Source organism: Ectobacillus sp. JY-23, assembly GCF_023022965.1.
GTDB lineage: Bacteria > Bacillota > Bacilli > Bacillales > Bacillaceae_G > Ectobacillus.
Genome location: NZ_CP095462.1, coordinates 57,672 through 114,208, shown reverse-complemented (window position 1 = coordinate 114,208; position 56,537 = coordinate 57,672). Strand labels below are relative to the sequence as shown.

Annotated in this window: 66 protein-coding genes and 1 riboswitch (2 of these 67 cut by a window edge); of the genes, 25 read left to right on the top strand and 41 right to left on the bottom strand. The window is 39.9% G+C overall.

The features are described from left to right. A protein-coding gene (locus MUG87_RS00595; protein ID WP_247087830.1) for a DUF350 domain-containing protein crosses the window boundary here: on the top strand, positions 1-173 show its 3' end. It extends 214 nt beyond the left edge of the window; 173 of the gene's 387 nt are visible here — the last part of the coding sequence; its start codon lies off the left edge, out of view; the stop codon is at positions 171-173. A gap of 634 nt (positions 174-807) precedes the next feature. Next, a complete protein-coding gene (locus MUG87_RS00590) occupies positions 808-975 on the top strand; it encodes a 2-isopropylmalate synthase (protein WP_247084567.1) in 168 nt (55 codons plus the stop codon). Between the two features lie 181 nt (positions 976-1,156). Here the strand turns inward: MUG87_RS00590 and MUG87_RS00585 are convergent, their stop codons facing one another. Further along, on the bottom strand, positions 1,157-2,311 hold the full coding sequence (locus MUG87_RS00585) for a M20 family metallopeptidase (protein WP_247084565.1): 1,155 nt from the start codon (positions 2,309-2,311) through the stop codon (positions 1,157-1,159). Positions 2,312-2,574: 263 nt separating this feature from the next. Here MUG87_RS00585 and MUG87_RS00580 point away from each other — a divergent pair, with 263 nt between their 5' ends. The 6 genes from MUG87_RS00580 to MUG87_RS00555 all read left to right on the top strand — a co-directional run bounded on the left by MUG87_RS00580 (position 2,575) and on the right by MUG87_RS00555 (position 7,925). Next, a complete protein-coding gene (locus MUG87_RS00580) occupies positions 2,575-2,721 on the top strand; it encodes a teichoic acid D-Ala incorporation-associated protein DltX (RefSeq protein ID WP_247084563.1) in 147 nt (48 codons plus the stop codon). A 12-nt stretch (positions 2,722-2,733) separates the two neighbouring features. After that, positions 2,734-4,227 (top strand): D-alanine--poly(phosphoribitol) ligase subunit DltA, encoded by a 1,494-nt coding sequence (gene dltA, locus MUG87_RS00575; RefSeq protein ID WP_247084562.1) that lies wholly within the window; start codon positions 2,734-2,736, stop codon positions 4,225-4,227. Continuing rightward, a complete protein-coding gene (dltB, locus tag MUG87_RS00570; RefSeq protein WP_247084559.1) occupies positions 4,224-5,372 on the top strand; it encodes a D-alanyl-lipoteichoic acid biosynthesis protein DltB in 1,149 nt (382 codons plus the stop codon). The genes dltA and dltB overlap by 4 nt, the downstream gene beginning before the upstream one ends. Positions 5,373-5,400: 28 nt before the next feature. Further along, a complete protein-coding gene (gene dltC / locus MUG87_RS00565) occupies positions 5,401-5,640 on the top strand; it encodes a D-alanine--poly(phosphoribitol) ligase subunit DltC (RefSeq protein WP_124562891.1) in 240 nt (79 codons plus the stop codon). After that, entirely contained in the window at positions 5,637-6,815 is a 1,179-nt protein-coding gene (gene dltD / locus MUG87_RS00560) for a D-alanyl-lipoteichoic acid biosynthesis protein DltD (RefSeq protein ID WP_247084557.1), read from the top strand. Before dltC ends, dltD begins: the two co-directional genes overlap by 4 nt. Positions 6,816-7,007: 192 nt before the next feature. Further along, a complete protein-coding gene (locus MUG87_RS00555) occupies positions 7,008-7,925 on the top strand; it encodes a S66 peptidase family protein (protein ID WP_247084555.1) in 918 nt (305 codons plus the stop codon). 263 nt (positions 7,926-8,188) lie between these two features. Here MUG87_RS00555 and MUG87_RS00550 read toward each other — a convergent pair whose 3' ends face one another. Together MUG87_RS00550 and MUG87_RS00545 are read right to left on the bottom strand one after the other, a co-directional pair. Further along, entirely contained in the window at positions 8,189-8,602 is a 414-nt protein-coding gene (locus tag MUG87_RS00550; protein ID WP_247084553.1) for an SseB family protein, read from the bottom strand. 102 nt (positions 8,603-8,704) lie between these two features. Then, a complete protein-coding gene (locus MUG87_RS00545; RefSeq protein WP_247084551.1) occupies positions 8,705-8,890 on the bottom strand; it encodes a hypothetical protein in 186 nt (61 codons plus the stop codon). 148 nt (positions 8,891-9,038) lie between these two features. Here MUG87_RS00545 and MUG87_RS00540 point away from each other — a divergent pair, with 148 nt between their 5' ends. Continuing rightward, positions 9,039-9,224 (top strand): DUF3913 family protein, encoded by a 186-nt coding sequence (locus MUG87_RS00540; RefSeq protein WP_247084549.1) that lies wholly within the window; start codon positions 9,039-9,041, stop codon positions 9,222-9,224. Between the two features lie 39 nt (positions 9,225-9,263). Here the strand turns inward: MUG87_RS00540 and MUG87_RS00535 are convergent, their stop codons facing one another. The 10 genes from MUG87_RS00535 to MUG87_RS00490 form a co-directional block, all read right to left on the bottom strand. Continuing rightward, positions 9,264-9,716: a GNAT family N-acetyltransferase gene (locus MUG87_RS00535; RefSeq protein ID WP_247084547.1), complete on the bottom strand. Its 453-nt coding sequence runs from the start codon at positions 9,714-9,716 to the stop codon at positions 9,264-9,266. Positions 9,717-9,733: 17 nt separating this feature from the next. Continuing rightward, complete coding sequence (locus MUG87_RS00530) at positions 9,734-10,747, bottom strand: type II CAAX endopeptidase family protein (protein WP_247084545.1); 1,014 nt, start codon at positions 10,745-10,747, stop codon at positions 9,734-9,736. A gap of 86 nt (positions 10,748-10,833) precedes the next feature. Next, positions 10,834-11,595: an ABC transporter permease gene (locus MUG87_RS00525; RefSeq protein WP_247084543.1), complete on the bottom strand. Its 762-nt coding sequence runs from the start codon at positions 11,593-11,595 to the stop codon at positions 10,834-10,836. Further along, positions 11,592-12,491: an ABC transporter ATP-binding protein gene (locus tag MUG87_RS00520; protein WP_247084541.1), complete on the bottom strand. Its 900-nt coding sequence runs from the start codon at positions 12,489-12,491 to the stop codon at positions 11,592-11,594. Before MUG87_RS00520 ends, MUG87_RS00525 begins: the two co-directional genes overlap by 4 nt. Positions 12,492-12,502: 11 nt before the next feature. Further along, positions 12,503-13,276, bottom strand: a complete 774-nt coding sequence (locus tag MUG87_RS00515; RefSeq protein ID WP_247084539.1) for a hypothetical protein — start codon at positions 13,274-13,276, stop codon at positions 12,503-12,505. Continuing rightward, positions 13,270-13,965 carry an ATP-binding cassette domain-containing protein gene (locus MUG87_RS00510; protein ID WP_247084537.1) on the bottom strand — a complete coding sequence of 232 codons (696 nt, stop codon included), beginning with the start codon at positions 13,963-13,965 and terminating at the stop codon, positions 13,270-13,272. The genes MUG87_RS00515 and MUG87_RS00510 overlap by 7 nt, the downstream gene beginning before the upstream one ends. Then, on the bottom strand, positions 13,962-14,330 hold the full coding sequence (locus MUG87_RS00505) for a GntR family transcriptional regulator (protein ID WP_247084535.1): 369 nt from the start codon (positions 14,328-14,330) through the stop codon (positions 13,962-13,964). The genes MUG87_RS00510 and MUG87_RS00505 overlap by 4 nt, the downstream gene beginning before the upstream one ends. Positions 14,331-14,659: 329 nt before the next feature. Further along, entirely contained in the window at positions 14,660-16,264 is a 1,605-nt protein-coding gene (locus MUG87_RS00500) for a M20/M25/M40 family metallo-hydrolase (protein ID WP_247084533.1), read from the bottom strand. An 84-nt stretch (positions 16,265-16,348) separates the two neighbouring features. Beyond that, positions 16,349-17,065 (bottom strand): IclR family transcriptional regulator, encoded by a 717-nt coding sequence (locus MUG87_RS00495; RefSeq protein WP_247084531.1) that lies wholly within the window; start codon positions 17,063-17,065, stop codon positions 16,349-16,351. A 114-nt stretch (positions 17,066-17,179) separates the two neighbouring features. Next, positions 17,180-18,151, bottom strand: a complete 972-nt coding sequence (locus MUG87_RS00490; protein WP_247084529.1) for a quinone oxidoreductase family protein — start codon at positions 18,149-18,151, stop codon at positions 17,180-17,182. Between the two features lie 155 nt (positions 18,152-18,306). On the opposite strand from MUG87_RS00490, the gene MUG87_RS00485 reads away from it, so the two are divergent. Further along, positions 18,307-19,080, top strand: a complete 774-nt coding sequence (locus MUG87_RS00485; protein WP_247084527.1) for a class I SAM-dependent methyltransferase — start codon at positions 18,307-18,309, stop codon at positions 19,078-19,080. Positions 19,081-19,101: 21 nt separating this feature from the next. Here the strand turns inward: MUG87_RS00485 and nrdF are convergent, their stop codons facing one another. From nrdF to MUG87_RS00455, 6 genes are all read right to left on the bottom strand, one after another. Continuing rightward, the gene (gene nrdF / locus MUG87_RS00480; protein ID WP_247084525.1) at positions 19,102-20,070 is read right to left on the bottom strand and encodes a class 1b ribonucleoside-diphosphate reductase subunit beta; all 969 of its coding nucleotides are present in this window, start codon (positions 20,068-20,070) and stop codon (positions 19,102-19,104) included. A 17-nt stretch (positions 20,071-20,087) separates the two neighbouring features. Continuing rightward, positions 20,088-22,172 carry a class 1b ribonucleoside-diphosphate reductase subunit alpha gene (gene nrdE, locus MUG87_RS00475; RefSeq protein WP_247084523.1) on the bottom strand — a complete coding sequence of 695 codons (2,085 nt, stop codon included), beginning with the start codon at positions 22,170-22,172 and terminating at the stop codon, positions 20,088-20,090. After that, positions 22,159-22,518 (bottom strand): class Ib ribonucleoside-diphosphate reductase assembly flavoprotein NrdI, encoded by a 360-nt coding sequence (gene nrdI / locus MUG87_RS00470; protein WP_247084521.1) that lies wholly within the window; start codon positions 22,516-22,518, stop codon positions 22,159-22,161. Before nrdI ends, nrdE begins: the two co-directional genes overlap by 14 nt. Positions 22,519-23,260: 742 nt before the next feature. Continuing rightward, positions 23,261-24,103, bottom strand: a complete 843-nt coding sequence (locus tag MUG87_RS00465) for an SPFH domain-containing protein (protein ID WP_124562871.1) — start codon at positions 24,101-24,103, stop codon at positions 23,261-23,263. A 96-nt stretch (positions 24,104-24,199) separates the two neighbouring features. After that, positions 24,200-24,547: a hypothetical protein gene (locus tag MUG87_RS00460; protein ID WP_247084519.1), complete on the bottom strand. Its 348-nt coding sequence runs from the start codon at positions 24,545-24,547 to the stop codon at positions 24,200-24,202. A gap of 14 nt (positions 24,548-24,561) precedes the next feature. Further along, positions 24,562-24,756, bottom strand: a complete 195-nt coding sequence (locus MUG87_RS00455) for an abortive phage infection protein (RefSeq protein WP_247084517.1) — start codon at positions 24,754-24,756, stop codon at positions 24,562-24,564. Positions 24,757-24,845: 89 nt separating this feature from the next. Between MUG87_RS00455 and MUG87_RS00450 the strand changes: the two genes are divergently transcribed. Continuing rightward, positions 24,846-25,409 (top strand): GNAT family N-acetyltransferase, encoded by a 564-nt coding sequence (locus tag MUG87_RS00450; protein WP_247084515.1) that lies wholly within the window; start codon positions 24,846-24,848, stop codon positions 25,407-25,409. A gap of 573 nt (positions 25,410-25,982) precedes the next feature. Then, complete coding sequence (locus MUG87_RS00445) at positions 25,983-26,165, top strand: YkvS family protein (RefSeq protein WP_124562867.1); 183 nt, start codon at positions 25,983-25,985, stop codon at positions 26,163-26,165. Positions 26,166-26,308: 143 nt separating this feature from the next. Here MUG87_RS00445 and queF read toward each other — a convergent pair whose 3' ends face one another. The 5 genes from queF to MUG87_RS00420 all read right to left on the bottom strand — a co-directional run bounded on the left by queF (position 26,309) and on the right by MUG87_RS00420 (position 29,260). Beyond that, a complete protein-coding gene (gene queF, locus MUG87_RS00440) occupies positions 26,309-26,806 on the bottom strand; it encodes a preQ(1) synthase (protein ID WP_124562866.1) in 498 nt (165 codons plus the stop codon). 17 nt (positions 26,807-26,823) lie between these two features. Then, a complete protein-coding gene (gene queE, locus MUG87_RS00435) occupies positions 26,824-27,540 on the bottom strand; it encodes a 7-carboxy-7-deazaguanine synthase QueE (RefSeq protein WP_247084513.1) in 717 nt (238 codons plus the stop codon). Then, on the bottom strand, positions 27,533-28,015 hold the full coding sequence (gene queD / locus MUG87_RS00430; protein WP_247084511.1) for a 6-carboxytetrahydropterin synthase QueD: 483 nt from the start codon (positions 28,013-28,015) through the stop codon (positions 27,533-27,535). Before queD ends, queE begins: the two co-directional genes overlap by 8 nt. Next, positions 28,012-28,668 (bottom strand): 7-cyano-7-deazaguanine synthase QueC, encoded by a 657-nt coding sequence (gene queC, locus MUG87_RS00425; RefSeq protein ID WP_247084508.1) that lies wholly within the window; start codon positions 28,666-28,668, stop codon positions 28,012-28,014. The genes queD and queC overlap by 4 nt, the downstream gene beginning before the upstream one ends. Before the next feature lie 260 nt (positions 28,669-28,928). Next, positions 28,929-28,972, bottom strand: a riboswitch (PreQ1 riboswitch). Positions 28,973-29,146: 174 nt separating this feature from the next. Continuing rightward, positions 29,147-29,260, bottom strand: a complete 114-nt coding sequence (locus MUG87_RS00420) for a DUF6254 family protein (protein ID WP_247084506.1) — start codon at positions 29,258-29,260, stop codon at positions 29,147-29,149. A 186-nt stretch (positions 29,261-29,446) separates the two neighbouring features. Here MUG87_RS00420 and MUG87_RS00415 point away from each other — a divergent pair, with 186 nt between their 5' ends. Next, entirely contained in the window at positions 29,447-32,482 is a 3,036-nt protein-coding gene (locus MUG87_RS00415; RefSeq protein WP_247084505.1) for an efflux RND transporter permease subunit, read from the top strand. A 50-nt stretch (positions 32,483-32,532) separates the two neighbouring features. Here MUG87_RS00415 and MUG87_RS00410 read toward each other — a convergent pair whose 3' ends face one another. The 3 genes from MUG87_RS00410 to MUG87_RS00400 all read right to left on the bottom strand — a co-directional run bounded on the left by MUG87_RS00410 (position 32,533) and on the right by MUG87_RS00400 (position 35,544). Further along, the gene (locus MUG87_RS00410; protein WP_247084504.1) at positions 32,533-33,051 is read right to left on the bottom strand and encodes a DinB family protein; all 519 of its coding nucleotides are present in this window, start codon (positions 33,049-33,051) and stop codon (positions 32,533-32,535) included. 279 nt (positions 33,052-33,330) lie between these two features. Continuing rightward, on the bottom strand, positions 33,331-35,025 hold the full coding sequence (locus MUG87_RS00405) for a M3 family oligoendopeptidase (protein ID WP_247084503.1): 1,695 nt from the start codon (positions 35,023-35,025) through the stop codon (positions 33,331-33,333). A 69-nt stretch (positions 35,026-35,094) separates the two neighbouring features. Next, a complete protein-coding gene (locus MUG87_RS00400; protein WP_247084502.1) occupies positions 35,095-35,544 on the bottom strand; it encodes a MarR family winged helix-turn-helix transcriptional regulator in 450 nt (149 codons plus the stop codon). A gap of 251 nt (positions 35,545-35,795) precedes the next feature. Here MUG87_RS00400 and MUG87_RS00395 point away from each other — a divergent pair, with 251 nt between their 5' ends. Beyond that, the gene (locus MUG87_RS00395; RefSeq protein ID WP_247084501.1) at positions 35,796-37,292 is read left to right on the top strand and encodes an ATP-binding protein; all 1,497 of its coding nucleotides are present in this window, start codon (positions 35,796-35,798) and stop codon (positions 37,290-37,292) included. Between the two features lie 58 nt (positions 37,293-37,350). Here MUG87_RS00395 and MUG87_RS00390 read toward each other — a convergent pair whose 3' ends face one another. Further along, entirely contained in the window at positions 37,351-37,638 is a 288-nt protein-coding gene (locus tag MUG87_RS00390) for an aspartyl-phosphate phosphatase Spo0E family protein (protein ID WP_247084500.1), read from the bottom strand. A 282-nt stretch (positions 37,639-37,920) separates the two neighbouring features. Here MUG87_RS00390 and MUG87_RS00385 point away from each other — a divergent pair, with 282 nt between their 5' ends. Next, positions 37,921-38,676 carry a divergent polysaccharide deacetylase family protein gene (locus MUG87_RS00385; protein ID WP_247084499.1) on the top strand — a complete coding sequence of 252 codons (756 nt, stop codon included), beginning with the start codon at positions 37,921-37,923 and terminating at the stop codon, positions 38,674-38,676. On the opposite strand, the gene cbpA is transcribed toward MUG87_RS00385, so the two are convergent. The 3 genes from cbpA to MUG87_RS19570 all read right to left on the bottom strand — a co-directional run bounded on the left by cbpA (position 38,673) and on the right by MUG87_RS19570 (position 40,340). Continuing rightward, positions 38,673-39,296, bottom strand: a complete 624-nt coding sequence (cbpA, locus tag MUG87_RS00380; protein ID WP_247084498.1) for a cyclic di-AMP binding protein CbpA — start codon at positions 39,294-39,296, stop codon at positions 38,673-38,675. The genes MUG87_RS00385 and cbpA overlap by 4 nt on opposite strands. A gap of 147 nt (positions 39,297-39,443) precedes the next feature. Then, on the bottom strand, positions 39,444-40,058 hold the full coding sequence (locus tag MUG87_RS00375; protein WP_247084497.1) for a class II aldolase/adducin family protein: 615 nt from the start codon (positions 40,056-40,058) through the stop codon (positions 39,444-39,446). Between the two features lie 159 nt (positions 40,059-40,217). Continuing rightward, positions 40,218-40,340, bottom strand: a complete 123-nt coding sequence (locus tag MUG87_RS19570; protein ID WP_281503667.1) for a hypothetical protein — start codon at positions 40,338-40,340, stop codon at positions 40,218-40,220. 166 nt (positions 40,341-40,506) lie between these two features. On the opposite strand from MUG87_RS19570, the gene MUG87_RS00370 reads away from it, so the two are divergent. Continuing rightward, complete coding sequence (locus tag MUG87_RS00370) at positions 40,507-42,261, top strand: B12-binding domain-containing radical SAM protein (RefSeq protein ID WP_247084496.1); 1,755 nt, start codon at positions 40,507-40,509, stop codon at positions 42,259-42,261. 20 nt (positions 42,262-42,281) lie between these two features. Here the strand turns inward: MUG87_RS00370 and MUG87_RS00365 are convergent, their stop codons facing one another. Beyond that, positions 42,282-42,434 carry a hypothetical protein gene (locus MUG87_RS00365; RefSeq protein WP_247084495.1) on the bottom strand — a complete coding sequence of 51 codons (153 nt, stop codon included), beginning with the start codon at positions 42,432-42,434 and terminating at the stop codon, positions 42,282-42,284. 136 nt (positions 42,435-42,570) lie between these two features. Here MUG87_RS00365 and MUG87_RS00360 point away from each other — a divergent pair, with 136 nt between their 5' ends. Further along, on the top strand, positions 42,571-42,909 hold the full coding sequence (locus MUG87_RS00360) for a DUF3905 domain-containing protein (protein ID WP_247084494.1): 339 nt from the start codon (positions 42,571-42,573) through the stop codon (positions 42,907-42,909). Positions 42,910-42,942: 33 nt separating this feature from the next. On the opposite strand, the gene phaC is transcribed toward MUG87_RS00360, so the two are convergent. Genes phaC through phaR form a run of 3 tightly spaced genes read right to left on the bottom strand, consistent with a single transcriptional unit; the run spans position 42,943 to position 45,294 of the window. Beyond that, a complete protein-coding gene (gene phaC / locus MUG87_RS00355) occupies positions 42,943-44,028 on the bottom strand; it encodes a class III poly(R)-hydroxyalkanoic acid synthase subunit PhaC (RefSeq protein WP_247084493.1) in 1,086 nt (361 codons plus the stop codon). 50 nt (positions 44,029-44,078) lie between these two features. Further along, positions 44,079-44,822, bottom strand: a complete 744-nt coding sequence (phbB, locus tag MUG87_RS00350; RefSeq protein WP_247084492.1) for an acetoacetyl-CoA reductase — start codon at positions 44,820-44,822, stop codon at positions 44,079-44,081. Positions 44,823-44,862: 40 nt separating this feature from the next. Then, complete coding sequence (gene phaR, locus MUG87_RS00345) at positions 44,863-45,294, bottom strand: polyhydroxyalkanoic acid synthase subunit PhaR (RefSeq protein WP_368042550.1); 432 nt, start codon at positions 45,292-45,294, stop codon at positions 44,863-44,865. Positions 45,295-45,483: 189 nt separating this feature from the next. Between phaR and phaQ the strand changes: the two genes are divergently transcribed. The 8 genes from phaQ to MUG87_RS00305 all read left to right on the top strand — a co-directional run bounded on the left by phaQ (position 45,484) and on the right by MUG87_RS00305 (position 52,014). Then, positions 45,484-45,912 (top strand): poly-beta-hydroxybutyrate-responsive repressor, encoded by a 429-nt coding sequence (gene phaQ / locus MUG87_RS00340; RefSeq protein ID WP_247084491.1) that lies wholly within the window; start codon positions 45,484-45,486, stop codon positions 45,910-45,912. 220 nt (positions 45,913-46,132) lie between these two features. Then, positions 46,133-46,654 (top strand): polyhydroxyalkanoic acid inclusion protein PhaP, encoded by a 522-nt coding sequence (phaP, locus tag MUG87_RS00335; protein ID WP_247087828.1) that lies wholly within the window; start codon positions 46,133-46,135, stop codon positions 46,652-46,654. A gap of 64 nt (positions 46,655-46,718) precedes the next feature. Then, entirely contained in the window at positions 46,719-47,162 is a 444-nt protein-coding gene (locus MUG87_RS00330) for a MaoC family dehydratase (RefSeq protein WP_247084490.1), read from the top strand. A gap of 115 nt (positions 47,163-47,277) precedes the next feature. Continuing rightward, positions 47,278-47,463 (top strand): alpha/beta-type small acid-soluble spore protein, encoded by a 186-nt coding sequence (locus tag MUG87_RS00325; RefSeq protein ID WP_124562846.1) that lies wholly within the window; start codon positions 47,278-47,280, stop codon positions 47,461-47,463. A 159-nt stretch (positions 47,464-47,622) separates the two neighbouring features. Beyond that, positions 47,623-48,690 (top strand): SDR family oxidoreductase, encoded by a 1,068-nt coding sequence (locus tag MUG87_RS00320; protein ID WP_247084489.1) that lies wholly within the window; start codon positions 47,623-47,625, stop codon positions 48,688-48,690. A gap of 15 nt (positions 48,691-48,705) precedes the next feature. Continuing rightward, the gene (locus MUG87_RS00315) at positions 48,706-50,022 is read left to right on the top strand and encodes a TrkH family potassium uptake protein (RefSeq protein ID WP_247084488.1); all 1,317 of its coding nucleotides are present in this window, start codon (positions 48,706-48,708) and stop codon (positions 50,020-50,022) included. 249 nt (positions 50,023-50,271) lie between these two features. Next, positions 50,272-51,021 (top strand): TerC family protein, encoded by a 750-nt coding sequence (locus MUG87_RS00310; protein ID WP_247084487.1) that lies wholly within the window; start codon positions 50,272-50,274, stop codon positions 51,019-51,021. A 165-nt stretch (positions 51,022-51,186) separates the two neighbouring features. Beyond that, positions 51,187-52,014: a formate/nitrite transporter family protein gene (locus MUG87_RS00305; RefSeq protein WP_368042549.1), complete on the top strand. Its 828-nt coding sequence runs from the start codon at positions 51,187-51,189 to the stop codon at positions 52,012-52,014. Between the two features lie 49 nt (positions 52,015-52,063). Here the strand turns inward: MUG87_RS00305 and MUG87_RS00300 are convergent, their stop codons facing one another. The 6 genes from MUG87_RS00300 to MUG87_RS00275 form a co-directional block, all read right to left on the bottom strand. Continuing rightward, complete coding sequence (locus MUG87_RS00300) at positions 52,064-52,741, bottom strand: hypothetical protein (protein WP_247084486.1); 678 nt, start codon at positions 52,739-52,741, stop codon at positions 52,064-52,066. Next, a complete protein-coding gene (locus tag MUG87_RS00295) occupies positions 52,741-53,310 on the bottom strand; it encodes a hypothetical protein (protein WP_247084485.1) in 570 nt (189 codons plus the stop codon). Before MUG87_RS00295 ends, MUG87_RS00300 begins: the two co-directional genes overlap by 1 nt. Before the next feature lie 3 nt (positions 53,311-53,313). Beyond that, complete coding sequence (gene pilM / locus MUG87_RS00290; protein WP_247084484.1) at positions 53,314-54,252, bottom strand: type IV pilus biogenesis protein PilM; 939 nt, start codon at positions 54,250-54,252, stop codon at positions 53,314-53,316. Positions 54,253-54,267: 15 nt separating this feature from the next. Next, positions 54,268-55,014, bottom strand: coding sequence for a prepilin peptidase (locus MUG87_RS00285; RefSeq protein ID WP_281503666.1), 747 nt, complete (start codon positions 55,012-55,014; stop codon positions 54,268-54,270). Between the two features lie 93 nt (positions 55,015-55,107). After that, the gene (locus tag MUG87_RS00280) at positions 55,108-55,557 is read right to left on the bottom strand and encodes a type IV pilin protein (protein ID WP_247084483.1); all 450 of its coding nucleotides are present in this window, start codon (positions 55,555-55,557) and stop codon (positions 55,108-55,110) included. 19 nt (positions 55,558-55,576) lie between these two features. Continuing rightward, positions 55,577-56,537, bottom strand: partial view of a type II secretion system F family protein gene (locus MUG87_RS00275; protein ID WP_247084481.1) — the 3' portion only. 245 nt of this gene lie beyond the right edge of the window; only the last 961 of its 1,206 coding nucleotides appear in the window; its start codon lies beyond the right edge, outside the window; the stop codon is at positions 55,577-55,579.

Genomic DNA, 56,537 nt, shown 5'->3' with positions numbered 1-56,537 from the left:
GGGGTACCATCGGCATTGTAGCGCAAATCATCTTTTTTTACTTAGCAGAACTCGTTACAATTCGCTTTAGTATTAAAGATGCCATTGAGGCTGATAACAAAGCTGTTGGTATTATGATACTGTTACTATCTCTGTCTATCGGTTGGGTACTTGCACAATGCCTGACTTATTAACGACTTGATAAAAGCATTGTCCTACTTTGGACAATGCTTTTATTTACTCTATTGGTTGCTGGTAATGATGAGATTCAGGAAAAAACGTACCGAAATTTATGTTATGATTAGATAAGATACCAATGACACTGTACAGCAAAAACAAACTGATTACGATATACACTGTAACTAAAGTTGTTTTTTTCGTATTAGATCTTCTATATTGGTACAACTGGGATGATTCCAAGTGGGCAATTCTCTTTTCTAGCCTTTTGATTTTTTCTTCCATATCCATATTTTCATCTCCCCTTGCTTGTACTGACATCCGAACCGAGTACATTTGATCATCTCGATTTGTTTTATATAGTCCCTAATACTGATATATACGTGTTGGTTTCTAAATCATCACACTTCGTTATACAGCTTTCTCATTTATAACAGGAAAGTTCACCTCGTATCGTCCACTTCATGTATTCTCTTTACACATCGCCTCTCCCGAAAGTATTTTTATTATTCTTAATTCTCTGAAAAATAATCTTTTCCCTTCTTTTCTCCTATATTTTTTCATAAAGAAATTAAGATAAGGTATTTTCTCCTTGAAATGTATAAAGATTATTTGATTAGCCAATGCTAAGTGAAAAAAGGAGAAAACCAAATGGATCACACTGATCAGTCTCATCAAGAAGAGTATGCAGCTGAAATTTCACCTGGTTATCGACAGGATGTTAGAAAGGAAGAGCCTCCTCATCTATCTCCATTATTAATGGGAACTGTTGTGTTTGGAATTATTTTTATTGTCCTGCTTATTTCCTATTTACAATGAACTTCAGTGCGCCTATTTTTCGAATATAAGGCAAATGTACAAGCTTTTCTAGTAGCCAAGCATATCATTACTAGTGGACATAGTTTTTTCAACCCTCTCCAGTCCGGTTTTGGCGGCTACTCTTGTAGCCGTCCTTTTTATGTTTCTATGCGAAAAAGACTCTGGTAACCAGAGTCTTCTTTTACGAATTCAGATTTTTTACAACGCGCAGAAACATTTGGACACCAAGTGGGAGCGCATCTTCATCAATATCAAAACGCGGGTGATGATGTGGGTAATTTGTGCCCTTTTCTGGATTACCTGAACCAAGTTTAAAGAAGCATCCCTTTGCTTTTTGTAAAAACGCGGAAAAATCCTCTCCGCCCATTGAAGGAGATACATATGTCACATCCTCTTTTCCAAACAACTCTAGGGCGCTTTGTTCTACTACTTTTGTGATGGTTTCTTCGTTAATCACTGGTCTATAGCCGTAGCGGTAATCATATGTATAGGTTGCTCCGTGGGCATCCGTAATTCCTTGTATCATCTGTTCAATACGTTGCTCTGCATCTTTGCGCAAGTCATCATCAAAACAACGCACCGTCCCCAATAAAAAAGCGGTATCCGGTATGATGTTATCAGCTGTTCCTGCATTGAACTGCGTCACCGATACTACACGCTGCTTAAAGGCATCCGTATTTCTAGAAACAATGTGTTGTAAATTGGAAATGATTTGTGCGCCTATCACGATAGGATCAACTGTCTCTTGCGGATGCGCCGCATGTCCACCCTTTCCTTGAATTACAATTTCAAATACATCAGGTGCTGCCATCATCGGTCCATATGCAATTCCAACTTTACCAGTAGGTAGTCCAGACATAAGATGAAGACCAATTACCGCATCTACCCCTTCCATCACACCTGCTTCCACCATTTCTTCTCCCCCACCCGGAAATTGCTCCTCAGCATGTTGAAAGAAAAAACGAACTTCTCCCGCGACCTCATCTTTATGTTGCGATAGAACACAGGCGGTTTCTAACAAAATAGCTGTATGACCATCATGTCCACATGCATGCATAACACCCGGCACGCTTGATTTATAAGATGTTTCGTTTTCTTCCTGAATAGGAAGGGCATCCATATCAGCCCGAAGTCCGATTGTTTTTCCAGGCTTTGCGCCTTTAAGTACCGCCATCACACTGTATGGGGTAGGTCTGGAAACCTCTAGTCCATCAAATGAACATAGGGTGTCGTAAACAAATTGCGATGTGTTTACTTCTTGAAAGGATAGTTCTGGATTGGCGTGCATAAAACGGCGCCACTTAATTAGCCGTTCTGAATGAATAGATTGTTCCATTGTTATCAACTCCTTTTGAATTGTGTTGAAATTGTAAAATTTTCATCATCCATATACTTTTATTCATACATGTACTATACTGTTTCTGGATTTCTTTCCTTTTTCCTTTCTATTGTTATTGTAAATGTCAACATCAAAAATGTTACAGAAAGGATTTTCTTTTTTTTCTATTAATGCTACTATCAGAAAAGAACACTTCTCCCCTTATCCAAATGATGGGATTTTTGTACTTTATGTACAAACGAACAAAATAGGAGGAACATATGAAGGCAGTAAAAGCACTATGGAATAGACCTACTGTACAATGGTTTTGTAAAACACTGTATTACCTTGGAATTCTGCTTGGACTTCTTTGGTTGTACGGATTTACCGACACAAATACAAGTACCTTTATTTATAACGAGTTTTAGGTGGGATAAAATATGAGTTTACTAGAAAAAATTAATCAGTGGGCTTTCACACAACCTGATACACCCGCGTTTATATGGCGCGATCGCACATTAACATATGGAGAGCTTCAAGCCTACTCTGATTCGCTTGCACATTGGATTGCAGAACAGTACAGTGATGATGCGCCTATTATGGTATATGGCCATATGCAGCCTGAAATGATTGTATCCTTTCTAGCATGCGTCAAAGCCGGTCATGCATATATTCCAGTTGATACATCCATTCCGACAGAACGTGTTCTTCGCATTGCGCAAAACTCTGGTGCAAAGCTCATGCTTGCGGTTTCTGATGCACCAGACGTACCGCTTACTGTGAAAGCAGGAGATTCTTTAAAAGCTTTGTTTATGACAGATAAGCCCGCACCTATGAGACAAGAAAATGATAAAAACTTCTATATTATTTATACGTCAGGAAGCACAGGAAACCCAAAAGGCGTACAAATTACACATAGCTGCCTAACAAGCTTCACGGATTGGATGACATCTGATTTTGATCTTGGTACTGGGAAGATGTTTTTAAACCAAGCACCATTCTCATTTGACTTATCTGTTATGGATTTATACCCTTCATTAGTAACAGGAGGTACGATTTGGGCAATCGATAAAGATATGATCGCCAAACCAAAAGAATTGTTCGCTTCGTTGGCGGCATCAGGAACGGAAGTATGGACATCAACGCCTTCCTTTGCAGAAATGTGTCTAATGGAGCCTGGCTTTAACGCACAAATGCTTCCTTCTTTAAGAACATTTTTGTTCTGCGGAGAGGTTTTGTCAAATAATGTGGCGCGCCAGTTATCCGAGCGCTTTCCAAACGCACGCATTATGAACACATACGGACCAACAGAAGCCACTGTTGCCGTAACAGAAATTGAAGTGACAAAAGAAATTCTCGACCAGTATCAATCATTGCCTGTGGGTCGCTGTAAATCAGATTGCCGCATTCTCATTCTAAAAGAAGATGGTACTATTGCAGCTGAAGGTGAAAAAGGGGAAATTGTGATTGTGGGACCAAGTGTCAGCACTGGCTACCTTGGTAGTCCTGAGTTAACAGAAAAAGCCTTTACTGTCATCAATGGGGAACGTGCATACAAAACAGGCGACGCTGGTTATATGATGGATGGCTTATTATTTTACAATGGTCGTTTGGATTTCCAAATTAAACTACACGGTTACCGCATGGAACTTGAGGAAATCGAACATCACCTGCGCAGCAGTATCTATGTGAAGTCGGTTGTGGTTTTACCAATTCAAAAAGATGGAAAATACGACCACTTGTTGGCAGTCATTGTACCGGAAGATCATACATTTGCAAAAGAGTTTCAACTTACTTCCGCCATCAAAAAAGAGGTAGCTTCTTTGCTTCCAAATTACATGATTCCAAGAAAGTTTGTGTATCAGTCATCTATTCCTATGACACCGAATGGAAAAGCCGATCGCAAGAAGCTGATGAGTGAGGTTACGTCATGACACCTTACGCAACCTTTTACTTCTTTGTTATTGTGGCGTTGCTTTTAGCGCCATCTATCATCGCGGGACTGCGCGGTCATTCTTTACGAACATATAACTCTATTGTAACGATTGTGATATTGGCGATTATTTTTGGCGGTAAGCCAGTGCAGGCTTTTTCTCTTATTACATTTACCGTATGGCAAACTTGTCTTGTGAAGGGGTATTTGCAACTTCGTAAGCAAAATAATACAACGGGCAGATTTTATGGCGCTGTTATTCTATCAATTTTGCCGCTCGTGCTTGTGAAAGTAATTCCATTTTTATCGGACATTAGCGCCATTGGATTTTTAGGAATTTCCTATTTAACATTCAAAGCTGTACAAATGATTATGGAAATTCGAGATGGGCAAATCAAAGAATTATCCTTGTATGACTTCCTACGCTTTTTATTGTTCTTCCCGACCATTACATCTGGTCCGATTGATCGATATCGCCGTTTCCAAAAAGATATTGCGCATACACCGTCTAAAGAGGAGTATCGCGAATTTTTGTATACGGGAATCAACAGAATTTTTCAAGGTTTTTTGTATAAATTCATTATTGGTTACTTAATTAATCAATACATTTTACTAACGGATTTAGTAAAAGGCGACAGTCTTATTCCACAAATTACTTATATGTACGGCTACAGCTTGTACTTGTTTTTTGACTTTGCTGGATATAGCGCATTTGCCATCGGTGTAAGCTATTTAATGGGGATTAAAACACCCGAAAACTTTAATAAACCATTTGTGAGCCGGAATATTAAAGACTTTTGGAATCGCTGGCATATGAGTCTATCATTCTGGTTCCGTGATTATGTCTATATGCGTTTTGTGTTCTTTATGACCAAGAAGAAAATTATTAAAGATCGCTATGTTGTATCCAATATTGGGTTTTTCTTAAATTTCTTTCTTATGGGCATTTGGCACGGCTTACAGCTACATTATGTCGTATACGGCTTATATCATGCTTTACTGTTTGTTCTGTTTGATTGGTTTGAACGGAAAAACAAAAAGCATAAATTTTGGCCGCAGCACAAGTGGATGTCTGTTGTTTCTATTATTATCACCTTTCACTTCGTGGCGTTCGGTTTCTTGATTTTCTCAGGAAAACTTTTATAACAATTGACCTAAAAGGAGACTATCTATCATGACACAATTTAAAGAGCAAGTGTTAGACTTATTAGAAGAAGTATGTGAAAACGACATTGTAAAAGAAAATCCGGATATTCTTTTATTTGAAGAAGGTATTCTTGATTCGTTTGGAACAGTAACATTGCTTGTAGAAATTCAGGAGCGTCTGAACATTGAAGTATCTATCTCTGACTTTGATCGCGATGAATGGGCAACACCGAACATGATTGTGCAAAAGTTGGCTGACATGAAATGAAACACCCGAAATTCGGTCCTTTTCTTTTAGCGCTAGCTCTGTTTGGCATACTACTGTTTATGCCTGTGCAGTACTTATTCCCTTTAATTAATAGTGATAAAGTGGAACAAGCAGCAACCTCTTTGAATACGGATGTGTTCCAAGGAACCGCGATACAAAAGAAAATGTTACAAGACCACAAATACTTACCATTATACGGTTCATCTGAACTGTCACGACTGGATGTATACCACCCTTCCAACTATTTCAAAATCAATCCGGAAGGCTTTACGCCTTACCTGATTGGCCGTGGTGGTACACAGTCTCTTGTTCATTTTTTAAGTTTGGCAGCAACATCAGATGAAATAAAAAATAAACGCATTGTATTTATCCTGTCACCTCAATGGTTTATTAAACAGGGATTAGACGATGCACACTTTTCACCTAACTTCTCGGCATTACAGGCATATGACTTTGTTTTCAACAGTAATTTAACACCAAAAATGAAGAAAAAAGCGGCGAAACGTCTTCTTAAATTTGAAGTTGTCAGACAAGACAAATTATTAACTACTATGCTTGAGGGGTTAGTGCATGATGACTTTGTTCGCACATGTAAAGCCGATGTTATGAAGCCATTTGCCTACACGTATAAAAACGTGCTAGAGCGTAAGGATATCGTGAATGCATTAACAAACGATAAGAAACGAAAACCCAATACAGATGGTTCTTTGAAGGGTTTGTCACTTGAGCAGCTATCTGCTCGTGCGGAGGAAACAGGTGCTCAGGAATCACGCTCTAATGAGTTTGGTATTGTGGACAAATATTACCAGCATAAAATTGCACCAAAGCTTTCCGAGCTCAAAGGCTACAAAGCAATAGAATCATATGATCAATCGCCTGAGTATGAGGATTTGCAAATGATTTTAGATTTACTAAAACAAAATAACACCAAGGCGTTGTTTATTTCTATTCCAGTAAATGGTCCTTGGTATGACTATGCGGAGTTTCCGAAAGAACGCCGCTACGTTTATTATCAAAAGATCCGTCACTTTATTGAAAAAGACGGTTTCCCTGTCGCCGACTTTTCTGCCCATGAATACGACACATATTTCATGAAGGATACCATTCACATCGGCTGGAAGGGCTGGGTTCATCTGAATGAATCACTAAAACAGTTCCACCACATAACGAACTAAGCTTGAGGCGCTTGCCTCAGGCTTTTTTATATTAGGAGATCATTTCGTATAATATCTCTACTTCACGTCGTGCTTCTTCTGTTATCCCCATATAAGTACCTTTTAGAAACAATTCTGTGCGTACAGGAAAAAACCTTTTACATCTTGAATAAAATGAGATGAAACTTATATTGCAGCAGAGGAGTTAGAAGAATGAACAAACCACATATGTTACAAAGCGGTGATACTGTAATGATTGTCGCACCAGCAGGACCGGTGAATAAGGAACGAGTAATGCGAATGAAACTGCGCCTAGAAGAGATGGGGTTACATGTCAAACTCGGTGATAATATGTTTCGTCAAAATGGTTTTTTAGCAGGAGAAGATGCGCTGCGTCTTGCTGATTTGCAAGAAGCCATCACAAATCCTAATATTAAGGCGATTTTTTGTTCGCGCGGTGGCTACGGCAGTGCACGTTTACTTCCTTATTTAGACTTCGAACCACTTCAAAGACAACCAAAAATCTTTTGGGGTTATAGTGACATTACCTTTTTACATATTATATGTAATCAATTGGCAGATCTTGTTACATTTCACGGGCCAATGATGGAAGAATGCGGTGCCGAAGATGTAGCACATGAGACGTTTTCTTCTTTGAGTCAATTGTTTTCTCCCACTTCTATTTCGTTAACAGCTTCCAGACATGATTACCCGCCCTTTTTTCATACAGTGCGGGCGCCTATTATCGGCGGTAATTTAACCGTACTCCTTTCAACACTTGGGACACAATATGAAATTGACACGCGCGGAAAAATTTTGCTCCTTGAGGATATTGGTGAAGTGCCTTATCGTATCGACCGTATGCTGAATCAATTGCGCCTTGCAGGCAAATTCGATGATTGCGTAGGTATTCTCTTAACGGATTTTTATGATTGCGAGGCAGATGGTAAACCATCCTTATCTATGGAAGAAATCGTTTACACACATATCGTCCCGTATGGTATTCCCATTTTAAGCGGTTTCCCCATTGGTCATTGTACACCCAATATCGGCATTCCTCTAGGTAGTTATGCCACTATGAACGGACAAAGCCGAACACTTACTATTGAACCTGGTGTTATCTCAAACTAAGTAAAAGGTGTCCTAAACTACAGGACACCTGATTGTATAGACTATAGAATGCAAGGTAGCTTCTGCTACTTTTTCTTTTTGTTTTTGTTGTTTTTGCTCGCGGCTTTTTGCGCCTGAACAGGCTTTGCTTGCGGCGTAGCTTTTTTCTTGGAGTTTTTATTTTTTGCCACTTTCACCAGTTCCTTTCGTGCATTTACTACTACTATATTGCAAGAAATGGAATTGGCGACAGCATGGCACAAAAAAAGAAGGGATCTCCCTTCTTATTTATAGTACGTAAAAATTTTACCTGTTTTAATATCCTCAATTTCAGCTTCTGTAAACGACTTGTCCACTTCAGAACCAACGTTCAATACAACGGTAGCTTTTGTATCAACAATATCAAATAACTCTTTTCCACGAATCATGATGGCAGAAGCGTCTTTTAATACATCTTCTGGCATAGCCTCTCGCATATAATCCAGTCTTGTAAAGATAGGTAGTACCCATCTGCCGTCTCCTTGAAAATAACGGAGCGTTACCTGACCAGTTGTTGCTTCCTCTTCTGCCTCAAGTGTGCCAAATGTATATAAATGAGACTCAAGTAAGGCTTCATAAAAATCTTTTCTGCGTTTTTCGTTCGCTTTGGCCATCACCAATAGCGTTTCTACTTTTGTAATTGCAGGAAATTCTGTCATGTACGTTCCCTCGTTTCTCTTGATGTTTTTATTATTATACAAAATATTCTTACTCTTTTCTATAAAAATTTTAAACCTGTCAACAAATGCTGATTGTCAATGTCAGACTTTAGCATGGCCTAAATGTAAAATCAGTTGCAGAAGTAAGGCAGGAATGACGATCATAACCGTTCGTACAATCCGTTTAATCGCCTGCCAAACATGACAGCCGGCAAGTCTTTCATCTAAAATTATTTCCCACATTTGTATTCGTTCATATAATTGTTCAAACTCTTCACACACTTCCATGATAAACTCCTTTCTGCTACTCCTCCTTGTATCATAATACATTTTGCATACAAGATGCGATATTTTTTTAAAAACCCTCTTCACAAAAGCATAAATATGATATATTATGAATAAAAATGTAATCGTGACTGCCGAAAGGAGATTAAATATGAAAATATGGTTCTACGAAAAAGATAATCAAAATACAGATTTATTAGGGATTTGGGAAAATGCCCCCGTCATTCCACGCATTGGTGAAAAAGTTGAAATTGTGAATACAACACGCACTGTCGCAGACATTAAATATGTAAAAAAGGGTGGTAATTTTAAGATTGAAGTAATTATCACTGCATAGAAAAAAGAGCCGTTTACATGTCGGCTCTTTTTAATAGCGCTATCGTTTCATCACATAAAACTCTGTATTACCACGTAAGAAAGAATTCACAATTCGAAAATCGAAGACCTCATATAAATGAATAGCTCTACGATTAAAAGCCGCAACCGTTAAACGTAAATCTAAACCACCTTGGTCAATATGGTCCAGTACAAAGGAAAAAAATGGTCGACCACGTTTTTGACCAGTCAAATCAGGTCTCATTCCAACACCGATATCAATACCGGGTTCATCGTAAACCCCCGCCAATTGTCCCGCAGGCACCTGAGCAGCTTTGCCTGTGCAAAAATAACCTATCACATCTCCTTCATCCACTACTGCTTTATAGGAGCCGTCAAGTAATTCTTGGATAGCCTCTGCACTGCCCTCCATATTATAGAACTCATATGGATATTCATAGTCCCAATTTGCGATTTGCACCGCATACTCCTCTGTCATTGCAACCGTCCTCATAATGTACCCCTTCCTCATTACTCCACCTTTGTAATAATCACTTTGTTGTCTTGTATATCTAATTTAACATGATCATGCTCTTGCAAATTAAGTTGATGCACTGCTTCGTCCGGCAATTCCACTGCCATAAAATGATTTGTCATAAGTACTTGACTATACACACTTGTAGATATATTCTCCGCTTCCTGTTCTTCTCGCAACTTAGCTAAAATAGGCAATTGCTGATGATTACGGAAGTTATTTCCAATAAATGGTACAATCCAAAATAACGTAAGGATAACAACCACAATACTAATACCCAGTTCCATTGGTGAACGCAAATCTGCAAGTTCAACGGGACCTACTGCATTACCTTCACCTAACTGCATGAAACTTGCAATCATGTTATTTAGCGCATGTACCGCCATCGCAACAAGGAGACTGTTCGTTTTTAAATAAATGATGCACATAATAAGTCCAAATACAAAAGCCCCAATAATATCCATATGTCCTAAACCAAATAAGAGGGAAGATACAATAACTGCTCTTTTAAGCCCCCACTTATGTGTCATACGATGCAAGAAAAAACCACGAAAAATCAATTCCTCCATAATCGGAGCAAATACACATACTGAAATTAAGCTGAAAATTGTTGCTGCTACACTTGTTTGGTCAATCGTAGGTTCGTTAAGCATATCCGTGATAAAATCAGGGGCGATATAAGATGCGACGTAAAACTGAACAACAGAAATTGCTGCGGAAAATATCATCCCGATTGCTGTTGCTGTTACAATCAAGCGCCAGTTCCATGTAGCGGGTTGACGCAACAAGCTACTAAACGCAATGTTATGCTGTGTCATTTTTACACGTAACCAAACCAATGGAAAGATAAAAAACAAACACGTTTCAATTAAAATATTTAATAGCTCTTCACTAATAATCCCGTAATCTGCAAGGACAAAAATAGGAATTACAATTGCTACACCAAGTAGCAGCATCCAGAGGAAAAAGCTTCGCAGTCGTATCTTCGCAAATGTTGTAATCGCTAACACCTCCGCGTTTTGTATACTTATATTTTACAAGATTTATTTCATTTTATCTGCGATAAAATGAAAAAATCTCTGCGTCTGCAGAGATTTTATAAAATATCTTTCTTTTGAAACGCTACACTTGACACAACAAGACATGTAAATAAGTAAACACCAACCACCAACAGAGATATTTCCATTGTGAAATCAGGAAAAATTGGCTTCATTCCTTTGTTCAACATCGGGTTGCTTTCGTACATGCCTGGGTATAAATGAAAGAAAATGACCATTTTAGCCCAGTTATAACTACTAAGTAGCAATAAAATTGGTCCTTCCGAGAATAAAATAAACAAGGTAATAACGATAGGTAAAACCGCGTTTCGCACAAGAACCCCGATTGTAAAAGCGAGAGTCGTATAGAAGATTAAGCGTGGTAATTGATATACCATTCCTTGTACATACGTACCCACATCGCCTGTTCCGCCTGAGAAGGTAAGCAAACCGACAAGCAAAGATAAAAAGCCCGCAAATGCTGTAACTATGATCACTGCTAATATAGCGATCATGTATTTAGATAACAATATGCAAATGCGCTTTTTTGGACGAATCAACAGCTGTTTAATGGTTCCTTTCTGAAATTCCTCCGCCATCGTTTTACCGCCGATAACTACACCGTATAGTACAATGATAGAAAGAAGTCCCTCTAGGTTCATATCGGCAAATGCAATTGGATTATTAATTTCCATTTGAGCCGGCAACCATTTCTTGGCCGCTATAAGTGACAAGACCGTAAATCCGATTAGTAAAAGCAGAAATAAGTATGTGCCTTTTTTTGCATGTAGCTTCAATAGCTCGTTTCTCAATAGATTCATTGCATAGTACTCCCTTCTGTTAAAAGTAAGAACTCTTCCTCGAGCGATTTATTTTTCACCGTGACACCATATATTAAAATATCCTGCATGACAAGCTTTTTCACAAGGTGAGGGATATGTTCACGACTGCTACGAACAACAATCATATTCTGCTCTATCTTCCCTTCTACAAAGTGCAGTGCATCGTCTGGTCGATCGACTTCAATCGTCACTGTCAATATCTCGTCTTGTTGCTCCTTTAAAGCGTACTCTCGAACGAACTGCCCATTCTGAATAATGACCACACGATCGCACATCAGCTCAATTTCACTCAGCAAGTGGCTTGATACAAGCACTGCAATGCCTTCTTCCTTCGCTAAGTATTGCAAATAATCGCGGAGTTGGCGAATACCAGCCGGGTCAAGACCATTTGTAGGTTCATCTAGAATAAGAACTTTCGGTCTGTGCAATAGCGCCTGCGCAATTCCTAAACGCTGCTTCATACCAAGAGAATACGTCTTTACCTTTTTATAAATCGCATCCTGCAGCTCCACCAGCTTAACAATCTCTTGTATACGTACAGGTTCAATGGTTGTTGCTGCCATGTTTGCAAAATGTTTTAGGTTTTGCATACCAGTCATGTACTCATATAGTTCTGGGTTTTCTACAATTGCTCCAATATGCTCAAGCGCTTTTTCTCGTTCTGTGCGAATGCTGTGGCCGCAAATTTCAATGTCCCCGGACGTCATAGATATGAGACCTGTCATCATACGTATCGTCGTCGTTTTCCCGCTGCCGTTCGGACCAAGAAAGCCATATACTTCCCCTTCTCGTACCTCAAAAGACAAATCTTTAATAATTGCATGCTTTTTAATTGTTTTGTGTACATGACGCAATGATACAACTGTTTTTTCCACTATAGTCCCTCCTATATCTCCACTCGTTTTTCAATTAACCATGCTGTTGCAATAAATAACCCAAGCAAGCTGATTACATTCACAAAGCTGCCGTATACATGAATGCCCTCTGAAAATAATCCAATTTGAACTTCTCCCCCTTCATAAGGAATACGTCCTGCTTGCAGAATATACCCGTTAGGAAATAACTCAGATATCTTCGAAGTTATAACAGTTACTAAAGTATTACACGCAAAAAACAGAATCGTACTGAGTATTCCCTTGTTCTTAGACATAATAGGTAAAGAATAAGCGAGCACAAATGAAAAAAAGAGTTGTATTAAGATGTTTAAGCTCATTTGATAACCTGCTGAAATTATCCACATATAGTCGATAACGCGTATTTGTCTTAAAATCTCTGTATACTCTGTTTCCGTAGCTAATAAGCTAATCAGCTGAATACCGATAAATGCGAGGATTTGAATAAAAGCCGCTACAATAACCCAATAACATAAAGAAGCTAGGCTATATTTCCAGCTACGAATGGGTAATAGACGAATCAAAGAACTTTTAATGATGTTACGAAACACACTAAATGTATGAAACAATAAGGTTATCAGCATACCTACAAATAGCAAGAAGGTAAAAATAAAGCTAAGAGTTTCTCGTTCTATTTGGTTTGATCCAATTTGGTGAAATACAGTCATGTTTAAGATAATTAACACTTGCATGATTATAAAAACCGCAACCAATACTGTTAAAAACCGTGCATTGCTTTGAAACGTATAGCGTAGTAGCTTTAACATGAAAATACCTCCTTAAACCACTCATGTACAGCCTTTCCGTGACACAACCGAAGCTCCTCAGCATTCATATGAAGAAGCACTTTGCCGTCCTGCAGAGCAATCACTTCATCAAATAACATTTCAATCTCTTGAATGAGGTGCGTAGAAATGATCATGCTCCGTTCTTCATGATAGAAAGCTAGCAATATTTGTAGAATTTGGTCGCGTGCAACTAGGTCTACCCCTCCAAGCGGTTCGTCCAGTACGTATAATTTTGCACGCCGACACAGTGTGAGAATAAGCTGTACTTTTTCTAAGGCTCCTTTTGAAAGTGACGAAATCCTTGCTTCCTGTGCAATTTTCATTTCGGACAACATCGTGGCTGCTTTTACAGCATCAAAGTCTTCGTAAAAGGTATGATAAAAGGCCACTGCATCTTTCACATACATCCATTGTTCTAGAAACACTGTGTCTGGCATAAATGAAACCATTTGCTTTGTATGTACGCCAGCCTTTGTGCCATCTATTGTAACGCTACCACTGCTCGGCTGTAACAGTCCCGCTAACAACTTTAAAAGTGTTGTTTTGCCGCTACCATTATTGCCTATTAAACCAATAATTTTTCCGGACTCTACCGTTATACTTACATCATGAAGCGCTTTTTTCTTTCCGTAGGACTTTGTCACCTCGGAGATCTGTATAAGACTCATGCTTTCTCCTCCTTACTCAGCGATATTTCTACTAGCATTTTTATCTCTTCTTCTGAAAATCCGAGTGCCCGCATTCCTGCTATAAAATGAGTTAAAAGATCCTTGGACATGTCTTTTTTTAGTTCCATGATTTTCTCCCTCTCTTTTGTTACATACCTTCCCATACCTCGGCGTGTTTCTAAGACACCTTCTCGTTCCAATTCCTGAAACGTGCGCTGCACTGTATTCGGATTGATTTGTAACTCAATAGCAAGCTCTCGTACAGACGGAACCTTATCTCCCTCGCGCAAACGTCCGGTCACAATTTCTTTTTTTATGTAATCCATAATTTGTATATAGATGGGGATATTAGCGTCAAATTTCATCCTAACCACCTCCTACTGTTTTGGTGTGTTAGTTAAATAGTACACCAATATACAAAAGATGTAAATACGTATAAACTATTTTTCACTCCATCTTTCCTGTAACCCCACTACAGTCCTTTTCATGTAATCTTGTTTTTAACCGTTCACAACGAATTCGTATGAATCCGACACTTAACATGTTAAATTCTACCTATTCGCTGTAAAGATAGCTGTATGAAAGTCTTATGTTGATATTTGGTAGTTGTGACTCCTACAGGAAAAGCGAGACAATAGAAAGCCTCATAACGGAAATCAACAACAAACTGGAATAAAAAAAGAAAAACCCGTTTTTACGGGTTTAATAGTTGTTCGACTGCATTGCGTAGAAGCTCTTGTAAAGGTCCTGTTGCATAAGCTACATCAAGGCGCTCCGTCCACTTGTGTGCATCCTTGCCGACGGGGCCAATGTTGAGAACGGGCAGATGCAGGCTTTGCAATTCTTGGAGAGGCAACTCGTATATCGTTCCCCACAGCGGCATATTTTCTGATAACTTATCTAACGGCTGTGACAATCCTGTATAACTGAGATCGGATAACCCACCGAAGTACTTTTGCTCCTGAATGGCAATACCATACTGTTCCCATGCTTGCGTAAGTACACACTTTGTAACAGTACGAATACCTTCATGATGCCGCGAGCTTACAGCCGGATAAAAAGGTGGCGCATAAAACAATACGATACATGGTGCCAATTCGCTGCATAATGTGACTAGTTCGTCAACATACGAAATAGCAAGTTCTCGCTCATCCTGCCCCTGTGCAGTTAGAGCAGCAATGCGTTCTCTTCCATACATTTGGTTTGCATACGACAGTAGTTCCGCAAAGCTGATAACACGTACTGACACCTCTTGTGGAACAGAGCACTGCTGCGCTGCAAACTGCTGCGCCTGCTTGCGATATGCCCCTTCTATTGCCCGTGCTGCACGCTCTGCTGCGGCTCGTAATTCATCAGTAATCTGCATAATTGACTTTTCCATGAGAAACACGTTATAGAGAGAAACACCTTTATGGGGTGTTTGTACCGAGTATCCTTTTTTTAAGTCTCTTTGCAGCAAGCTCGTTGGCGGCGGTGTGATTTCTCCCTCCACTTCTTCACAAAAATCTGTATTCAACTCTAATTCACATGTAATATAAGATGTCATCATATTGGCATTCAAGCCAGCGAGCGGTTCACCGGCATGCGCTTCTTTTCCGTAACAAAAAAAGCCAGGCAGTATCTTTCCTAAAGAACCGGTGTATATATACTTTGTACTGTCTCCCGGATAACGAGCAAACATCGGCTCACAGTTTAAGCAAGCTACATAGTGTAGATTGTGCTTTTTCTCCCATTCCAGCAAAAGTGGCACAGTGCTTATCATGCCTTTTGAATTCACTTCTTCATCACATACCGCCAGCAATAAAATATTGCCGTCAAGCAAACCGTTTGCTGCTCGTTCTACCAATGCCAATTGTGATGCCACACCACATTTCATATCCATTACACCGCGGCCAAACAACCACTCTCCGCTTTCTATATCAGCCCGTGCATCTTCAGGAAGCACATGCGCATTTTCATAAAACTGTGCAGTCAGCTCATCAGGACGAAACGCTACATCCTTCCACTTTCCATAATCATCTACATTAACAACATCAAAATGGCTAACGAGTACCACAGTATTGGTTGCCCCTTCTTTTTTGACAAGTGCGGCCACAGAAAAGCGGCCGTCTCCTGTTGGGTGAAGTTTTACATGTTCAGGATTATTTTGAAAATAAGTAAGTAATTGTAGCTGTTGCTGAATGTACAGTGCTAAAGATATCTCTTGTTTTGAACCTGTAATACTTTGAATATGAACAAGCTCTTTGATCAACTGTAACAATCCCTCTTTTGTTTGCCACCTTGTCTCAACCTTCTGCATTTCACATCCCCTTTTCCGTATTATGAAATTCATTTCCAAATCATGAACATAAAATGTGAAAACTGTAATGCGCTATCCTATACGCTATGCATTCCCAAGTAACATGGAAATACGCTTTGCCGCATTTTTTACAAGCTCAATTAGCACTGGCTTACGTTCTGGTGTAAATCGAAAGCCTGGCACTCCGACGCTGATGGATGCGATTGCTTTGTGAGTGAAATCAAAAACAGGCGCTGCGACAGATGCCGTGTCCTCTGTTTTTTCACTCACACTAATTGCATACCCTTGTTCTCTTATGACGCGAAGTTGCTCTACTAGTGTCTGTTGTCCCCATAGGATATCCTTTTGCTCCTGCAGAGGCATATGCGCTAACAGCACTTTGTTCGGGGCACCGACCCAAAGAGGCATACGTAGTCCAAGGTCTTCTGCGACGCGGATTTTGAGTGGGCTTTCAATTTTTTCGATAATCATGCCGCCCGAACCACTTACAATATTCACATATACATTCTCTTCTGCCTCTTTGGCAAGACTCTCCAAAACAGGACGCGCTACTGTTCGAAAATCAATGGCATCAAGAGCCTGCAGTCCTACTTCCATCCACTTGTATCCCAGTGTATAGTGCTTTGTAATTAGGTTTTGGGACACCAAACCATGCTTTAAAAGTGACTGCAGCAAACGGTGTATCGTACTTGCCGGCAAAGCAAGTTGTTCCACCAACTCTGATAGCGGCCATTCTTTTTTTTGAGGGTTGCTATGTAAAATTGCCACAATCTGCATTGCTCGATCAATCGATTGAACCATAAGACACCTCTTTCCATATAACGAAATAAGATTCCATTTTAATTGTATTATTTTTAGATTTTTCAGTCAATTAAACATAAAAAGATAGCCGGATAATCCGCTATCTTTTTACTCTTATGGAATCAATAAAACTTTCCCTGTACTTTTACGGCTTTCTAGGTACGCATGCGCCTTTTGACCCTCTGCCAAAGTAAAAATAGTTGGTTGTGCTGCTACAACGAGCCCCTGATTAATCCATTTGAAAAGCTCTGATGAACGAAGTACACGCTCTTTATGCGATGTAAGTACATTCCATAAATCTCCGCCTGTTAACGTTTTTGACGTATCCATCAGCATGCGAGGATCCACCGGCTTCGGATCGCCTCCTGCCATGCCATAAAATACAACGGTACCACCAATGCGAGTAGCCGCAAAGCTGTCTTCTAACGTAGAACCAACTGATTCATATACAACATCCACACCGCGTCCTTTTGTTATATCAAGAATGTGTTGCTTCCAATCCTCGCTATATAAAAACATATAATCTGCACCGATACTTGTCGCTACAGTTGCTTTTTCTGCAGATGATGTTAAACCGATTACCGTACCGCCAAGTAATTTGATGATTTGCACAAGCAGCTGTCCTACACCGCCTGCTGCCGCGTGAACAAGCACAACATCTCCGCTTTGCACTCGGTAGCTGTCTCTTGTTAAGTAATGTGCCGTTAAACCTTGAAGTAATACAGTAGCTGCCGTTTCAAATGAAATCCCTTCTGGTAATGGAATCACCTTATTCTTAGGTACCGCAACCAGTTCGGCATTAGCGTACGGTACGTCAGCGAAGCCAATACGGTCACCAACTGCTACATCAGTTACGTCCTCTCCCACTTTTATAACAACCCCTGCTCCTTCATAACCAAGGATATAAGGTGGCTTACCCGCCAGATGGTAATTGCCTTTACGGCGATACACATCAGCAAAATTCAAACCAATGGCGCGCATTTCTACTAATACTTCATCAGAGCCAATCACAGGGTCAGCAAGATCTTGGTATTGTAATACCTCAGGTCCTCCAAACGTTTCAAAAACAAGTGCTTTCATATACATCCCTCAATTATCATAAATTTTATGGTGCATATATATTAAAAAGGAAAAGACCTACAAGATGCAACTGATAACCTTTGCTTATGACTGCAAAAAGAAATAACAAATAGGCAACTGTATACACTTGGTATAGGATAAAGATAGAGGAGATGGTAAAAATGAACATTAAAAAACAGGTACAGGAACAATTCGGTAAGAACGCCGCACATTATGTAACAAGTGAAATTCATGCTAAGGGGCAAGATTTACAGACACTATTAATGCTCTCTGGTGCCAAAAAAACAGATGTCGTGTTAGATATTGCGACTGGCGGCGGGCATGTGGCAAATGGGTTTGCCCCTTTAGTTGAAAAAGTAGTGGCACTGGATTTAACAGAAAACATGCTACAAAAGGCAAAAGAGTTTATCGAAGGCAACGGCTATTATAACACAGAGTTTATCCAAGGAGACGCAGAGCAGCTACCGTTTGCGAATGAATGCTTTGACATTATCACGTGCCGCATTGCACCGCACCACTTCCCGGACGTTTCTGCTTTTATTGCAGAGAGTTATCGTGTGTTGAAAAAAGGCGGTACGTTTTTATTAATTGATAATGTAGCACCAGAAGATGATGCGCTAGATACATTTTATAATACCGTGGAAAAAACACGCGATCCTAGTCATAATCGAGCGTTAAAGAAAACGCAGTGGATAAATGAACTTGAAAAAGCAGGGTTCACGGTTGGACAACTGCTTACCTTTGCAAAAACCTTTCCATTTGAAAGCTGGTTTTCACGAATGGGGTTACCTGCGAATGTAAAGCAATCGCTAGAACGTTATATGCTGTCCGCTTCTGTATCAGCCAAGCAACACTTCCATATAACCGTACAAGATGAACGCATCATTAGCTTTCAAGGTCAATCCGTTCTTATTACATGTAAAAAACACCGCTGAGTGCGGTGTTTTTTAGAATGATTAAAAATGAAACACAAAATCGTCGTCAGTTAATTTTTCAACATTCGTCGCTTTCACATAACCATTTCCTTTTACAGAAAAGAAATCATGGTTTTTCGTATCTGTACGCAATCCGTTCATCACAATCGGATTGATATCTTCTTCCTCAAAGTACGGTTCCAAACCAAGGTTCATCAAGCCTTTGTTCGCGTTGTAACGGACAAAGCGATTGACTTCCTCGACCAAACCAATCTCAGCGTAAATCTCTTCTGTATACGCCTTTTCGTTTTCATAAAGTGCTAGAAGCAATTCTTGCGTTTCTGCCTGTACTTCTCGTTGCTCCTGCTCAGACATCTTGGCGAAGATGTCTTGTGCAAGCAAGCCAACGAATACGCCGTGAATGCTTTCATCACGGATTATAAGATTAATAATTTCACCACTCGCTGTCATTTTTCCTTGTCCCGCCAAATAGAGCGGATAAAAGAAACCGCTGTAAAACAGGTAACTTTCAAGGAATACGCTTGCTGTCATCGCCATGTACAATTCTCTGTTGGATACTTTTGGCTTAAACAGACGATGATAATAGTTTGTGATTAGCTCTGCTTTTCGCTGCAGCAGCGGGTGCTCATCTACCCATTTAAAGATGTTATCGATTTCTTCCTCTGTGGCAAGCGTTGTGAAGATATGGCTATATGACTTCGCATGCACTTCTTCCATTGCGCCCATGAAGGCAAGCACGCTTTTCGCCTGCAGATTGTCGACATGCAGCAAAATTAGCGGCATGCCTTCACCGCCCTGCTTCGTATCAAGCAGCGTCAAGCCGCCTAGTACACGCTTGTACGCTGTTTGCTCCGCTTTAGAAAGCCCCACCCAGACATTTTTGTCAGAGGAGACTGGAATTTCATCCTCTGTCCAAAGCTGGGCGATATTTTGCTTCCAAAACATTAAGCTATAATCATCTTCTTTTTTATTCCAGTTAACCGCACGCATCTCCGTTCACCCTCTCCTTAAACTACACATGCTACGCATTCTTCCACTGTCAGCTTGCGCGTCCGCGTGTAATACAAGCTCTTTAGTCCTTTTTTATGAGCGTAAATATAGTAGCGTGCCAATTCCCGTGTGGAAATATCGCTGTTCACATACAAAATCGTGCTGATGCCTTGATCAATATGCGGCTGAATCTCTGCAATTAAGTCAATTAGCTTGAACTGATTCATGTCGTAAGCTGATTTATAATACCAGAACGTCTCTTTTGAAAGAAACGGCATCGGATAATACGTCGTTGCATTCGCATATGTTCTAGACTCAATTTGGTTTACAATCGGCATAACACTTGATGTCGCGTTTTGGATATAGCTAATGGATTGTGTTGGTGCAATTGCAAGCCTATATGCATTATACAAGCCATACTTTTGCACCTTTTCCTTCAGCATGCTCCAATCCTCTGGTGTCGGTACATAGATTCCTTCAAAGAGCTTCTGCACCTTTTCCGTATACGGCCTGTAGTCTGTTGTTTCATACCTTTCAAAGTAAGTGCCCTTCGCATACTCGGACTTCTCAAAGTCTTTAAAGGTTTCCTCGCGCTCTTTTGCCATCAGCATGCTTTTTTCTATTGAATAATAGTTCAGCATCATGAAGAACGTGCGAACGAAATCCTTCGCTTCTTCGCTCTCGTATGCGATTTTGTTTTTCGCCAAGTAACCGTTGAGATTCATTGCTCCAAGACCAACGGAATGCAGCTCCTCGTTCGCTTTTTTCACAGTTGGCGCATTTGGGATGACCGTCATGTCGGAAACGGCTGTCAAAGCTTCCATACCAGCGTGAACCGCTTCTTTAATTTCTTTATTATCCATTACGTTCACAATATTTAAAGAACCAAGGTTACAGTTAATGTCCCGACGAATGACATCGCCTTCGCCATAATCATTGATCTCTGACGTTTCTTGTAGTTGAAAGATCTCGGTACACAGATTAGACATCTTCACATCACCAATATCCTTCAGTGGATGCTGCTCGTTTGCATTCGACTTGAACATTAGATATGGATAACCGGATTCTAATTGAATCATCGCAATCTTAATCAGCATATCACGCGCACTAAGATCCAGCTTACGCTTTTTTACGTTCGGATTAGCCACAAGCTCATCATACATGCTGTCTATATCAATATCATCTAAGTGCTTACCGTACTCTTTAAACACCGTATACGGTGCAAACACATATAGGGGCTGATCCTTTTCAGCGAGTTCTAAAAATTTGCTTGGCACAATAATTCCAATAGAGAGCGATTGAATGCGGATCTTCTCGTCAGCATTTATTTTTTTTGAATCAACAAACTCCATAATATCCCAATGGAAGATATTTAAATACACAGCCCCAGCGCCTTTTCTCTGCCCGAGCTGGTTCGCATAGGAAAATGAATCCTCTAGAAGCTTCATAACCGGCATTACGCCGCTTGCCGCGTTGTCAATTCCTTTAATTTGCTCGCCGCGCGCACGCAGTTTTGAAAGGTTAAGTGCAACGCCGCCGCCAATTTTGGAAAGCTGCATCGCCGTGTTGATATTAAAACCAATCGAGTTTAAACTATCATCCATTTCCAATAAAAAACAGCTTACCATCTCTCCGCGTCTGCTTCTTCCTGCATTTAAAAACGTCGGTGTGGCCGGCTGATAGTTTTGCCTGATGATCATGCGCGCAAATTGCTGCGCTTTTTCAGCATCGCCTCTACCCAAATAGAGAGATACGATGGCAACGCGGTCCGGATAACTTTCCAGATATTGTTTCAAATCATTTGTTTTAAGCGCATAGTCTTTGTAAAACTTAGATGCTGCCATATAAGATTGAAATTGGAAATTTGCATCGTATGTAATCGCATAGACGGCTTCAATTTGTTCTAGTGAATACTCGTCCAGTACATTGTAATAATAATCGTGCTCAATCATGTAGGAGATTCGCTCACGCACACTATAAAACTGCACTGTCTTTTCTTCTGCTTCTTTCATAAACTCTTGCAGCGCTTCTTGATCCTTATCGAGCTGATAAAAGCCGTCTTCCATTCTAGTAATCTCATTGTTTAACTCAATGTGTCGCAATCTCCAGCACCCTTTCTTTAAAAATTTGTATATCTTGGCTTGTACCGGCTAACTCAAATTTAGATATGACCGGCACTCCATACTTGCCTGCAATCTTGTCGGCACTTGCGCCAAAGCTATTGCCCCAGTTGCGATTGCCGCTTGCGGACACCCCTTTTAAGTTGCGGTGGTTTTTCTCCAAAAACCGGTCTACACGCTCAGGTACATTTCCAAATCCTGTTGTATATGTTACAAGAATAAATTCTTCGTCCATTACTAGATCGTCGCGAATCTGCATGGCGGGCATCCCAAGTTTATGAATAAATCGTTTTACATTTCCTGTCATAGAATCATACACAATTCGCATATCCAAGTCTCCTTTTCCGAAAATTAAAAATATTCTTTCTAATAAACTCACTCTCAATATATTGTAGTATGTTTTTCTATAACACACAATATATATACGTAAATTTATTTTGAACAAAAGATTCGGTTTTTCGACAGGAGCATTTTGTTCCTTTTATGACGTACAAAACATATCAAACTACATTCTAAAAGCCGTGTCAATAATGACCATTTTAAAAATCTTGTCAACGACTTTGCATAAATTCACATGTCTGACTTTCCATTGATTCGCCATAAACCGCGACATATCAGCAAAAGATGGCGAAAAAATTTTTTATCTCACTTCCCTCATTTCACAAACAAAAATACGCGAAAAGCCCCGGGGTACAACGGGGCTTTTCGCGTATGAGTGTTTATAGGTTAGGCAACAACAAGAAAGTGCGGGAATAAAACCCCACTGCTCTCCTTTCTCATTACTGAACTATACTGGCATTTTACAAAGGATTTATAGGCTTGTAAACTTTCTCTTGGCACCTGCTGCGCGTTCTTGTCTTGAAATTGTTACAAAACATTCAACAGAGTTGCGAAAACCGCAGATATTATAGGAACACACTGTTACAAACTGAGCACAACTAAAACATATCATTTTCATTTATTACAAAAAAAATAAAAGTATTTCATGAAAACAAAATTTTATATTTGCTATATATTGCAAACGTCTCGCTACCCTCTGAGAAAAGAAGATGTCCTGGCATCACTTTTTCTTACTTTACTTTTCCTGCGTTCATAACAGGCTGTGTACCCTTTTCAGACACAATTGCAATCATGAGATTACTCACCATTTGAGCCTTCATCTCATCATCAAGCTGAACTACCTGTTTGTCTTCGAGTTGCCGCAGTGCTGCTTCTACCATTCCTACAGCACCTTCTACAATCTTTTGACGTGCAGCAAGTACCGCATTGGCCTGTTGTCGCTGCAGCATCGCACCAGCAATCTCAGGCGCGTATGCAAGATGCGTTAAACGTGCTTCTAGAACCTGCACACCAGAAACACTCAACCGTTCCTGCAATTCTTGGGCGATTTCATTGGCAATTTCCTCCGCATTCCCGCGTAACGACCACGCTTTATCATCGCTCGTATCATATGGATATTTTGTTGCTACATGGCGCAACGCAGTTTCACTCTGTATCCGCACAAATTCATGGTAGTTTTCTACATCAAATAGTGCTTTTGCAGTGTCAGTTACCTTAAACACTACAACTGCAGCGATTTCAATTGGATTGCCGTCTACATCATTGACCTTTAACATATCACTATTGAAGTTGCGAACACGAAGTGATACTTTTTTACGTATTGATGGGATAGTGATAAAGAACCCCTCTTCGCGGATAGTACCCAGGTATTTCCCAAAGAAAATGACCGCAACGGATTCATTTGGTTGAACAATAGTCATCCCGCTTGCCACAAGCAGTGCTAATATACCTGCTCCAATTGCATACAGCGGATTATACTGTACAACACTGTAATACAAAGCGAATACTACAATAACAACCAAAAGCAACAATCCGATAAAGCCATTTATCTTCCAAACTGTTTGTTCTTTCATAGCGTCTCCCCTTTTCTTTCAGAAAATTTCCCTTATCTTCATTGTATTGCCATACCCGCTATTTTCCAACAAAAAAAGCAGCATAATCGCTGCTTCTTACTCATTTGTACGTTCATCGTGCTGCTTGTCAATGTGCAACACATCACTCATACGAATATGATAAAATTCGCCCGCTGCATCCTTTACAACAATTCTGCCGCTCTTTTCCTCTATGGTCCACACGCGAGCATCCAAGTCTAAAAATGCGTCATGATGCAAGATTGTCATAGAAACATAGTCTTGACTTTTATAAGCATTAAAAATACGCTTTTTTATCTCCCAAAGGTAACGTCCTTCTTTTTTACGTTGGCTAGGAAACAAAAGTGCACCTACTACTTTTCTTCCTTCTTTATTACGCCACATATAATCCCAACCAAACAGGCTCTTTTGTTCGAACTCCTTCACCGTTTCACTCTCCTTTATGAGCGGGCAACCTCCATATAGGTGTATACTACTTGCCCCCCGTGCCCGGCAATGCCGCGAAAATGCTTAAAGTCAGGGCGCTTTACAAGTACCTCTCGAAACTGATAAAATGTCTCTTTCGTAACTGTATACTCATGTAGCTCCCCGCTTTTTAATTTATCTAAAATCTCATTTACGAAATTGTTATCCATATTTTCACCTCTGCAATACTTCATTTTACCTTGCTTTACAAAGAGACACAAGTATTGTGTTATTATCTTACGAACGGAGTGAAACTGTTATGATTCGAAATGCTGTTATAACTGATCAAACAGAGGTAGCTGTATTACTATACAACGCCCTTCATGAAATTGCCGAAAAACTGACAGGGGGTAACACGCATGAAGAAGTTCTTGCTGGACTTCGCCATTGGTTCAGTCAGCCGGGAAACCGTCTTAGCTATGAAAATTGCCTGATCGCTGAACAAGATGGTCGTCCGGTAGGCGTTATTGTATTGTATCACGGTAACGAAGCAAATCGACTCGATGCACCAATTGTTACATACCTCCGCAAATTGCATGGAGATGCATCTATTATTTTGGAAAAGGAAGCCGATGATGACGAATATTATATTGATACACTCTCTGTTCATCCTGATTATAGCGGCAAAGGCATCGGCAGTGCACTCATTCAAAAAGCAGAAGAACAGTGCCAAATGCTCGGCTACCATAAAATCGCCATTTTAGCAGACATGTCCAATACACGTGCTTTATCTTTATATAAACATAGAGGCTATATACATGATTATACAATTACTTTAGTCGGAGAGCCCTTTGCACACTTATCTAAAACCTTTATGACATAAGGGACAGTCACAGAAACTGTCCCTTACTGTCCATGATCTATATCATCTATTTTATCTCGCTTCTTCTTAGGCTTGCTTTTCGTAAGACTGACAAACAATACAACTATAATCACTATAATAATAGCAATCTCCATACGCTTGTCTCCTCTCTTAAAACGGCATTGTATCTCTAATAAGCTTTTTCTACATAACTGCTTCACAAAACGAATGCACAAAAGTTTCTCACTATATATGATATGTTTTTACTTGATTTCTCTTAGTTGTGACCTTCTCTCCTGGTTAACACAATGTCAGTTTCTTCACATGTATTTATATAATGTATTTTCTCTAACATATAAATAAAACCCTTCCATTTGTTTCCTAGCGAATTTTTTGTTTCTTTTCAAGAATTTGTCATGAAAACATTTACAAACACAACATTTTAGTTCAAAATAGGAGAAAGTATATAAATACAACGCATTGATTTGACATACCGTTTTTATGTATTCATACGACGATTCATAGTCAATGCTAGAATTGTATTTCACATGATTGATTTACCTACTAAACTATTTACGTATGAGGAGAATGCTTATGAAAATTGCGGAAGCCGGAGAAGTCATTGAATTTAAAAACGGATTGCAGGGCCGCGTTCAAAAGGTCAATAAAAACTCCGTCATTGTTGATATTACTATCATGGAAAACTATAAAGACCTTGATTTAGAACCACTAACAGTTGTAAATCACAAAAACTATCGAATTGTACAAGAAGCATAATACCTTAAAAAGGGTATCTCGCACTGCGAGATACCCTTTTTCGGTTACTTTTTGAAGCTATTCAGTTAGTTTTTCTTTTTTTCGGTCACTTTTTGAAACAATCCGGTCAGTTTGCCGACCTTTTCGGCCACTTCTGTCTCAACTTATCGATTATCCACCGTCTCTGGATAGAGATCATGATTCATCATACGGTACTCCGCCATTTTTTCATATTTCGTACCAGGACGACCGTAGTTGCAGTACGGATCGATAGAAATGCCGCCGCGCGGTGTGAATTTCCCCCATACTTCGATGTAACGCGGATTCATTAGCTTAATCAGATCGTTCATGATGATGTTCATGCAGTCTTCATGAAAATCGCCGTGATTACGGAAGCTAAATAAATATAGTTTCAAAGATTTGCTTTCTACCATTTTAATATCTGGGATATAACTAATATAAATGGTTGCGAAATCTGGTTGTCCTGTTTTTGGACATAAGCTTGTAAACTCTGGACAGTTAAATTTCACAAAGTAATCGCGATTCGGATGATTGTTATCAAACGTTTCTAAAATTGCCGGGTCATACTCAAATAAATATTTTGTATGTTGGTTGCCTAGTAATGTTACATCTTGTAATTCTTCATCTTTACGTCCTGCCATTTGTTTATTCTCCTCTCTTATACACCGCGTTTATTGCCCCATACAAGGGCGTGTAGCTGCGGCAATACCTTCGCATCGTTCATCTCTTTACATTGTATGGCTTGTTCAATCAACCAATCGTAACGAGACAGCAGCTGTGACAAAAGGGCGCTGTCATCTGTTGTATGCACGTCCTCATTTCCGACTTGCAGGAAAAACGGGATATTAGGATAGCGTGTATGCACTTGCTTGGCATATGCAAAATCTTGTTCATCAAATACAACCACTTTTAAGCTAATATCTTTATGCTTCATTTTTTCAAGAATATGATCCAGCGCCAAGAAATCAGTCGTCATACCTGAGCTTGGTGGCTTTGGCGAAAAAGTCACTTCATCGACCGCAAGCAGCCAGTCCTGCCATTTGCTCCCCTGCGTTTCAATTGCTGTCCGTATACCATGTTCCTGAAGTAAAGAAACCAAAGTCCCTAGCGACTTCAACAGTGCAGGGTTCCCGCCTGACAACGTTACATGGGAAAAATTATCCCCGCCAATCTCTTGTAACTCTTGCCAAATTTCTTCTGCACTCATTTGTCGAATTTGCTCTTTAGCCGAACCGTCCCATGTGAAAGCCGAATCACACCAAGCGCAGCGATAGTCGCAACCGGCAGTGCGTACAAACATGGTTTTTTGTCCAATCACCATACCTTCCCCTTGGATAGTTGGACCAAAGATTTCCAGAACAGGAATATTAATCAAGCTCCATCCACTCCCGTCTCATCTCGGCATAGCTTGTCGCCGTTTCGTACAAGCGCACAAATTCTGTCCGAGCTCCCTGGTATTGCGGACGCTTCTTAAGCGCTAATTCCATCTGCTCAAAAATCCATACTACCATATTTTCGGCCGTTGTATTCATCGGGGGCAGCGTTTCATTTAAATAACGATGATCTAAATAAATCTCAATTTCTTCTTTCCAAATCTCTTTAATATCGCTAAAATCGATTGCAAGACCAATTTCATCAACAAAACCACTGATGCCAAATACAACTTTGTACGTATGGCCGTGCAAATTCTTACATTTCCCTTCATAGCAATGTAAGTGATGCGCCGCGTCAAAGGTGAACTCCTTGCTGACCAGCACGCGTTTATTATGATAGCGCAATTGCTTGCGATTAATATCTTGATCTATTTTTTGTAGGTTTTCTACAATGCGAAATCCGAAAAGGTTGCTCATACGTTCACACCCTTTCGCTTCATATATACATCATAGCCCGCTTTACGCAGGTGACATGCCGGACATGCTCCGCATCCATCCCCCATAATACCGTTATAGCATGTTAACGTTTTTTCTTTCACAAATTCCAAGGCACCAAGATCATCCGCGAGCTTCCATGTCTCCGCCTTATCTATCCACATCAGCGGTGTATGAATAACAAATGGATAATCCATAGCTAAATTCAACGTTACATTCAAAGACTTAATAAACACGTCGCGGCAATCTGGATAACCGCTAAAATCCGTTTCACACACACCGGTTACGATATGCTTGGCATCCATTTGCTTAGCCATAACAGCTGCAAAAGAAAGGAACAATAAATTTCGTCCGTCTACAAATGTTGACGGCAACTCGCCCTCTTCTTGTGTAATTTCAATGTCATTACGCGTTAACGCATTCGGAGCAAGTTGGTTGAGCAAACTCATATCGAGGACTGTATGCTTGACACCAAGTTCCTTTGTAATAGCAGCTGCACACTCAATTTCCAGGCTATGACGCTGGTTATAATTGAAGGTAACCGCTTCGACTTCGTCAAATTGCTGCAGTGCCCAAAACAAACACGTTGTACTGTCTTGTCCTCCACTAAACACAACAACTGCTTTTTTCTTCATACTCATTTCTCCTTTTCTATAGAAGAAAGAGACCTTGAACCCAAGAAAAGCGGAGCCGGCTCGTTCAGACGCAGAGCATAAGGTTCTCGGACCCGCAAGGCGCTTTTTGCCTTGTGAGGGCCGAGGTTCTTAGGCGGTAGCGTCTAGCCGGCGGAGCTGGACACCACCGAAAAGCGGAGCCGGCTCGTTCAGACGTAAAACCATAAGGTCCTTACACTTTTCTTGTCTTAAAAAACAGAAAACAACATCTAAGGATGTTGTTTACCTTAGTTTTTTATAGAGGGAGTTCGCGAACCTCTCCCATGCTTTGTGCATGGATTTTCTTCTGTTGTAGCGCTATTTATTCTATCATATTTAGAATGGTCGCACATTAGAAAAGAACGTATTTTTATTTTTCAGAAATTTAACATTCATGTTTTATAACCAACTTCCATATATTCCAACGTACTACAAAAAAACGCGATGAGCATCATCACATTTACTTCTTTTCCTCATCGACAAGCTCTGCGAATGATTTCACTTTACCATGTGGTTGTTGATTTTCTTTACGCGCTTTCCATTGTCTTTCTTTTTCACGTTTTTTATCAGACATGTGTACAACTCCTTATAATGTAGTCTCTTTTAGAATGACACGGAAGGGAAAAAAATATGCTGTTCACATTTCATTCACAAAACCTATACAAAAGTTACAAAAAACTGATACAAAACAGGTGCACAATGGAGAAGAATCAGCTACAATAAAGAAGTCAATTCTATTATATCAGAAGGGAATGTCACTATGAATTTTTTAACAAGATTCAGTTTGAAAAACGCGGTTGCGGTATTCATCATTTCGTTCCTTCTCATTCTCGGCGGTGCCTATTCCTTCTCGAACCTGAAGGTTGATTTGTTACCAAACATTGAATTCCCTCAGGTTTCCGTTGAAGTGGTGTATCCGGGCGCTTCTCCCGATGATGTGAACGAACAAGTCACAACAAAGCTAGAAGACAAATTTAAAGGGATTGAAGGGGTCAAAAAAGTAAGCTCTTCTTCCTATGAATCCATCGGTATTATCAACTTAGAATTTCCTTTTGATGCCGACATGGATAAAATTGAACAGCAGTTGAACACCTTCATTAAAGATGCGAAGCTGCCTGATAATGTGCAAACAAAGGTAAACCGCTTCTCATTCGGTTCCTTCCCAATTTACAACATTTCTTTGTTTGCGAAAGGCGATACAGATGTTGAACGATTGTTGGACGAATCAATTATTCCAGAACTAAACAAAATTCAAGGTATTAATAGCGTATCTGTCGGCGGTACAAAAGAAGATTTAATTCGCATCACAGTCGACAAGGAAAAAGCACTGCAATACGGGTTGTCTCTAAACGCCGTAAAAGAACAAATCAATGCTAAGTTTTTATCCTTCCCGGCAGGGCGTATTAACGCGAACGAACTCCAAGTACCGGTTCGTGTGGAAGAAAAGCTAGGTGAAGTGGAGAAGCTAGAAAATCTCCAGTTAACATCTCCACTTGCAAAACAAGGTGCGCCAGGCACTGCTCCTGCACTGCCATTACTAAAAGATATTGCGAAGATTGAAGCAGTAACCGAGCAAGCAGAAAAAACACGATACAACCAAAAAGACTCCTTGTCTATGGCTGTCACGAAAAAGCAAGATGCCAATACAGTTGAAGTTGCTGACAAAGTAACAGAAGTATTGAATAAGTACGATGATCAGGTTGACTATGCCATCGGTTTTGATTCTGCGGAAGGCATTAAAAGTTCAGTTGAAACGCTTGTAAAAGAAGGATTATTAGGTGCTCTCTTTGCTTCTTTAGCTGTACTGTTATTCCTTCGTAATATTCGTGCAACGATTATCGCGATTATTTCCATTCCGCTATCTTTGTTATTTGCGGCTATTTTCCTAAATCGTCTTGATATTTCGTTAAATATTATGACTCTTGGTGGTATGGCTGTTGCGGTTGGTCGTGTTGTTGACGATAGTATCGTTGTTATTGAAAATATCTTCCGTCGCGTACGTCGTTCAAAAGATGGTATGTCGGATGAACTCGTTGAAGATTCTACACGCGAAATTTTAATGGCGATTACGTCGTCTACAATTACAACGGTTGTTGTATTCTTGCCGCTCGGCTTTGTAGGTGGTATCACAGGTGAGTTCTTCTTACCATTTGCGTTAACGATTGTCTTTTCCCTATTGGCTTCCTTGCTGGTTGCAGTTACAGTCGTACCAATTTTGGCGCGCTTCTCCTTTAAGAAGGTGCCGAAAGAAGAAGAAGAAACGGGCTTACAACGCTTCTATGCACGTGCTATTGCTTGGTCTCTAAACCATAAAGCGATTGTGATTATCAGTTCGTTTGTCTTGTTATTTGGATCATTTGCTGTCGTTCCTTCTCTTGGCTTTACGTTTATTCCGAACGAGCAGCAAAAAACATTGGTAGCAGCGATTGAACTTCCTGCTTCTACATCTCTTGATAAAACCAACGATGTATCATTAAAGCTTGAAAAAATGTTTGCAGATAAAAAACAAATTAAAGAAGTGACAACTGGTGTCGGAAGCCGTGATTTCACAACCGGTTTAAAACGTGAAAATAAAGCAAACTACTTTATTAACCTAAAAGAAGGCACGGATGTTACAAGCTTCATTAAAGAACTAGAAAAAGACATGCAACGTATTACTGATGCGGAAGCTACAGGTACAAAGCTTGGCGTACAAGAATTATCCAGCGGTGGTCCGCCTTCCAACAACAATGTGGATATTGATTTGTACTCCAATGACTTAGAGGCTCTGCAAGAAGCCGCAGGTAAAGTTGAAGCATATATGAAGAAAAACAAAGATTTAAAATATGTGTCAAACAACTTCACGGAAAAACAAAAACAATACTTGGTGGAAATCAAGCCGGAAAAAGCTTCTGAATACGGTTTATCTGGTTTCCAAATTCTCGGTACGATTTCCGATCAAACAACACCGGTAAGTGTTGGTACGTTAAAACTTGACGGTAAAGATCAAAACGTACAATTGTCTTATGACAAAGAATTGAGCTCTCTTGCTGATTTAGAAAAAGTGACACTGTTTGGACAACGCGGTCCTGTTGCTCTGACAGAAGTAGCTAACGTCAAGGAAGTAGAATCCTTTACAGCTATTCAAAAGCTTGATGGTAAGGTGTACGCACGTGTAAGTGCACAAATTCAAGGCGACAATACACAAAAGGTTACACAAGATGTAGTAAATGGTGTAAAAGATTTGAAGCTGCCTAAGGATGTATCACTTGAAGGCGGCGGTGGTAGCGATGAAACTGTTAAAACGTTCCAAGACCTTGGACTTGCAATGTTGATTGCAATTGGTCTTGTGTACTTGACAATGTTGATTACATTCGGCAAAGCGCGCATTCCGTTCATCATCCTTTCATCACTTATTTTCGTACCAATTGGTTCTCTTGTATCGTTATTCTTAGCAAAAGAACCATTATCAGTTAGCGTAATGATTGGCTTCTTAATGCTGATTGGTATCGTTACGACAAATGCAATTGTACTAGTAGACCGTATTGGCCAAAACCGCGACAAGAAGGGCATGCCAATTCGCGAGTCCTTGATTGAAGCAGGTAAAACGCGTTTGCGTCCAATCCTAATGACGGCGTTCGCAACAATTACTGCCTTAATTCCGTTAGCCTTAACAACTTCTTCAGGAACATTAATCTCAAAAGGCTTAGCTATTACAGTAATTGGTGGTTTAACGTCATCTACATTGCTAACGCTAATTATTATTCCAGTTATGTACGAACTGTTCTTCCGTAAACAAGCAAAACAAGAGCGATAAGAAAAGACCTTGTGCACAAGCACAAGGTCTTCTTTCTCATTTTATTTCTATTATGAATGCAAGGCCCTCTTGGCTTCTTGTATCTGCGCCAAGTGCCTTTTTTCATGATAGTCTAAAAACTCCAGCCATTGCTGCACATTGATTTCACCAAACACAGGATGCTTTGCTGCTTTCTCAAACAAATCTCGTTCATCGGTTACGCTATGAATCACATGCAACAGCTCACGGCGAGACGTTTGTAGTAAGTCTTGTATTTCATCTTGCTTCATGATAGTATCTGTTGGCTTCATTTGCTCAGGTGCCTCGCGCTTGTAAGCACGGTTTAACGTAGCCTGCACGGGTTTTAACGTAACTTGTACACGCTCTGTTTTATGAAGAGCATACGTGATAGCAGACGTAACGGCCTGCTCTACTAAATGCAAATGATGTAAATTTTGCGCTACGCTCCACTTCTCTCGCTTCGGCTTAGCGTTCAACTGTGTATCGTGAAGACTAGCTACTTCTTTCACAACTTTATCTCTTGTGTTTGTTAACGTTTCCAAAATGGTTTGAATACTTGTTTGTGTCATAATTTCTCCCCCTTTTTGAAGTGGCTCTGTTAAAGTTCTTTGTTGATTTCAGCTGAGGGATTTGCTTTCCGCGGTGGCTCCTTAACTCGCTTTTCCCGCAACTTACAACTCTCACTCCAATCCACAAGTGCCAATTATCAACATCACCTTTAACTCACAGCCTTTGAAATAAAAAGACGCCTCCAAAGAAGCGCCCTATCTGTGCATGTATAGGAAGCTTTCTTCCTTATTATCCCATGAACAGCTCATAAAGTCGATAAAATTATCAGAAAATTCCTGTTACATCTTTGTGTCATCCACGCTATCAAGCCATGCTTGAATCTCTTCGACCACAGATTCAACACACCCAGGAGCAAATGGAGATGTTACGCCAGCTACTTCCACAAGCTCAAGGAAGGACTTGCTACCGCCTTGACGACATAACGTCACATAATCTGCCCAAGCTTCTTCCCTATTTTCACGCGAACGCTTCCAGAACTGAAACGCACAAATTTGTGCAAGTGTATAGTCAATATAATAAAATGGTGAATTATAGATATGACCTTGGCGTTGCCAGAAACCACCCTTCTCTAGAAAAGCTTGTCCATCGTAGTCACGATGCGGCAAGTATTTCTTCTCAATTTCGCGCCATGCCGCTTTTCTCTCCTGCGGTGTTGCATCTGGATTTTCATAGACAAAATGCTGGAACTCATCTACGCTCACTCCGTACGGTAAAAACAACAGGGCGGAGCTCAAATGTGAAAAATAATATTTCTCTGTATCTTCTTTAAAAAACAGCTCCATCCATGGCCAAGTAAAGAACTCCATGCTCATTGAATGAATTTCACACGCTTCATACGTTGGCCAATTATACTCAGGTACCGCAAAATTGCGACTTTCGTAAACTTGGAACGCATGACCTGCTTCATGTGTTAATACATCGATGTCGCCCGACGTACCATTAAAATTAGAGAAAATATATGGCGCTTTGTAATTTTCAATAAATGTACAATAACCGCCGCCTGCTTTTCCCTTTTTAGCAACCAGATCCATCAAATTATTTTCTAGCATGAATGTAAAGAATGTATCGGTTTCTGGAGATAGTTCTTTATACATTTGCTTGCCGTTTGCAACAATCCATTCAGCATTTCCTTTCGGCACCGGATTCCCTGATGGAAACTCAAAACCTTCATCATAAAATTTCAGCTGATCTACACCAATGCGCTGTTGCTGACGCTCGCGTAATTTCGTTGCTAGTGGCACGATATGATCTAGTACTTGTTTGCGGTAGGAAGCGACCATCTCAGCATTATAATCCGTACGGAACATGCGCGCATAACCAAGCTCAACAAAATTTGTAAATCCAAGCTTTTTCGCAATTTCTGTACGCACTTTCACCAGCTTGTCGTAAATTTCATCTAACCCCTCTTCATGCTCAGCCAAAAAGCCATAATAGGCCTCATTTGCGCGCCTACGAACCTCACGATCTTGATGCTGCGTAAACGGTACAAGCTGCGACAGCGTACGCTCCTCTCCTTCAAATTCGATTTTGGCGGAAGCCATCAGCTTTGTATATTGCGAAGCCAACTTGTTCTCTAACTGTAAGTCCGCCAGCACTTCATCAGAGTACGTCCGCAGTTCACAAGAAGCAAGTGCAAACAGTTGGCTCCCATATAATTGTTCTAATTCCGCACGATACGAAGAACCAACAAGCGCATGATAGTATTTTGAAACAAATCCCTTCACGACCGGCATTGTTTCATCAAAGAACTCTTGCTCGGCTTTATAGAACTCATCATTTGTATCAATCGTATGTCTCACATAACACAAATTTGCCATTGTATGATAATCATTACGTACGGCATTAATTTGTTCCATTGCTTGCTCCTGTTGCTTGGCGGAGGTTGCTTTTTCAAACTGAGCCAGCGCTTTTGTAAAACGAGTTTCTACTTCTTTCATATTAGGTCTTACATATGTATAGTCTTGAAAACTCATCTCTACTCACTCTCCTATATAGATATCTCTTTCTTATTCCATGCTCATCTATAAATTCCTGTTTTTTGATTACATTCGTGCATAATACTTTCCGACCTTTTTCAGTAATTGCAGCAATTGTTCTTTTTCCGCTGCCGTAAGCATAGCGAGTGATTCGTGTAACTTTACTTCATGAATAGGAAATATGGTCTCCATCAGCTTTGTACCTTCTGTTGTTAGGTCCGCAAAAATAACACGTCGATCATATGTACATGGACGGCGGAGCACCAATCCCTTCTTTTCTAACTTATCCACAACATAAGTAATACTACCGCTGGCAATTAAAATTTTTTCACCGATTTGTTGCAAGGGCTGACTCCCCTTATGATACAACAACTCTAGGACCGCAAATTCAGTTGGGTTTAACTCATTTTCTTGCGCAGATTCATTAGAAATATTCATCAATGCACGATGCACACGCGAAAGACCGATGAACACCTTTAGTGAAAGAGAAATCTCTTCTTTTTTATACTTACTCATTTCATCTCACCCTTTAAATATCTTGAAGTAAAAGTATCATATCGGAAACAATTGGAAATTGTCAATATATTTTCATATCTTTTATTGGAAATCATTATGTTTTTCGTAGAAAGTTTTATATACTAAAAATGAGATTTATCAAATACTAAATAAGATAAAATTATCTTTGCATGTTTTTATTTTATACATCTGGCTTTTACAAAGACTTCCCCAAGTCTGCTCAGCCTATTTAAAACAAAGGAGAACAGCTTGTGAATGCTATTTTAAAAACGATTCTATCTTATGCACTGCTCGTCGTATTACCTACGACAGCTTGTTGCACTTTTCTATTTATGTACCATCAATCCAATATGGAGAAAAAAAATAAACGAGAAGCGCGTGTCGTTGTGGATTTATACAAAGATAATCTCGACCGATTTGTCGGTGAAGCCATTTCTGCTTTGGAAACTTTAGCAATGGTAGTAGACCGAGCGAACAATGACTCTGAACAAATTCAAGAAATTTTAAATAGTATGGACAAACGCGACACGCGCTTTTCGGGTTTCTACTATGCACAAACAGATGGTGTTATTTATCTCGCATCTTATCCAATTGCAAAAACAGTAGATATATCTGACCGTCCTTATATCCAAGAAGCATTAGAAACACAAAAAACTGTTTTATCTCCGCCAATGAATGGTCGTATGGGAGGGAAAAATGTCATTGTCGCCGCTACACCCGTTATTGATAAAAAGCTGCAAACAACCGGTATTGTAATGGCAAGCCTTCGATTAGATTATGCCAGTGACATCCTTACAACATTAAAACCGGAATATCATTTTGAAGTATCTGATTCACAATATCGGGTCTTTCTAAAAGATAAGGATGGTTATTCAACAGAGGGGATTCGCAAGGTAACGATAGCACTTGACAAAGCGCCGTGGTATGTTTCTGTTTATCCATTACCTATTAATAAGAATGCACTGTATCAGCACCTTCTTGCCGAGGGATTATTCGTGCTCTTTTTAACGAACGTCTTATTTTTACTTCTGAAATATGCTCTATTAAAACGTCAAACTCAAAAAGAGCGACGTGAAAATGAAGCACAAAAACTTGAGCTGATAGGAAGTTTAGCTGCAAGTACCGCCCATGAAATTCGTAATCCCTTAACAGGAATTAAAGGATTGGTGGCTTTACTGAGTGAAAAATACACGGGTGAACAAGACCAAATGTATTTTTCTGTAATTCAAAAAGAAATTGAACGAATTAATGAAATTGTAAGCGAATTTTTGATTCTAGGAAAACCAACTGCTATTGCGCAGCAAATTTATGATTTGCGTCATATCGTTAGGGAGGTTTCGCTCATTATTCAATCCGAGGCAAATTTACATAGTGTTCACTTCTCAACAGTACTGGGTAATCATCCAGTTCTTATTCGTTGCTCAAAAGATCAAATTAAACAAGTTATTTTAAACATCACGAAAAATGCCTTTGAAGCGATGGAAACACATGATTCACTCTTAATTGAGATCAAACAAGAAGGTCGATTTGCACAGCTACGTATCACTGATACAGGAACTGGCATTCCTGAGGAAGTACAACAAAAAATATTTGATCCGTTTTTTACGAGCAAAGCAACTGGAACTGGACTTGGGCTTGTTGTGTGTAAACGAATTGTTGACATGTATAATGGAGATATCTCTATTACAAGCAGCCAAGATAAAGGAACACAAGTCACCATCAGTCTTCCTCTACATACAGAAATATAAAGAAGCCGCTCAATGAGCGGCTTCTTCTACTTCTATAAAAAGCGCATGACGCGTACTGTTAACGTAACAAACTCGCAAGTAATGACTGAATAGAAGCTTTTGAAAACTGGTCTCTTATACGAAGAAGAGATTCCTTTATATCCCAAGATTTATCTAATTTTTCTTTATGAATTTGATATTGCAAAATCAGCACATCCAAACTTTGACTCGCTTCAATGGTTTCAGGGTTATTGAATCCCTTTGATAATCCAATTTGAATCATTCTTTCCTGTTTCACCTTAATTTCTAGTAACAGCTTGTCCATTTTGTGCTTTCGTCTTGCGGCAAACATGACTTTGTTCCTCATTCCCCTCATCCGTATTATCAAACTCATGTATGTATGTACCGTATTGTTCAGTGAATTTACAAATTATTAACCTTACCATCAGAATTATTACAAATTATTCTATCTTTGTAAATACATTCGCAATAAAAGACATTTTTTTCATTTGTTTTTTCTGCAATTTTCGAACAAACCTTGATTCTATCTGCATTACACAGAATGTCAGACCTCTCACATTCGACAACACAATGAGTATATTCGTCAAAAAACGCCAAGACTAAGCACTACGAGGAAGGAGGACTATAAATGAAACCATTTTATTGGCTCGCTTTATTATGTAGCTTGTTTTGTTTCCCATTTCAACCCTCAGCAGCAGTTGATCACAAATTAGCCATCGTCATTGATGATTTTGGCAACAATATGAAGGGAACGGACAAAATGTTTTCCTTGCCCATTCCACTAACTGCTGCTGTAATGCCTTTTTTGCCATCCACAAAAGCAGATGCAGAGGCTGCTTTTAAGAACGGTTATCAAGTAATTGTTCATTTGCCAATGGAGCCACTAAAAGGAAAAAAAAGCTGGCTTGGTCCAAATGCAATTACGACTGATTTAAGTGATGCAGAAATCCAAAAGCGCGTCGAAATGGCTATTGCTGACGTACCGCATGCCATTGGAATGAATAACCATATGGGCTCCAAGGCAACCGCAGACGAACGAGTTATGCGCATTGTACTTGCAATATGTAAAGCACACGGTTTATTTTATCTCGACAGCAAAACGAATCCCAAAAGCGTTGTTAAAAAGATAGCTGATGAGCTAGATGTACCAATGATTGAAAATAAGCTCTTCTTTGATGATGTGTATACACATGCACATATTACTAAGCAAGCAAACCTATTACTTGAAAAAACACAAAAAGAGCCCGTCATGATTGCCATTGGTCACGTGGGCCCTCCCGGTGAGATTACAGCTTCTGTTATCTCTTCTTATATACCAAAGCTACAACAGCGTACCCGCTTTGTTTTCGTTTCTGATTTGGTGCGGCCAAGTCTACCGCACTAAATTTTATCTACGCGACTCACGCGGAAATCTTTCTTCTCAAGCCTTGCAATCAGTTTTTCCAGCTCTGCTGTAGGTAGCTCATCAGTAATATTAACGATTAAGCGCCTGACATACTTATCACCGTTATCAAGCGTCAGCAACCCGCCGATATTATAGTTCCGCAATACACTGCCAAGCTCTTTAATCGTACCTTTATTTTCATGGGTGGCAATCGTTAACGTATAGCCGCCCGTGTTCATTCCAAATGAATCCTCGAGTACATCAAATATATTTGCATGCGTTAAAATCCCTAAAAACTCATGATGATCATCTAATACCCCTAGAAATGGCAAACGACGAATGGTATAAAAAGCACGGAAAAAAGAGTCTCGCTCAAATACAAAAGCCCCCGCATCTTCTACCAGTGGCACAATTGTATTTTCATGGTCACCACCGCTGTACAGAAATTCCAGCAAATCCACCTTGTAAATCAATCCCGCAAATAATTTTTTACTCTCATCTAAAGTAGGAATACACCGGTACCCACTCTCGTTCATAAGTTCTAACGTACGCCCTACCGTATCAGATGTACAACAGGATACAACCTGTTTCTTCGGGATAAAGTGATACTTAACACGCATCACACTCCCTCCTTTCTATACATGTAATATGTATAGTAAGAGAAAAGCAGGTTTATGTTAATTTAAAGCGCTTACAAAAATTTATTTACTTCCTCATCCTACAGGCAAAAACACTCTTCAGGACAATCCCAAGGAGTGCTTTTCGGGTTAGATTACGGAGCTTCTTGCTCCTTTTATCATCAAGAGTTTTACATGATAGTTCATCAAATATTCTAACCCTTCTAGCCACTTCTTTGTTTCGTGCGGCTTTTGCGCCCATACAACTAAGCCGTAGTTTTCCACAAGTACAGCCCCGCGATCAGATTGCGGTTGTTCTTCTAATAAAGTAAGAAATGCTTGCTCATGCTCTACAATTGGTATTTTTAAGGATTCAATGCCATCTCTTCCAAATACACGGGCTACATTTTTTTGTTCAAATGTAACTTCTTTTTGCTCGCCATAAATCTCCGAAACAAGATGACAATCTACCGTTTGTACTTGTAATACACATCCTGCAATTGTATTTTTATACACCGCTGCATGCAAACAAGCTTCTTCAGCCGGCGTGCCTGCAAACACAGGCTCACACGCTACATTTACAACCACAAAATCTTCTTCATTATAGAGTCCTTTATCTTTACCTTCTGCATTGATAATAAACGTTATAGGCTCGTTAGATGCCCGCATGGATAAACTAATTTTCGTCCCGTAAAACCAATCTCGAAGTGCTAGCTCTGTTTTAATCTCGCTCAAATCTTTCCATGTTCTTAAAAAAAACAACATACTTTCACCTCCGCATAATATGTGTTTATATAAACAATAAGTTTTTTGATAATTCTTAAAATTTAATTGAATTATCACATATATAGCGCTCTTTTGTCAATAATGTTTCTGCCCAGGAAGACATTTATTTCCTAAAAAACAATGTGTCGAAACCAGCTCTCAATGAGCTGGTTTCGACACATTGTTTTTTACAATATCCTGCTTTTCTCCCTTACTAATAATTTGCAGCTTCTGCAGTACACTTGTGTACAAAGCAAGCTTGAATTGTGTGCGCTGGCTCATTCTCGTCCCTTCTTTCCTTTAGTCAACTTTTTTTCTCTTAGTAAAGTATATGATGTAGGTTTAGAAAAGTGTACAAAAAGTTGTGTATATGCAATTTCCATTGTATTTTTGTTTTGAAGTGCCTATACTAGAAGTTATGACTAAAATTAGAGTCGAGGTTGATAAAATGAACGTAATCATGAGTACTTTGAATGCAAAATATATTCATACCAATTTGGCAATCCGTTACATTAAAGCTTATGCCGCACCCGAATTTGATATAGATATGGCGGAATATACGATTAAAGATCCTGCTATGAATATTGTAACAGACTTGTACAGACGAAACCCAGATGTAATTGGTTTTAGCTGTTATATTTGGAACATTGAAGAAACCATACAAGTCATGAAAATGCTAAAAAAAATTAATCCTGACCTAATCTTATTTGCAGGCGGTCCCGAAGTGTCCTACGATGTAAGAGAATGGCTAGAGCGTGTCCCAGAGCTTGATTTCATTATTATCGGTGAAGGAGAAGCTGCCGTTAAAAATTTATTGCTTGAGATACAAGGTGCCAAGCAATACGAAACGCTAGATGGTATCGCCTTTTTACAGAATGGCAAATTTATTATGAAACCGCAACGAGAAAAGCTGAAATTAAACGAACTTCCATCTCCGTACCGCTTTCCGGAAGATATCCCGCACCTTGGCAAACGTATCACATATATAGAAACAAGTCGCGGCTGTCCGTTTAGCTGTCAATTTTGCTTATCTTCTATTGAAGTTGGTGTACGCTATTTTGACCGTGAACGTATTAAAGATGATATTCGCTATTTAATGGCAAACGGTGCCCGGGTGATTAAATTTGTCGATCGTACATTTAACATCAGTCGTAGCTATGCAATGGATATGTTTCAATTCTTAATTGATGAGCATGTGCCTGGCACTGTGTTTCAATTTGAAATTACAGCGGATATTATGCGTCCTGAAGTGATTCAATTCTTGAATGACAATGCCCCGGCAGGTCTATTCCGCTTTGAAATCGGCGTACAATCAACAAATGATCGCACAAACGAGCTCGTTATGCGTCGTCAAAACTTCGAAAAACTATCTCGTACAGTTACAATGGTAAAAGATGGAGGGAAGATTGACCAGCACTTAGATTTAATTGCTGGCCTTCCCGAAGAAAATTATGATTCCTTTAAAAAGACTTTTAACGATGTATTTGCGATGCGCCCTGAAGAATTGCAGCTTGGCTTTTTGAAAATGTTGCGCGGTACTGGCTTGCGTCTACGTGCAAAAGATCATAACTATATATATATGGATCGTGCGCCGTATGAAATATTGGGCAATAACATTTTACCGTTTTCTGATATTATTCGCATCAAACAAGTTGAGGATGTGCTGGAGAAGTACTGGAATGCCCACAGAATGGATTATACGGTAGAATACTTAGTTAATGAAGTGTTCGCAACGCCGTTTGATTTCTTCCAAGACTTTGGTAGCTACTGGGATGAACAAGGATGGGCACGCATTGGACATCAACTTGAGGACCTATTTAAACGCCTCTATCAATTCCTGGATGAGATGGAAGTGCCGCAAACGCCGGTTATTAAGGACTTAATGAAACTTGACTATTTACGTCACCATAAGCATCGTCCTCGTAAGCCTTGGTGGGATGAACGCCTATCCAAGCAAGAATTAACAGAGTTATACCATATGATTGCAGAACAGCCTATTCGATTTGGAGATTCCTTTGCTACTCTAGGCTTGTCTGAGAAAGATGCAAACAAGCATATTATCGTGGAACCGATAGGCTTTGATTTTGAAACATTTATGCGTACCGGCAACATTATCCAAACACCTTCTATTGTTGCTGCATACTTTAATCCGAAAACACAGCAATGTGAACTATATGGTATGAATGAAGCAGTAAAAAGCTGAGGCGGTGCACCTCAGCTTTTTTAGTGTTGCTTTCCCTTTTTAGAGTTGCGGTTGGCATATTTGTTCACATCTTCATTTGCATATTCCACCGCAAATTCTGCATCCGGTAGGCTTTCTTTTGGTGTTTTATTATGATTAGTCGCCGGTTGATACGCCACTTTACGTTTTGCCATAATAATATCCCCCTATAAAATGATTTGGTTTTTAGTATGTGTGGAATAATAAAAATGATAAGAAGAAAAAGCTGGTAAGCACTTGCTCTTTCTAACATAAGACATACAATATTCTCATATAGACAAGGAGTCATTTGTGATGAAAAAAGAACAAGTACCCTCCCCTATTTTAGATGAAACCATTCCGCATCAAATGAACTTTCCCTCGTTTAAAGGAACGGGTATTACAATGGAAGAACCATTTGTGAATGAGTATGGGGTAATGATTGGAGACAGCCTGTACAATTCCGCTAATAGTCCCTTAAACAACTGGAGTGACGAAATAGACCCTGCCATAATGGCCGGGGAAGAATGGATTCATCCTACGAATGATATCGGTTGGACTTCTGAGGAAAATCAGGAATTGCTTGAAGAAAAACGCGTTGATAATGGTCCTGAACTATTTATGCATCCGCAATATGGTATTACAGATTAAATCTATAAAAAACAGCCTGCAAAAGCAGGCTGTTTACTTAGATCGTTTTAAAAGCCAATCACCAATTGTTGGATATGTTTTCTTAAGTGCCGTACCACCGTATACAACAGACATATGCCCCGTCGGCAAGCAAACATACTCAGCATCCTTGCTGGAGATATGCTCGTGTAATGCTTGTACCTGGCATGGCATTGCAATATGATCACGATCGGCAGAAATATTCAGTACGCTCGCTTTAATGTTTTCTAAACGCACCTTTTGACCTCGTATTTCCAGTTTGCCTTGAACAAGCTTATTTTGCTGGTAAAAGTCACGAATCCATTGTCTGTAGGACTCACCTGGAAACGGAATGCCATCCGCTACCCATTTTTGTACCAGCTTCCAGCTCTCTACAAAGCGTTGATTGTCAGAACGGTCTAATAAAGAGATATATGGTCCTGCGAAGTTCGTAATCGGCTTTAGCATTTTATTACCAAAATCAATCATTTCTGGTGGAATGTTACCATATGTGTCAACTGCTTTATCAAGATTAAAATACTTCTCATCTAAAAGTGGTCCATATAAGCCCGTATCAGAAAAGTCAAATGGACTTGTCATAAAGATAAGATTTCGAATCGGCATGTGCGGATGAAGTGCCGCATAAATAGATGTAAGCGTTCCACCCATACAATAGCCAAGTATTGAGATTTCACTTGCTCCTGATGTTCGAAGCACCTTTTTTACCGCTTTTGCAATATAATCCATTACGAAATCATCAAATTGCAGCGTATGATCTTCCGGGCCAAACGTACCCCAATCCAGCAGATATACATCAAATCCTCGATCTACTAGATATTCAACCAAGCTATTCCCGGGTGTTAAATCCATGATATACGGCTTGTTGATTAATGCATATACCAATAATAGCGGTACACGATGCGTTTTCTCTTTCTTTGGAATATACCGGTATAACTTTGACTTGTTTTTGGTCCAAATGACTTGTTTCGGTGTTAACCCTACCTGTGGCTCTGGATCACGCCATAATACGTCACCTGCACGTTTTAAGCGTTTATATGCCTGCTTATACTCTGCAGGATATAATTCCAATTGCTTTTCCCATTCTTCCAGTAATGTCGCCATTTTTTATCCCCCTCTGAAAAAAGAAGTGCAAATGCACCTCTTCTTATGTATTACATATACAAGCCACCATTGATGTTCAACTGTTGTCCTGTTACATAGGCACCATCACGGCATAGATATAGCACACCTTTTGCAATCTCCTCAGGTACACCAAAGCGCTTTTTCGGTATTTTTGCAACGATTTGCTCACGCACTGCCTCTGGTACCTCGGCCACCATTTCCGTGTCGATAAAACCTGGGCAAATTGCATTTACTGTTACATTCGTACGAGCCAGCTCAAGCGCAAGTGATTTTGTGAAACCAACCATACCTGCTTTTGCTGCGGCATAGTTAGTTTGTCCAAATCCGCCAGATTGACCGATAATGGAAGAGATGTTAATGATGCGCCCAGCCTCCGATTCAGTAATGTAAGGAAGAACAGCACTTGTCGTGTTATAAAGGCTACTAAGATTCACATCAATAACGCGGTCCCAATCTTCGCGGCTTAATTTCTTGAATGTACGATCTCTTGTGATACCTGCATTATTGATGACAATATCCACTTGACCAAAGCGCTTTACCGCTTCATCAATCAGCGTACGAGCCTCTTTCAATTTTGAAACATCCGCCTGTACTGCGTGCGCCTCGCACCCTTCTAAAACAAGTTTGTTCACCAAAGCTTGTGCTGCATCCTGACTGCTGTTGTAATTAATAACTACTTTTACACCTTCTTTTGCAAGAGCCGTGGTAATCGCTTCTCCGATTCCTTTTGCTCCGCCTGTTACAATTGCTACTTTGCCCTGTAATTGAACCATACCTGCTCCTCCTCACAAAGATATCTATAGAATCAAAAGCTTAACGCTTCGACTCTTCCGGTTGAGTTGCTTTTTCTAAATAATTCAAAATTTTGTCCACTTTGTTTTCAAGTGTACGGAGATCACTCTTTAGCTTTGTCATATCTCGTTTGGATGTGGAAGACTGTTCTAAACCATCAATTTTATCTTCCAGAAACTCTTCAATGCGATCTACTTTGTTTTCCAAATTTACAATCAAAGATGCAACACGAGCAATATCTTCTTGTGTAGGTATATTCATTTTTTCAAGATACCCTTTGGTTACATCATTAATCATTTTCTGATAAAATAAATTCATATCCAGCACACTACCCATCCAAGCGGAATACTCTTCTGTTTTGAGCGTTTCATTCAATGTCTTGCCCCAGTACTTTTCCGTTTGATCGTAAGCATCCTTCCAAGCTTTCATTGGGTCAAACTTTTGATCCATCATTCTCCCACCCCTTTTGTGTATGTATAATAAAAATTCTTTCTATTCTTTATTTTCCGATATTTAACTCTTCATATCAAGTGTATTTTGATTTTTTTGTATTTTCCCAATTTTTTATTGACGCAGAAAACAGATAGGTGTAAATTACACATATAAGAAATATATACCTTTATGTAAAATGAGGTGACTAAGATGACAAATGAACAGAAAATAAAAGACGACGGTAGTTCACACGCACCCAAGAACTTTCTTGTACCTTTTGTACTTCTTTGCTTAAAAGATTGGAACATGCATGGTTACAGGCTCATTCAAACACTGATTGACATGGGCTTTTCTACTATCGATCAAGGCAATGTGTATCGCACACTTCGAAAGCTTGAAAAAGAAAACCTAATCTCTTCTACATGGGATACAAGTGAAGGTGGACCAGCAAAACGTATCTACTCCATCACAGAATACGGCGAACAATACCTTTCCGCATGCGCAGGCTCCTTTGCGCACTACCAGAAAATGCTCGGCACCTTCTTCAACATGTACACAAATGCATTCTTTCCATTTACCAACATCCAAGACCCAAACAAAACAACCCAAACAACCAAACCAAGTCACCCTGCAGAATAACTGCATTGACAATAGAAAAGCGGAAGCGGCTCGCTTAGGTGCCGAAGCTAAGGTTCTCCCCCCATAAAGGCACTCTCTGCCTTTATGGGGGGAGGTTCTTGGCTCGTAGCACCTAGCCGCTGGAGCTGGACATCACGAAAAGCGGAGCCAATCGCTCAGCTCTATAGGAACCTGCTTTTCACCTTTGTAAGCATATTACTTAATAGGAGGCTGTATAATGATGGAAAACAAATCTTATGAACTGGTAGAAGCTTTTTGGAACAATTGGTCGCACTCTCTTACTTCACTAGCATCAGCAGGAAAGCAAATGGAGAAGTTCACACTGGAAGCGATGCAGCAGCAACAGGAATCCTTGCAAAGAATGGCACAAGGTCTTGAAGTGATGGAGCAAGAAATGAAGCAACATACAACGCAAGCAGGTGCGCAATATGCGGAATATATGAAGCAATTTGCCGCCGGCCAATTCTCCTCACAAATTGAAGAATGGCAGAAAAAATGGAACGAAGTATCACAGCAAATGCAGCAAGCTTCCGTTTCTCCTGCTAAGGTTTCACTAAACGCTCTTGCTCAAACAGCAGGACAGCTCGAGGACGCTTTTAAGCAAGTTCTCTCTCAACAACATTCACAACGCGAAGAGGCTCAAAAACAGATGGAACAGTTTATGAATGAGCTGAAAACGATGCAGCTTGAGCTTTTAAGAAAAACACAAGAAGGCGCAAAACAATTTCTCCCTTCTCTTTAACAGTGCAGATCATCCGCTTCATTCCGTCCTCAGCGCGCTTTCGCTATATAAAAAGGAGGAACACATGAACATTTTTGAACAGGCGGCCCACGTTTATGAGCGTCCCTATGCTGATATCACAATTGGCGAGCAGGCCTTACTTGTCAAAACTATTACTCATGCAGATATTGAAGCGTACGCAGCACTAACAGGTGATGTGAATCCTGTGCATTTATTGGAGGATTTCGCAAAGCACACTATGTTTAAAGAACGCATTGCGCATGGCATGTTAATTGCAAGCTATATTTCAACCGTCCTCGGCACGAAATTGCCTGGCAAAAACACCATTTACCTATCACAGCAAGTATCATTCCGAGCGCCAGTCAAGATTGGCGATACTATTCGTATCGTTGCAGAAGTCACAGAGAAGCGCGACGACAAAAAAATGATTACGCTTACCACCAATGTCTATAATCAGTTTGAGAAAGTGGTGGTGACTGGTATAGCAGTTGTAATGAAACTAAACTAGATATCCAACAACTGACATGTTCGCCTGATACTTCCGCGTATGCCTACCATGTATTGTTCGTATGCTAGTAGTACCAGCCCAGCGCTGGAATGCATAGCATAAAGGAGAACCAAACATGGCACGTACAAATAAATTATTAGTACCAGGTGTTGAACAAGCGCTTGATCAATTTAAATACGAAATTGCAAGTGAATTTGGTGTAAATCTTGGCTCTGATACAGCAGCTCGTTCTAACGGCTCTGTTGGCGGAGAAGTGACAAAACGTCTTGTTGCGATGGCGCAAAGTCAATTGCGCGGTTAATTGTATAACTATGGCTACGGGCGGATTTTCCGCCCGTTTTTCGTATATAAAATTTATATAGTTTTTCAACTTATAAAAGAATGTTGGTTTCTATTTATATGTATTTAGGGAGGATTTCTTCTCTTCCCCCTATAATTAAGAAGAAAAGGGGGAAAATGTATGAACACTTACTTTTTAACTGGCTTTCCCGGTTTTATTGCCAAACAACTTGTTGCACAAATCCAAAAGGACCACATTGTTTCTCATATGTATATGCTCGTGCTGCCTTCCATGTTGAAAAAAGCAGAAGCGGCTGTACCAAAAGGTTTATCGTATACGTTATTGCCTGGTGATATTACAAAAGAAAATTTAGGTCTTTCACACGATACCCTGGCCATGCTTCGCGAAACCGTAACACATGTATTTCATTTGGCAGCCGTGTACGACCTAGCCATTTCTAAACAAATTGCATATGAAGTGAATGTAAAGGGGACAGCCAATATGAATACATTTTGTCAGTCCTTACATCATCTGCAGCGCTATACGTATTTTAGTACTGCATATGTCGCTGGCATGCGGGAAGGTGACATATTTGAAACAGAGCTCGTAATGGGACAGGTCTTTAAAAACTTTTATGAGCAAACAAAATATGAAGCTGAAGTCTTGGTGGACCAATTGAAAGAAGTATTGCCTATTACAATTATTCGTCCTGGCATTGTCGTAGGCCATTCAACCACTGGTGAAACTGCAAAATTTGATGGCCCCTATTTTATTTTAAATGTCTTTCATGCCCTGCGGCACATCCCCCTTCTTCCATATATCGGCAGAGGTCTGGCAGAAGGTAATTTTGTTCCTGTAGACTTTATCATACAAGCTACTTCTTATTTAAGTCATCATGCAATAGGTGTTGGCAAAACATATCAATTGACCGATCCTCGTCCCTATACAGTAAAAGAGGTGTATCGTATGCTTATGCGCGAGTTTTTAGGGCGTGAACCAAAGTTTCATATTCGCTTAGCTTATATGCGCCGTATTCTCTCTTTCCCACGGGCCCGAAGATTGTTACGGACTGAAAAAGAAGCTTTAGATTATTTTATTTGTAAAGCACGTTATCGATGTGATCAAACCACTGCCGACTTACAACACACAAATATTGCTTGTCCTGATTTCAAGGATGTAGTGCCGCGTATCGTTGCATACTATAAGGAGCATAGGGATAATCAAGCAAAGCATATCACCATTAGATAGTCATAGGAGGCTTCTATGAAGAAAGCAAACGTACATATGAGTCCCCCCCGCTTTTTAACGTTAGCCTTTATTGTTTTGGCTGGCATGGGCACTCTTTTATTAAAGTTACCATTTGCTACAACAAAGCCGTTAGCTTGGGTAGATGCCCTATTCACTTGCATCTCGGCTTTTACCGTAACCGGCCTTGGCGTAGTAGATACAGGCACACATTTTACGCTATTCGGTCAACTCGTGATTTTAACACTTATTCAAGTTGGCGGTCTCGGTATGATGACATTTGCAATTATTGTTTTTATTATGCTGGGTAAAAAAATTGGTCTTCACAATCGCATTTTGTTACAGCAGGCCTTAAATCAACTCAATATCGGTGGTGTCATTCGTCTCGCAAAGGCTCTTCTAATTTTTTCTTTATCGGTAGAATTTATTGCGTTTGTGTTGCTGTGTTTGGAATGGGTACCTCGCTATGGTTGGCAAAAGGGGACGTACTTTAGCTTCTTTCATGCCATTTCCGCTTATAACAATGCAGGCTTCTCCATCTGGCCCGATAATTTAATGCGCCATGTACACAGTCCGCTTGTAAATGTGATCATTACCACACTTATTATTATTGGTGGTCTGGGCTTTACGGTTTTAATTGATGTATGGAAAAAACGTAATTTTAAACAACTTAGTCTTCATTCTAAATTAATGCTGGTTTCCACATTGGTCATCAATATTGTCGCTACAGTGCTCATTTTACTCTTAGAATACAACGGAGCAGCTATGAGCGGCTTATCTTTTTTTGATAAAACAATGAGCGCTTATTTTCAAGCTGTTACCACTAGAACAGCCGGCTTCAACACACTTGATATCGCCAAGCTATCCGATTCAACTATCTTATTTATGTGTGTGCTCATGATTATTGGAGCAGGTAGTGCTTCAACAGGTGGCGGCATTAAACTCACCACATTTTTAATTATGATTCTTGGTGTTATGAAATTCATACGAGAACAGCAGGAAATTTCTGTATTTAGAAAATCTATTAAAGACAGCACTATTATTAAAGCGCTATCTATTACGATGGTTGCGGTCATTTTGATTTTTGCAGGAATTATTGCGCTGACCATTACTGAAAAGGTACCTACTCCTCTCATTATTTTTGAAGTATGCTCAGCGTTTGGGACAGTAGGTCTTACAATGGGGCTTACCTTTAATTTAACTGTAATGGGGAAATTCATTATTTCCTTCATGATGTTCGCAGGAAAAGTTGGTCCTTTAACACTTGCGTTTACAATTTCGAAATCCAAACCTGTTAAAATTAAGCATCCTTCTGAAGATATCTTAACCGGCTGAAAAACGAGATATTTGTCTCATATAAATCGTTGACAGAACCATCCTTCCTTCATAAAATAGAAATAACAAGATAGCTCCAAAGGGGAGTAGCGGCAGAAAGCTTAGCTTTCTGTAACAAAGTCGTCATTACATGGATTTTTCCATCGGCTTTGTTGACATTTACCAACATGTCCAGCAAGACCTTTGCCAACACTAAAGTGGCAGAGGTCTTTTTTATGTCCTCCTGCCAAAATGAGAGGAGAATGGTTAATGGATTTTGCAATTTTGTTGGAGTATGGGTGGGTATTGCTCATTCTGATTGCGCTAGAGGGCATTTTAGCAGCTGATAACGCACTTGTACTCGCAATTATGGTAAAACATTTACCAGAAGGTCAACGTAAGAAAGCTTTATTTTATGGCTTAGCTGGTGCATTCATTTTTCGCTTCGGATCACTGTTTCTCATTTCGTTTCTTGTCGACGTATGGCAAGTACAAGCGATTGGTGCAATGTATTTAATATTTATTGCTGTATCGCATTTTATGAAGAAAAAAGTGGTCAAGGAACAAAAAGAACGGACAGACGGCTTTTGGTTGACAGTGCTTAAAGTAGAATTGGCAGATATTGCTTTTGCTGTAGATTCTATTTTGGCAGCAGTGGCACTTGCTGTAACATTGCCAAAACTTGGGGGCGGGACAATTGGCGGGTTAAATACAGGTCAATTTCTAGTTATTTTAGCAGGTGGCGTAATCGGACTTATCATTATGCGCTTTGCCGCTAACTATTTCGTTGCCTTACTTCAAAAACGACCGGGGCTTGAAAGTGCCGCATTTCTCATTGTTGGCTGGGTAGGCGTAAAATTGGCTGTTTATACATTGTCTCACCCTTCTCTAAGTGTTCTGCCTTATGATTTTCCAAAGTCTCTTGCTTGGAAAGCTATTTTCTGGGGTGTTCTTCTTTGTATCGCAATTGGCGGTTGGTTTTTTTCAAAACCAAAGCAAGAAGCAGAAAAAGCGCTGTAGCTACAGCGCTTTTTTAATTTTTAATTATATATTAATTTTGTAAGCACTTTCAATATAAAAATGTGAACATTTTGTGACAAACATAAAAGAGTATTGAAAGAGTACAGAAAGAGATGTATCTTAAGGTATGTTAAGAAATTCACATTTATTGATAGAGGTGCCCTTATGGAACAAGGCGTAGATTATTTAGCTGAATTAGCGGTGAAAAAGAAAAAAATGTTGGATACGAACCCGACCGAATATATGCTTCGTGCAATTTTGGCCGGTATTTATATAGGATTTGTCGTGGTTGTTTCCTTCAGACTCGGTGAGTTTTTCCGCGTAGCCGATTCGCCTGCAACTTATATGTCAGCCGCAGCCGCCTTTGGCATTGCACTTGTAATCATTGTGTATGGCGGAGCTGAGTTGTTTACAGGCAATACGATGTACTTTACAGTTGCTACTATGCAAAAACAAACAACAGTAATGGATACCATGCGTAACTGGGTTGCTTGTTATGCAGGTAACTTAATAGGGGCTGTATTTTTCGCAGGTCTCTTTTATGCAACTGGTCTTTTTGAAACGATTACAGAATCTCATCTCCTCAACAAAGTAGCTGATACCAAAATGAATGCAACAACCATGCATTTGTTTTTTAAAGGTATTTTGTGTAACTGGCTCGTTTGCTTGGCTTGCTTTTTGCCCGCTCGTGTAAAAGGCGATGGTGCAAAAATTGCGATGATGATGCTCATCGTGTTTGCATTCTTCATCTCAGGCTATGAGCACAGTATTGCTAACTTGGCTATTTTCTCTCTATCTCTTATTCACACCCATCCTGATACAGTAACCTTAGCAGGTGCACTACACAACTTGGTACCTGTTACACTTGGTAATATTGTCGGCGGTTCTGTATTTGTTGGTATGGTATATCAATACTTCAACATGCCAAAGGCAGCAACACAGAAACAAGTGGAAGAGATAGAAGAAGTTGAATTACAAACAGCGGAAGCGTAAAATCAAAAAACCAGCCTTGATTCAAGGCTGGTTTTTTGATTGTTTTCGATTATTTACACACCTGAGGCTCAAGTGGATTACTGCGGTCTTTACAAAGCGACGGTAATTCAAGCTGTGTTACATTCTGCTCTAGCTCTTTGGCAGGTACATAATACGTTGCAAGTGTTATGGTACATTTGTAAGGCTCCTGCGTCATATCAGCAGAGACAATTTCCTCACGTCCTTTAAAGTCAATGCTCTGTACATGCGTGATGCGTGCCATATTTTCCATAGTATCAATAAAAGATTGCAGTTGTTCGTATGCCGTATATTTCACTTCTACACTCAATACAATAGGTATCGGCTTCAACTTTGCTTCTGTCACCTTGCCTTCCTTCATTCCGCCTGCGGGAACTACGGCTCCTGCTCCCTCTTGGATAACCGTACTTTGTATGACGGCACCTGATATGCTTTCAGCGTTGGCCAGATCTAAAATATACTGATCGAGCAAAGGTTTAGTTGGCAATTTTTGCAGCATAAATTGTGTATTGCCGGTAGTAGCGACCACTGGCTTTTGCTTTTGCTTTCTCTTCGCTTGCAGCATGTTCTCCACTTTTATTTCTTGCTTCTTTTGTTCCACCTCTAATTGCAATTCCTTTACTACTGTAAAATGGATATACAAACATACAAGACCACTTAATACAAGTAGCGCTGCAGCAATACTGATTTGACATTTGGAGGCGCTCATTACTCACCCTCCTGCTTTAACAATTTCAGTTGCTCAGGCTGTAGTTTAATTTCAAAATTTGCTACATAGCGCGGCATGCCCTGCACTGCTCCCTCTTCATCCTGCAGCTCGATAGCATTTAATTTTGTAAGCTTTGCATATTTAACCCACTTCTCCGTTTGTAAGCGGCTATAGTAAAAAGCTGCATCTTGTTTTTCGTCAAAACGGATATCTAAAACGATTACACCTGGTTCTTTATAGGAGAAACTTTCATAAACACCTCTTCCTGGTAATAATACTGTCAGGTGTTTTAATAATGGTACAGTTGGTAATTTAGTTGTTTCTAATTCGTCAACCAAAGACTTGATGGAAATCCCTTGTGGTACTGACACTTCTTGCTCATTCTTCTCAGCTTGTGCTCTTACAACAAGGAGCTGCTTTTGCGTAATATCACGCTCTTTTGTAAGCTTCGTTACCTGCATATACATCCAGCTTATCAATCCAATCATCACCACAACTGCTAATAAAAGCACCCACTTAGATGATGTTTCTTTTTCTTGTTTTGGTAATAAGTTCACATTGATGCTCATACACTACACTCCCTTTAAAGACAAGCCAAGGGCCGGATAATACTTAGGTGATAATTCTTCGGTAATGTCCAGATGCTCAACGGGAAAGGAAAAGCGGCTCTCCATAATACTTTGCAACTCCTGCCGAAGCGGATGATCGCCAATTAAAATAATTTTTTGAATTTCGCGTGAACCTTGTCCAAACGAATATTGATAAAAATGTAAAATGCGATCAATTTCTTCTAAAAGTTCATCTACCTGAAGCATGATTGCCGTGCGATCATGCACAAAAACCTCGTCATCCACCACTTCAATCGCACCCTCTACCATCACACTTTGTGTTTGCATGAACACCGGTGCGCCGTCTTGAAAGATTGTTAAATTGGCATCGAATAAGTCCAGCTTAACTAGTAGCATTTCTTCTGCCTTCGTCGCTTGTTGCATACAACGATACAATGAGAAAAATGCAAGGGAAGAAATGTCTGCAGAAATAGGTTTTACCTTAACACGCTTAAGCATTTCCGCATAGCTTACGACTACATCTTCCGGTGCTGCAAACAATAATATTTCACGTTTATCTTCTTTTTCGCCAAGCACCGTATAATCAATCGTTGGCTGGTCAAACGGCAAGTGAATCGTTCTCCCCAGTTCAAAAAAGATATAACCACGAATCTCTTCATCAGTTACATCACGCGGAATCCATTGCTTTCGTACAACAACGTACGAATCTGGAACCAAAAAATGCACATGTTTATTCTTCAATCCCCACTTGTTTACGCAATTTCGCAGAATAACTTCAAATACCTGCGGATCAACAATAACACCTTGCTCAATGATGCCCTTTGGCAAATACACTTCATCAACGAGCGGTGCAGCAAGACCTTTTTTGCTGTCTGCATAGCGGATTACATAATCTTTTATTTCTAAACCAATTGTTTTTTTTGTTGGTAATAAAAATTTCATCTGTCCCCACCGCTTTTAAAATAATGAAAAATAAAGTTCTAGCAATTGCACACCAAAAAAATACGCCGTAAGCGTTCCTAGCATAATGAACGGACCGAACGGCATCGGCTTGCCGCGCTGTACATGACCTGTCCACAATCCGATTAATCCAAACACCGTCCCGTAAAACGCAGAAAGCATAAAAGCAAGCAGCACCATCTTAGGTCCCAGCACAAAGCCCAGCAGTCCAAACAGTTTCACATCGCCACCGCCCATACCGCCCTTGCTAATCATGGCAATCGCAAGCAGCAAACCAAATCCAAGCGCTGCGCCAAGTAGATGCTCCCACCAAATCAAATGAGAAAACGGCAGCAAGCCTATAAATACAGCTAAAAATACCAATACGATCTTATTCGGTATTAACATATACGATAAATCCGAGACCACAATGATCATTAGTAAGGAAATGAGCGCCCATGCGATGAACAGCTCCGCGTCCCAACCAATCGCATAAAACGCATAGATAAACAATACGCCTGTTAACAGCTCAAAAACCGCATATATCGGTGAAATTCTTCCGCCGCAGCCGCGGCACTTCCCTTTTTGCCAAAAGTATGACAACACCGGCACAAGCTCTCTTGCTCCCAGTTTATGTCCACATCTCGTACAAGCCGAGCGCGGACTGACAATCGACTTTCCTACCGGCACCCGCATCCCGACAACATTATAAAACGACCCAAGCACCAAACCGACAACGAACACATACGCATATAACCCAATCAAAGCGTGTCCTCCTGTCTCTTCGTTTTATGATATAAAGAAAGGGTATGAGAAAGGGAACTTAGTGTTCCTTTTCATACCCTTTAAAACTTAATATTATTGAATAGTACGTGGTTTACCATATTCTTTATCAGCATTGATGTCAGCAATTGTTGCATCCGTAAATTGTATTGTAATTTTCCCTACTTGAATTTTACCAGTGTTTAACTCAAATGTTTTTCCATCTCCCGATACTGATACACTATAGCTTTCACCTAGTTTAGCGTTATCAACATATTCCTCTAGTTGACTTTTCGTAATTTCTGTTTCCACAGTTTCACCAGCTTCATTGGTTGTATCAGCAGGTGCACCGTTTTCTGCAACATATGTTTTTGCAGCATTTAAAACTTGAATCGCATCTGCTTTCACTGCATTCTCACGGGACTTTTGAATGACACTACCAATTGTAGGCACTGCAATTGCCGCTACGATACCTAGGATTACAATTACCGCAAGCAATTCAACTAGTGTTAAACCTCTTTCGTTTTTAAGAACTTTTTTCAACATATGTAAATCTCCTCTTTCTTTACATCGAACTATATAATTTAAACAATGGAACCATGATGGCTAATACGATGACCCCGACTGCGCCGGATAAAAACACGACCATAACGGGTTCAATGAGAGCTTTAAAGCCGTCCGCTGCACTTTCTACTTCTGCTTCGTAAAAATCTGCCACTTTAATGAGCATATAATCTAGAGATCCGGTTTTTTCTCCAATCGCAATCATACTCGTGACCAAGGGCGGAAAGACCCAGCTTTGCTTGAGCGGCTCTGAGAGTGTGCTTCCGTTTTGCAGGGATTCCCGCGACTTGCGAAGCGCTCTAGAGACAACTTCATTATTGACGACTTCTTCTGTAATGGATATTGCCTGTAAAATAGGAACTGCACTTGTTACAAGTGAACTCAACGTTCGTGTCATGCGCGCTATAACACTTTTTTGAATTAATTTTCCTATTAAAGGTGTTCTCATTATAGCATAATCGTAATAATATTTACTAGACTTATAGCGCACGATTAACGAAAAATTTATATATAAGAAAATTATCATAAAAATCACTATCCACCAATATTGCTGCATAAGTCCGCTCGATTGTAATACTAGTTTTGTAAGCAGCGGCAGCTCAGTATTATTCTCCTCAAACATCTCAACGAACGTTGGTACAACCTTAACCAATAGAAAAATAACAACAATAATAGCAATGAGCCCTACTGTAATAGGATAAGATAACGCAGATTTGATTTTTTGACGCGTCCGCAGCTGTTTTTCATAATAATTCGCCATGCTTTCTAGCGACTCGTCCAACTTTCCGGTCGCTTCGCCTGCACGCACCATGCTGATGAACATCGGGGCAAACAGACGCTTATGCATAGTATAGGCTTCCGATAACGCGCGGCCCGCACGTAGTTCGTCTTCAATTGCTTGCAGCGTACGGGCAAGTGTTTTACTTTCTGCTTGGCCGCTTAAAACTCGCGTTGCATCTACG

Excerpts from the sequence above, each read along its gene's own strand:
- MUG87_RS00300 (WP_247084486.1), bottom strand. The coding sequence starts at position 52,741 with ATGAGCGCCTCCAAATGTCAAATCAGTATTGCTGCAGCGCTACTTGTA.
- queD (WP_247084511.1), bottom strand. The coding sequence starts at position 28,015 with ATGAGCAACCTTTTCGGATTTCGCATTGTAGAAAACCTACAAAAAATA.
- MUG87_RS00485 (WP_247084527.1), top strand. The coding sequence starts at position 18,307 with ATGAACATTAAAAAACAGGTACAGGAACAATTCGGTAAGAACGCCGCA.
- phaR (WP_368042550.1), bottom strand. The coding sequence starts at position 45,294 with ATGATGGATCAAAAGTTTGACCCAATGAAAGCTTGGAAGGATGCTTAC.
- MUG87_RS00390 (WP_247084500.1), bottom strand. The coding sequence starts at position 37,638 with ATGAGGAACAAAGTCATGTTTGCCGCAAGACGAAAGCACAAAATGGAC.
- MUG87_RS00510 (WP_247084537.1), bottom strand. The coding sequence starts at position 13,965 with ATGAGTCTTATACAGATCTCCGAGGTGACAAAGTCCTACGGAAAGAAA.
- MUG87_RS00515 (WP_247084539.1), bottom strand. The coding sequence starts at position 13,276 with ATGTTAAAGCTACTACGCTATACGTTTCAAAGCAATGCACGGTTTTTA.
- MUG87_RS00365 (WP_247084495.1), bottom strand. The coding sequence starts at position 42,434 with ATGGCAAAACGTAAAGTGGCGTATCAACCGGCGACTAATCATAATAAA.
- queF (WP_124562866.1), bottom strand. The coding sequence starts at position 26,806 with ATGGCAGGACGTAAAGATGAAGAATTACAAGATGTAACATTACTAGGC.
- queC (WP_247084508.1), bottom strand. The coding sequence starts at position 28,668 with ATGAAGAAAAAAGCAGTTGTTGTGTTTAGTGGAGGACAAGACAGTACA.
- nrdF (WP_247084525.1), bottom strand. The coding sequence starts at position 20,070 with ATGCGTGCGGTTAACTGGAATAAAAAAGAAGATGATTATAGCTTAATG.
- MUG87_RS00465 (WP_124562871.1), bottom strand. The coding sequence starts at position 24,103 with ATGAAAGAACAAACAGTTTGGAAGATAAATGGCTTTATCGGATTGTTG.
- phaQ (WP_247084491.1), top strand. The coding sequence starts at position 45,484 with ATGACAAATGAACAGAAAATAAAAGACGACGGTAGTTCACACGCACCC.
- MUG87_RS00545 (WP_247084551.1), bottom strand. The coding sequence starts at position 8,890 with ATGGAAGTGTGTGAAGAGTTTGAACAATTATATGAACGAATACAAATG.
- MUG87_RS00495 (WP_247084531.1), bottom strand. The coding sequence starts at position 17,065 with ATGGTTCAATCGATTGATCGAGCAATGCAGATTGTGGCAATTTTACAT.
- MUG87_RS00315 (WP_247084488.1), top strand. The coding sequence starts at position 48,706 with ATGAAGAAAGCAAACGTACATATGAGTCCCCCCCGCTTTTTAACGTTA.
- MUG87_RS00410 (WP_247084504.1), bottom strand. The coding sequence starts at position 33,051 with ATGACACAAACAAGTATTCAAACCATTTTGGAAACGTTAACAAACACA.
- phaC (WP_247084493.1), bottom strand. The coding sequence starts at position 44,028 with ATGGCGACATTACTGGAAGAATGGGAAAAGCAATTGGAATTATATCCT.
- MUG87_RS00305 (WP_368042549.1), top strand. The coding sequence starts at position 51,187 with ATGGAACAAGGCGTAGATTATTTAGCTGAATTAGCGGTGAAAAAGAAA.
- dltA (WP_247084562.1), top strand. The coding sequence starts at position 2,734 with ATGAGTTTACTAGAAAAAATTAATCAGTGGGCTTTCACACAACCTGAT.
- MUG87_RS00420 (WP_247084506.1), bottom strand. The coding sequence starts at position 29,260 with ATGTCTGATAAAAAACGTGAAAAAGAAAGACAATGGAAAGCGCGTAAA.
- MUG87_RS00280 (WP_247084483.1), bottom strand. The coding sequence starts at position 55,557 with ATGTTGAAAAAAGTTCTTAAAAACGAAAGAGGTTTAACACTAGTTGAA.
- MUG87_RS00370 (WP_247084496.1), top strand. The coding sequence starts at position 40,507 with ATGAACGTAATCATGAGTACTTTGAATGCAAAATATATTCATACCAAT.
- dltD (WP_247084557.1), top strand. The coding sequence starts at position 5,637 with ATGAAACACCCGAAATTCGGTCCTTTTCTTTTAGCGCTAGCTCTGTTT.
- MUG87_RS00325 (WP_124562846.1), top strand. The coding sequence starts at position 47,278 with ATGGCACGTACAAATAAATTATTAGTACCAGGTGTTGAACAAGCGCTT.
- MUG87_RS00555 (WP_247084555.1), top strand. The coding sequence starts at position 7,008 with ATGAACAAACCACATATGTTACAAAGCGGTGATACTGTAATGATTGTC.
- MUG87_RS00450 (WP_247084515.1), top strand. The coding sequence starts at position 24,846 with ATGATTCGAAATGCTGTTATAACTGATCAAACAGAGGTAGCTGTATTA.
- MUG87_RS00330 (WP_247084490.1), top strand. The coding sequence starts at position 46,719 with ATGAACATTTTTGAACAGGCGGCCCACGTTTATGAGCGTCCCTATGCT.
- MUG87_RS00375 (WP_247084497.1), bottom strand. The coding sequence starts at position 40,058 with ATGTTGTTTTTTTTAAGAACATGGAAAGATTTGAGCGAGATTAAAACA.
- MUG87_RS00540 (WP_247084549.1), top strand. The coding sequence starts at position 9,039 with ATGAAAATATGGTTCTACGAAAAAGATAATCAAAATACAGATTTATTA.
- nrdI (WP_247084521.1), bottom strand. The coding sequence starts at position 22,518 with ATGCGAATTGTGTATGATTCTATGACAGGAAATGTAAAACGATTTATT.
- MUG87_RS00525 (WP_247084543.1), bottom strand. The coding sequence starts at position 11,595 with ATGAATCTATTGAGAAACGAGCTATTGAAGCTACATGCAAAAAAAGGC.
- MUG87_RS00590 (WP_247084567.1), top strand. The coding sequence starts at position 808 with ATGGATCACACTGATCAGTCTCATCAAGAAGAGTATGCAGCTGAAATT.
- phbB (WP_247084492.1), bottom strand. The coding sequence starts at position 44,822 with ATGGTTCAATTACAGGGCAAAGTAGCAATTGTAACAGGCGGAGCAAAA.
- dltC (WP_124562891.1), top strand. The coding sequence starts at position 5,401 with ATGACACAATTTAAAGAGCAAGTGTTAGACTTATTAGAAGAAGTATGT.
- MUG87_RS00415 (WP_247084505.1), top strand. The coding sequence starts at position 29,447 with ATGAATTTTTTAACAAGATTCAGTTTGAAAAACGCGGTTGCGGTATTC.
- MUG87_RS00455 (WP_247084517.1), bottom strand. The coding sequence starts at position 24,756 with ATGGATAACAATTTCGTAAATGAGATTTTAGATAAATTAAAAAGCGGG.
- MUG87_RS00405 (WP_247084503.1), bottom strand. The coding sequence starts at position 35,025 with ATGAGTTTTCAAGACTATACATATGTAAGACCTAATATGAAAGAAGTA.
- MUG87_RS00500 (WP_247084533.1), bottom strand. The coding sequence starts at position 16,264 with ATGCAGAAGGTTGAGACAAGGTGGCAAACAAAAGAGGGATTGTTACAG.
- pilM (WP_247084484.1), bottom strand. The coding sequence starts at position 54,252 with ATGAAATTTTTATTACCAACAAAAAAAACAATTGGTTTAGAAATAAAA.
- cbpA (WP_247084498.1), bottom strand. The coding sequence starts at position 39,296 with ATGCGTGTTAAGTATCACTTTATCCCGAAGAAACAGGTTGTATCCTGT.
- MUG87_RS00490 (WP_247084529.1), bottom strand. The coding sequence starts at position 18,151 with ATGTATATGAAAGCACTTGTTTTTGAAACGTTTGGAGGACCTGAGGTA.
- MUG87_RS00320 (WP_247084489.1), top strand. The coding sequence starts at position 47,623 with ATGAACACTTACTTTTTAACTGGCTTTCCCGGTTTTATTGCCAAACAA.
- MUG87_RS00505 (WP_247084535.1), bottom strand. The coding sequence starts at position 14,330 with ATGAAATTTGACGCTAATATCCCCATCTATATACAAATTATGGATTAC.
- MUG87_RS00295 (WP_247084485.1), bottom strand. The coding sequence starts at position 53,310 with ATGAGCATCAATGTGAACTTATTACCAAAACAAGAAAAAGAAACATCA.
- MUG87_RS00310 (WP_247084487.1), top strand. The coding sequence starts at position 50,272 with ATGGATTTTGCAATTTTGTTGGAGTATGGGTGGGTATTGCTCATTCTG.
- MUG87_RS19570 (WP_281503667.1), bottom strand. The coding sequence starts at position 40,340 with ATGAGCCAGCGCACACAATTCAAGCTTGCTTTGTACACAAGTGTACTG.
- dltB (WP_247084559.1), top strand. The coding sequence starts at position 4,224 with ATGACACCTTACGCAACCTTTTACTTCTTTGTTATTGTGGCGTTGCTT.
- MUG87_RS00445 (WP_124562867.1), top strand. The coding sequence starts at position 25,983 with ATGAAAATTGCGGAAGCCGGAGAAGTCATTGAATTTAAAAACGGATTG.
- phaP (WP_247087828.1), top strand. The coding sequence starts at position 46,133 with ATGGAAAACAAATCTTATGAACTGGTAGAAGCTTTTTGGAACAATTGG.
- MUG87_RS00580 (WP_247084563.1), top strand. The coding sequence starts at position 2,575 with ATGAAGGCAGTAAAAGCACTATGGAATAGACCTACTGTACAATGGTTT.
- MUG87_RS00550 (WP_247084553.1), bottom strand. The coding sequence starts at position 8,602 with ATGACAGAATTTCCTGCAATTACAAAAGTAGAAACGCTATTGGTGATG.
- MUG87_RS00400 (WP_247084502.1), bottom strand. The coding sequence starts at position 35,544 with ATGAGTAAGTATAAAAAAGAAGAGATTTCTCTTTCACTAAAGGTGTTC.
- MUG87_RS00535 (WP_247084547.1), bottom strand. The coding sequence starts at position 9,716 with ATGAGGACGGTTGCAATGACAGAGGAGTATGCGGTGCAAATCGCAAAT.
- MUG87_RS00385 (WP_247084499.1), top strand. The coding sequence starts at position 37,921 with ATGAAACCATTTTATTGGCTCGCTTTATTATGTAGCTTGTTTTGTTTC.
- MUG87_RS00585 (WP_247084565.1), bottom strand. The coding sequence starts at position 2,311 with ATGGAACAATCTATTCATTCAGAACGGCTAATTAAGTGGCGCCGTTTT.